Source organism: Nonomuraea sp. NPDC052116 (assembly GCF_040680035.1).
In the GTDB taxonomy this organism is placed as follows: Bacteria; Actinomycetota; Actinomycetes; order Streptosporangiales; family Streptosporangiaceae; genus Nonomuraea; species Nonomuraea angiospora_A.
In genome coordinates, this window is record NZ_JBFAWA010000056.1 from 1 (window position 1) to 56,252 (window position 56,252).

Below are 56,252 nucleotides of genomic sequence, written 5' to 3' on the forward strand. Positions count from 1 at the left end.
CAGCCTGGAGGCGCTGGTCTCCGCCCGCCTGCACGGGTTGCGCCCCGTGTTGTGGACCGTCTGGGGCCGGGACTGGGAGGCGGCGACGTTCAGCAGGCCAGCTGCGCGCCGGGGATCGCCGCCCTCGGCCGCGTTTTCCTGCACGGCCTGGGCGGCGGCCCGAACGCGAACGCCGAGGCGGCGCTCGCGTTTGGGCTCGGCCTCGCGCTGCTCGCCGCGACAGCCGTCGCCGCGGCGTTCAGGCGGACCCCTCCGGAGCCCTCGCCGGAACAGGGGCGCGCGGCCGAGCTGTCGCGGCTTTGACCCTGGTCAGGCGGTGCCGTGGGGGTTGTCGATGACGTAGCGCCACTGTCCGTCCGGGCCGCGGCGGACGACGTCGGTGGCGGTGCCGCTCATGTCGATCTTGGTGCCGTCCCGCGCGGTGCCGCGCATCGACCAGTCGACGATGAGCAGGGCGATGTCGCCGGACACGTACACATGCTTCGGGCGGGCCTCGATCGGGAGCCCGAAGCTCTGCAGGTGCCGGTTGGCGGCGAGCCGGGCGGGGCCGGTGACGGGGTGGCCGGGGACCGGGACGAGGACGGCGTCGTCCTCGTAGACGTGGTCGAGGGCCTGGGGATCGGCGGAGTTCATCGCCGCGACGAAGCGGGCGGCGGGGCTGTCGGCGTCGCCGGAGAGCACCACACAAGGCTGAGATGTGTCATGACTATTCATGACAAAATGATCATATCACAGCCTGCCTCTCCCTGGTCGCCGGAAAAGGCAACGGGCCCACGAAGGCCTGGTACGGGCGTTCGCGGGGCAGGCCTGGACGTCGCGAGGCAGGCGCGGACAGGACGGCAGTCGGCACGGCTTCGGGAGCGGGCCGACGTCGGCGGGCACCACCGCGGTGATGCGGGTGCGGTGCTTGGTCAGGAAGGTGATCTCATCCAGGTAGTGGGCGCGGTCGGCGAGTTGGCCGCGCGCCTCGCGGATGCCCAGTTCCCGCTCCGCCGGCGGCTGTCCGACTCATGCGTCCGGGGCGGTCAGGTTCCTGTCGCTGTGCGCCATGGGCCATAGGTGTACACAATGCCGGGGGGTTCGCTCACTGCTCCACGTCGTCGTAGGCGAGGGCGACCCGCATGTACCGGAGCCACGCGTCGGAGGTGCTCGAGCCGATGATCGCCCTCCTGGCCTTGTCGGTCGGGGCGTGCCCGGCGACGGAGGCGATGTCGCCCGCGTCGATGAAGGCCAGATGAAGGCCACCCGACTCTGCCCCGTCCGTGGTGGTGGGCCGACCGCCGGGAACACGCCTCCGATGCTCAGGCGCGGCGTTTCGCCGGCCCGGACGACTCGCGAAGCACCAGCTCGGTAGGCAGACGGATCGCCTCGCCCTCGCGTTGTGACCGCGCGGCGAACTGCTCGATCAAAGGCTCCACCGCGAGCCGGCCGGCGTGCGAGCCGGGCCCGGCCAGGGTGGTCAACGAGGGATGGACGAAGTCGGCGGCGAAGATGTCGTCGAACCCGATCACGCTGATGTCGGCAGGGACTCGAACACCGCGCTGGGCGAGGCGTCGGATGATGCCGATCGCCAGGAGGTCGTTGTGGGCCACCACCGCCGTCGCGTCGGTGCGCAGTGCTCCGTCGGCGGCGGCCCCGCCGCCTGCGACGTTGGGGGCGTACGGACCGATCCGGTGCGCCGTCAGACCGTGCGTTTCGGCCCCGGCGCTCAGTGCCGCCCAGCGCGCCGCGCCTATCCAGGAGCTGGGTGGCCCGGCGCAGTAGGTGAGGCTCTGGTGCCCGAGCGAGGCCAGGTGTTCCAGGATCTGCCGGCAGCCGGCGCCGGTGTCGAACGTCACGCTGGTCAACCCGGGCAGCTCTCGGTTGAACAGGACGATCCGGTGCAGCTTGGCGAGGTCGCGCAGGACCTCGTCGTCGAGCCGGCTGGAGGCCAGCACGAACCCGTCCACGCCGGCGGCCAGGTCGCGAATCTGGCTCTCCTCGATGCGCCGGGACTCCTCGGCGTTGACGATCACCAGAGTGACGTCGGACGCCTTCGCGCGCTGCTCCGCGCCGCGGATCAGCTCGAAGAAGTGGGGATTGGTGATGTCGGAGAGCACCATGGCGATGGTGCGGTGGCGTAGACCCGGAAGAGTGCGGTTCTGCGGTCTGTGCCGGTAGCCGAGCTGCGCGGCGGCGGTGACTATCCGCTGTCGCGTCGCTTCGTTGACCCGGCCGGGCTTGTTGAACGCCCGGGAGACCGTCGACGCGGCCACGCCCGCAGCTTGCGCGACGTCGAAGATGGTGGGCTCCACGAACGCATCTAGCCACGAGAGTGGAAATTTTGGCAACACCTTGCAGAAGTTGTCACAAGGTACCTACGTTGCGATCATGCCGGCCACTCGATGACGTCTCGGACGAGAGGAGCGCGGAGTGTCGCAGCCCGGGCAAAGAGGTCGAGGTGTGCAGCACGACGAGCGCGATATCTCGGGTCGGGCCAGGCGGTGGTACGCGGCTGTGACGGCCGGCGCCCTGCTGGCCGCGTCGCTGACGTCGGTCGGGGTGACGCCGGCGCAGGCGGCATCGACCGACTTCACCGTCTTCAACGGCCGTACGACCGCTCCGATCCTGATCGACCCGTCCTATGGCGGCGATCACGCCGATCGGGACTACAAGCAGGTACGCCGCGCGGTTCAGGACCTGCGTCAGGACGTCGCCATGGTGACCGGGGCGATCGATCCCGGTGAGGTGCAGAGCCTGTTCGCCGACGATGAGCCGGCCAAGGAGGCGCGGCTGGCGAAGGCCGACCGGAGCAAGCTGCCGGCCCTGCTGACCGGGGCCGCGGGTCAGAAGACCGCGATCATCGTCGGCCAGATCGGTCAGAGCCGGCTGATCGACGGGATCGTCGGAGCCGGCAAGTTCGACGAGGCCGCCGGGATCAAGGGCAGGTGGGAGGCGTACGCGACCAAGACCATCAAGAACCCGGTCCCCGGGGTCGACAACGCATTGGTGATCGCGGGCAGCGACGCCCGCGGGACGATCTACGGGATCTACTCGATCTCCGAGGAGATCGGCGTCTCGCCGTGGTACTGGTACAGCGACGTACCGGTCAAAAAGCTCGACGACATCAAGGTCTCGGGCAAGGCCCGGGTCGACGACGGGCCGGACGTCAAGTACCGCGGGATCTTCGTCAACGACGAAGAACGCACCGTCGCGTGGGCGAAGAAGAAGTTCCCCACCGCCAACGGCACGCCTGACGTCAACTACTACCGGCACGTCTATGAGCTGATGCTGCGGCTCGGGCTGAACACGCTCTGGCCGGCGATGCATCTGGCTTCGAGAGCGTTCAACGCGGTCACCGACACCGGGACGTACGACCAGGGGACCCCGATCAACGCCCGCGAGGCGGCGGCGTTCGGCGTGGTCGCATCCTCCTCCCACGCGGAGCTGATGCTGCGCAACAACGAGGGCGAGTGGCGGCAGTGGTACGCCCGCAACAAGGACGCGCTCGACATCAAGGGCCCGGACGCCGTGGCGGCCTTCGACTATTCGATCAACAAGCCCGCGATCCTCGAGTACTGGCGCCAGCGGGTGGTCGCCAACGCCGGCTTCGAGAACATCCTCGCCCTGGGTATCCGCGGTGTGCACGACAGCGATCCGGTGTTCACGCCCGGCAACCCGTACGGGTTCAAGGACAAGATCGAGATGCTGGCCGACGTCATCCGCGAGCAGCGCAAGCTGATCGCCGCGGTCTACGGCAGCGTCGACGCCGTGCCGCAGGTGTTCATCCCCTACAAGGAGATGAACGATCTCTACAACGCCGGGCTGAAGGACCACATCCCCGGCGACGTGACCCTGATGTGGGCCGAGGACAACCAGGGCTATCTGCGCCAGGTGCCCACGCGGACCGAAGCCGCCCGGTCCGGAGGAAACGGCGTCTACTACCACATCTCCTACTGGGGCGAGCCGAAGAGCTACCTGTGGCTGAACTCGACGCCGATGTCCTTGATGGTGCAGCAGCTGCGTCGGGCATGGAGTTCCGGTGCGGGGCGCTACTGGATCCTCAACGTCGGGGACATCAAGCCCGGCGAGATCAAGCTCGACCTGTTCGCCAAGCTCGCGTGGGACGTCGAGGGCTATGACGACACGAACATCGGGAGCAGGTTCCTCACCCAGCACGTGCAGCGGGACTTCCGGCTGAGGGGCGCCAACGCCGCCGTGGTCGCCGACGCGCTGGAAAGGTTCGACGCGCTCGAGAACGCCAAGCGCGCCGAGTTCTGGGGGGAGATCAACTCGTCCAACGCGAACTCGGGAAGGATCCACAACGGTCAGGTCTTCCCGTTCAGCGCCACCTCGGACGGGGACGAGCTCCAGCGCTACATCAACGAGTCCGGCAAGCTGGTGGCGATTCTCGAGGATGCTTCCGCGAAGCTCGACCCGCGCTATCGCTCCGCGTTCTATCAACAGGTGCTCCATCGAGTCCGGTCCTACCGCAACATGGCAGAGCAGATCGGCTACTACTGGAAGAACCAGCTCGCTGCCGCCCAAGGCCGCTACGCCAGCGCGGGAAGCTACGAACTGCTCTCGAAGCAGGCCCGTGAGCGCATCCTCACCGACGAGGACTACTGGAACACGATCAGCGGTGGCAAGTGGGACCACGCCATCGGCCACAGCCATCCCGAAGGCTTCCCGAACGAGGGCGCCGTCATGCTCACCAACGACCGGTATGCCCGGGTCGCCACACCGGCCGATGCGGTGGGCGCCGCCGCCGAGGGGAGCAAGGAGCCTGGCCGCGGCACGCTGAGGTTCAACTCGGCCGCGCCCGACGACAAGCGGTTCTTCGACGTGTTCTCCCGGGACGACGTAGCCGACCCGCAGGAGTGGGTCGCCGAGGCGGACGCTCCGTGGATCGCCCTTTCCCGGCGCTCGGGCACGACCGCGACAGAGCAACGCGTCACGGTGACGGTCGCCAGGAACCACCCGGCCACGACGGGGACGATCAAAGTCTTCAACGCCGTCGACGGCGCCAAGACCGGCGACCCGGTCGCGACGTTCACGGTCGAGGCGGAGCGGGCAGCCGTGGATCTGCGCCGGGTCGCCGAGCCGGCGCACCTGGAGGCCAACGGATACGTGGCCATCGAGGCCGAGCACTTCTCCGAGAACGTGCGCGGCGCCGACGGGAGCCGGTGGGCCCCCCTTGAGGGCGTGGGGCAGCGCGGGGCGTCCATGGGCAGCTTCCCGGAGATCGCGCCCCGGGTCGACTCCGGCTTCGAGACGACCGCCCGCCTGAGATACCGGGTGTACTTCACCTCCACCGGGAGGTTCACCGGGACCTTCTACCGGATTCCGACGCTGAACGAAGGCACAGAGGACGGCGGCACGCCGCGAACCGCGCGCACGGCGATCGGACTCGACGACCAGGCCCCCGGCCTGCTGCGCGGCAACTCCGTCGCCGGTACGAGCACCAGCACCTGGGGATTCAACGTCATGCATGGGATCGAACCCCTGAACTTCACCGTCGAGGTGACCACGCCGGGGTGGCACGACCTCGTGGTCTACCGCTCGGACGCGGCGATCCTCTTCGACCGGATCATCATCGAGACCCGCGCCGGCTCGGTCGGTGACGGCCTCGTCGGCCCGCCCGAGAGCCCGAACAACATCGCCGCACCTCAGAGGGCCACCGTGGCGCCTCGTCCTGACACGATGCCGGAGCTGCGCCGGCTGCCCGCGATCCGGACGTCGGCAGGCGAGACGAGCACGGTCGAGGGCGTGCGGGACGTGGTGTCCGCGGCCTCCGACAACGAGACCGCCGTGTCGGTCGCGGTGCAGAACGGTCAGGTGCGGGTCACCGGACACCGGGTCGGGACGGCCGAGGTCTCCGTCACCGCCGGACGTGGCGAGGCGTGGGTGGTGCCTGTCACGGTGGGCAGGGCTGCGGGGGCGCCGGTCGGCGCCTATCTGGAGCGGGACGGTTCGGTCGTCTTCGACGCGGCCGACGCGTTGGAGAAGAGTGCCTCCGCCAACGCGGTCGACAGCAACAACGGGACGCACGGCTGGGCGCTGGCCCGCAACGGTGTCCAGGCCGTCCCGCCGGCCGACGCCGGTGCGAAGGCGCAGTGGCTGGCGACCTCGGCGGCCCAGGCCGAGGCGTTGTTCGGGGCCGGCCCGACGCAGAAGGTCAACGGGAGCTCCGCGGCAGGAGCACCGCCGCGGCTCGACTTCACCGTCGACATCCGGACCGGTGGCACGTACTACCTGTTCGTCAACACGAGCAACCCGAACGCCGACGCCGACTCCTACCACGTGCTCGTCGATGGGCGGTGGAGATACCAGTCGAACAAGTCCGGGCCGGAGACCGGATTCGAGACCTGGTACGGCAGCACGAGCGTCGCCGCGGCCGCGCTGGCGCTCGGGCCCGGTGAGCACACGATCTCGCTGGCGCCTCGTGAGGCCGGGCTGGTGCTCAACCAGATCGTCTTGACCACGGACGACACACCCGGCCTCACCGGCTTCCAGACCCCCAGCGACCGCAGAGCGAGCGCTTCATGACGCTCTGACACCGAGCCGCGCCTCATCTCATCGCTAAGCTGGAGCAGGCATTGTGTCCCCCGACTCGCAGGTGTGCCCATGCTCAACCCGGATCCACCGTACGCCGCTCTGATCTTCGACTGTGACGGCACCCTCCTCGACACGGCCGCCGCCAACGAGAGCGCTTGGAGAACGGCGCTGGGGAAGTGGGGCGTCGAGCTCGACTCCGGGTGGTATCGCGCCCGCACCGGACTACCCGCTGATGCCCTGATGACGGAGCTGACGGCGGAGACCGGACGGGAGTTCGACCACGCCGCCGTGCGCGCTGCCGCGCTCGACGCCTACAGCCGGCTCGTCGGCGTGGTGGAGCCGCACGAGCCGGTGGCGGCTGTGGCCCGGGCGCACCACGGGCGGGTGCCGTTGGCGGTGGCGTCGGGCGGCTCGCGGCGCGGAGTGGAGGAAGGGCTGCGGGCCACGGGCCTGCGTCCGCTGTTCGACGCGGTCGTCACCCGCGACGATGTCCGGTACGGCAAGCCCGCTCCGGATGTCTACGTGCTCGCCGCCGAGCGGCTGGAGGTCGACCCGGCGCGCTGCGTGGCCTATGAGGACACCGATGAGGGAGCCGCCGCGGCGCTGGCTGCGGGCATGCGGGTCATCGACGTACGGCTGGCCCTCGGCCGAGCTGCGACTTCGTAACAGACCGCAGCGGTCTGGAGGGCCCGGAGGCCCGCCGGGCGGGCGTGCGAGGACCCGCGCCGCGCCCGGTGGGACACCGCGGGCGCGATGAGCACTTGGCCGGGCTTCCCGGCAGAGGTCAGGCGCGCTTGGCCTTGCGCCATGAGTGGTCGTAGAGCGTGGCGCTGTCGAGGGTCGAGGGGCCGCCTTCGTCGCCCAGCGTAGGACCGTCGACGGTTTTGCGGCTGGAGATGAACCGGTGTTTGCCGGTGGAGTCGATTCCCAGATAAATGCCGACATGGTCGAGGGCTGTGCCGTCGTCCGTGCTGGCGTCCCAGAACAGCAGGTCGCCCGTCTGCAGGTCCGCGTAGGACGTGGGTTTGGCCGTTCCACCGTCGATCACGGTGACCCCCGGGGCGTTCTCGTCGGCCATTTGTACGGCTCGGCGGGGGAGCGCGGACTTGCTCAGCGTGTCGCCGATGCCCAGGGGGTATCCGCCGCGGTAGCCAAGGACCATTCTCACGAAACCGGAACAGTCCAGCGACTCCAACTGGCGGGCTTCCGGGGGGTCGGTCTTGTCGTCGTAGGTCCAGGTGAGGCCGAGGTAGTCGTTGAAGTCCGAGCCCTCCTCCCGGGTGCCGTCCGGGAGTAAGGGGCCGTAGTGGGCATCGCCCGCGTAACGCAGGCCGTCACGGACCTTGGAGGGGGCATCCGCGAGGTACTGCGTGGCGATCTCCAGCAGATCCTCGTCGGTCCTGGCGATGTTGGCCGTCGGCCATGAGGCCGCCCATGGCGCCGAGGGGGACCACGGGCCGGGTAGCAGGCGGACCCAGGCTCGGGTCGAGACGGTCGCTTCGGTCGTTGTCTCGGCGAACTTGCGTTGCTGGCCGTAGGTGACGGCGGTTCGGGCGCCTTCGGTCAGGACAGCGCCGACCCGGCCTTGGCTGTAGTAGAGGCTCTGGCCGGATCCGCCGGGGGAGTAACCAGTGAAGGACTGCCCAGGCGAGCAGGCGGCGGCGTCGGCGAACAGGGTGGTGAAGGAGGCGAACCCTTCTTTCAAGGGGCGGCGGTCCTGCCAGACCGGTGCCCCGGCGAGGGGGTCGGCATGATGCTGCCACCACATCCGGCCGGACGCGTCGAGCGCGTAGACGACTCCCGCTCCGGCGCCGGACGGACTGCGGTAGTCCTGCCAGCCCTCGCCGGTTACCATTCCCGTGCCCGGGCCGAAGGCGGTGCCGCCTGCGACCGGATCGGTGTGGTCGTACCAGCGGACGTGTCCCTTGGTGTTCACGCCGTACAGGGTGCCGTCGCGCCCGGTCATCAGGGTGGTGATCGCCGTCCAGCCCGAGCGGATGACCTTGCCGCTCCCCGGCGCCCACTGGGCCTCGCCGGTTGTCGGCGAAAGATGGCGGTACCAGTGCAGGTCGCCTGCTTTGTCGAGGGCATAGATGACTCCGGAACCGGCCGACACGATGTCGACGAAGTCGCCCCAGCCGTGGCCGATGACCGTGCGCTCGCCGGGAGCCCAGCCGCGCTCACCGGTCGCCGGATCCAGGTGACGGTACCATTTCAGGTCCCCGTCGCCGTCGACCGCATAGATCACGCCGTTGCCGCCGGAGAACACCTTGGCCAGCGTGTTCCAGCCGTAGCCGATCTCCTTGCCGCTGTCGGCGACCCAGGAATCCTCGCCGGAGGCGCCGGCGCGGTGGCCGTACCAGCGCAGTTTTCCCCCGCCATCGATGCCGTACACCGGCACGACCGCCGAGCAGGTCAGGGCGGAGGCGGCTGCGGCGGGTGGCGGGTCGAGCGTGGGCAGCAGGGAGGTTCCGACGATTGCCGCGGTCAGAACGGCCAGATGTGTACGCAGCATGTCCGCAACCTTTCGATCTCACGCCTCGACGCCACCGGGCTGATCGTAGGAAATGATCTCACGGATGTCCCCGGGGCCAGGCTGCCGCCGACCGCGCCCGCGGGCCTCATGCGCGAGGCGCCGCTGCTGCTCGTCCTCGACGAACCCACGGCGGCGCTCGACCCGCAGGCCGGCGTGCTTCCTGCGGGCGCGTACAGGAAGCACGCCGGATCGGTGGTTCAGTGGCAAGCCACCCCGAGGAGCCAGAGACGGCCGTTGTACGTGGGCTCGCCGCCGTTGTCCTCGGCGTCACTGTGCTGGGCCTTGATGGTCACGCAGAGATTCTTGCCGTAGACCTTCACCGGACCCGCGTAGTACTTGAAGCTCCCGCCATCGGAGTCCCTCTTGCCCTTCACGTTCTCCACGTAGTCGTCGGCCATGAGGTCGTTCTCCATGTAGATGCCCATGGGGGTGCGCACGCCGTACCGCGCGAGACCGGGACGCTTGGCGAGGACGGCGCAGTTCCAGCCGGTTCTCGCGTTGTAGTAGAGCTTGATGTCACTCCGGAGGCCGTCGCAAGCACGACCGACAGAGATTTGCGGAACATGTCGAACTTCTGATTCGACGTCGACCAGTTCAGTGCAGGGGCCGGCCGGTCACCGAGAGCGGTCGCTTCTCTTGGAGGCCGCGCACGGAGGTGGGCGGTTGCGAGGGGTACTCGGGAGCGCAGTGCGTGCCGTTCGGCGGCAGCTTCAGGCTCGTCAGGTACGTCTCGATGTGGTCGCGGGCGCAGGTGCTGTTGCGGTACTGGCCGTGGCCCACGCCGTCGTACTCCAGGATCCTCACGTTGGGGATCTGCGCGGCCGCGGCGTAGTTCCAGGCCGCCGGGGTGCCGACGTCGCGGCGGGCCGTGGGCAGCAGGACCGGCGGGGCCCCCGAAATGTCCAGCCGGTGCTGCGGGTTGGTGACCTTGCCCTGCCAGCCCAGGCAGTAGACGACGTCCGACCAGAACGGTGAGAGCTTGGTGTGCGGATAGAGCGCCTCGAGCGCCTTGCGGTACTGGTCGAGCTCCTTGAAGCTGCTGATCTGCCACTTCCAGTCGGCGCACCAGATGGCCGGGTAGGCGTAGCTGACGGTCTCCGCCTTCGGCGTGGCGAAGGTGCGGAGCGTGGCGGCCTTGCCGGCATCGAGGGCCTTCAGGGTCGTCGCGACCTCGAACCAGCTGCCCGCCGGGTCGTACATGCCGTCGAACAGGAACATGCGCAGCTGCTCGGCCGTGATCGGCTCACCGGTGGAGGGGTCCTTCAGCGTCCCCTCGGCCGCCTTGCGGTGCAGCCCGTCCCAGATCGCCGTGACGTTCTCGCCGTTGAGCGGGCAGGCCTGCGTCTCGCCGCACCACGTGACGAACGCCTTGAACGAGCCCTCGAAGTCCTCGGTGGTCGTCTGCAGGTAGCGGAAGGCGGAGGTGATGCTGTGGTCCATGTTCGAGTCGATCGCCATGGCCCGCAGGTTGCGCGGGAACAGCTCCGCGTACTGCTGGCCGACCTGGGTGCCGTACGAGATGGCGAAGAAGCTGATCTGCCGCTCGCCCAGCGCGGCGCGGATGGCGTCCACGTCACGGGCGGCGCTCGTGGTGTCCACGTGGTCGAACACCGGGCCGGTGCGCTCGCGGCAGTTCTGCGACAGCTTCGCGTTGTAGGCCAGCCAGGCCTCGTACTCGCTCTCGTCGGCCGGGTAGGTGGCCGGCATCTGCTCCACCAGGTCCCGGTCGCACTGGATCGGGTTGCTCCGGGCGACGCCCCGCGGGTCCACGCTGACCAGGTCGAAGTACTGGCGCAACGCGCTCTCGGCGGGGATGGCGTTGCGGAGGATGAACGGGTTGATCCCGGAGGCGTCGGGCCCGCCGGGGTGCACGACCAGCACGCCGATCCGCTTGGCCGGATTGAGCGCCTTGAGCCGGCCGATCGCCAGGTCAAGGGTCGGGCCCGAAGGGTTCGCGTAGTCGACCGGCACCTTGATCGTGGCGCACTCGCCGCCATGGTCGCCGCACGCCGCCCAGCTGACCGGGGCGGGGGCGGCCGGCTGGGGGTCCGGTTCGGCCGAGGCGGCCGTGGTGGTCACGGTGGCGAGCATCACACCCGCCAGGAGAGCGCTGACTAACCCTTTTCGCATGGAATTCCTGTCCCAGATCGCTGTTGTCCTGCCGCGGCCTCATTGCTTCCGGTAATGGCTCCGGTCAGAATGGGCAACCCACAAGATACATCATTTCGGAGCGCGTGCTCTGTTATTAGAGTGGCCGGGAGAGGTTCAGATCATGGTGACATCATCATCGTGACCGCTTGGCCTTCGACGTGCACCAGAAACGATCATCAATATAGGATCACCTGCGCGACCGCCCGCTGGCGTCCGCCACGGACCATCCCACGGTGAACATGCCATGACCTCGAACGACGCCGCCGGCGAACACCACCCCGCCCACCGCCGCCCCGACCCCGCCGAACCGCTGCAGCCCTCGGCGATCCTCCGGCCCGGCGACGCCGCGCACGGCCCCACCGGCCACGCCACGGCGGGACCCGGCCTGCCCGCGCCCGCCATGCGCGTACACGACCAGGACGTCGCGCCGCCGCCGAGAGCGCTGGTGCGCAGCGTCGGCGAGATCGCCGGGCTGTCGCCGCGCCGCCACCGCGGCGATCGCGGCGAGGTGGCCGGGCACGACGTCGACCGCGTCGACGCTCTCGACCCGGTCGCGTGGCACGCCGCGGCGACCTGGCTGCAGAGCCTGAAGACCGCCGAGACCCGCCGCACCTACCTGGCCGCCCTGTCCGGGTTCCTGGCCTGGCTGAACACACTGGACGCCCAGCGACGCCCGCCCGGACTGCTGGCCGTCACCGAGGACCATCTGCAGGCGTACAAGGACGACGCGCTGAACGGACGGCTGCGCCACGGCGTGCGCGAGCCCGGCACCCCGCTGGCGGCCAACACCGTCGCCAAGCGCATCACCACGCTGCGCTCCTTCTTCAAGTACGCCCACCGCCGCCGCGCGAACGACCACAACCCGGCCATGTACGTGGAGCCGCCGCCCACACCCCGCGGGGGCCGCACGTTCCCGCTGTCCAAGACGGAGGCCGGGCAGGTGCGTGAAGGGGCGCGCATGCTCGCCGAGACCCGCCCGGACGCGGCCGCCGCGGTGGCCATGCTGGCCGGGCTCGGAACCCGCAGCGGCTCGCTGCTCGCGCTGACCGTCGGCGACATCCGCACGCTCGTCGACTTCCACGGCGTCCGGCACCTGACCGTCTCCTTCCGCAACAAGGGCGGCATGGAGGAACTGCTCCCGCTGCCGACGCTGGCCACGGAGCTGCTCAAACCGCTGCTGGCCGGCCGCGCCGCCACCGAGCTGCTGTTCAGCAAGCGCGACGGGTGGCCCATCGACCGCTGGTGGGCCCGTGACGCGCTGCGCGAGGCCGCCCGGCTGGGCGGCATCCCTGCCGAGCGCGCCGCGGAGCTGCACCCGCACATGCTGCGCTCCACGTACATCACCCACGCCTTCGCCCTGGGCATCGCGCCCGACAAGGTGCAGGCCGCCGCCCGGCACGCCAGCATCGCCACCACGCTGCGGTACAACCATCCCGACCAAGACCTCGGCGGGCACGTCGCCTACCAGCTCGAAGCCGACTTCGACGACGCGTGAAGGCCGCCACCGTCCCGCCGCAGCACCAGTGAGACCACCGCGGCGAGAGACCGGGTGGCGATCCCGCCGTCACCAGGCGGTGCTACGGCATGCCGGTGATCGCGCCGTCCAGGCTGGAGCGCTTGAGATCCAGCGTGCTCAGGTCGCATCCCCGCAGGTCGACGCCGTCCAGATCACACTCACGGAACGACGTGTGGTCGAGAATCGCGCCGGTGAAGACCGCATCGGTCAAGGTCGCCGGCTGGATCATCGCACTGCCCAGCCGGGTGAAGGCGATGGTCGCGTTGACCATCTCGCTGAAGCCGAACCCCGCCCTGGTGAGGTCGGCGCCGGCCAGATTGGCGCCGGTCAGGTCGGCGCCGGAAAAGATGGCGCCGCGTGCGGAGGCTCGCGACAGATCCGCGCCGGTGAGGTTGGCACCGGCGAAGACCATCTTGTCGAGGTCCAGTCCGCGCAGATCGGCGCCGGAAAGATCGACTTCCTCCTCGGCGTTGTCGGCGCGCCACTGATTGAAGGCGAACGGCCCCTGCCTCAGGATCCCGATAACCGTCGCCACCCCGGCCTCCCCGTCGAGACGCTCCACTCGCTCAGGACCGTCGGTGGTGTAGGCGTCGAGCGCGGCGACGTCCTCCCTCGCGCTGTCGAGTTCCGCGGCGAGTTCGTCATCGTACGGATACATGTCCGCCATCGCCTCCGTCATCGCGAGGCGAGTGCTCAGCAGTTTCAGCGCGTTGTCCCGATCGCCGTTGCTCCTGGCCAGCTCGGCGAGGCGTCGGAAGGCCAGGCCGGCTTCCACGGCCGTTTCCGGGCTCGTATTCGCCTGGAAGAGCCGGGTACGGATCGCAGAGCACTCGGCCCAGATCTCGTATTCCTTGTCCTTGTGCTCCGGCAGGTCGAGCGCGCGGTACACCTCGCCGAGGTGCTGCAACGAGTTGGCGAGCCGCTGGTCTGCTTCCATGAAGGTCGGGTGCTCGGCCGCGAGCTCGTGGTAGATGTCCACGGCGACCGTGAGCACGGCCTCGGCCGCCGCCAACTGGCCGTCGGCGAACCGGGCCTGGCCGCAGGTGTCGTGCGCGGCGCCGAGGCAGAACCTGGCCTCGTCGCGCTGCGGGTGGGTGACGGCCCACTCCTTGACGGCGGACAGCGACCGTTCGGCCACCTCTCGCGCGGCGCGCGGGAAGTTGTGCCGGATCAACATGGCGACCAGATTGTCACGGATGGCACGGTGGTGGCCGTTGGCCGCCGACACGTGCGGCGCGATCTCTCCCAGGAGCGCCATCCCCGCGTACTCGAAGTCCGGCTCCAGGCTCTCGATGACGGCGAGGACGAAGTGTGTCAGGTCACCCATCCCGTCGACCGCCACCAGGTGCCGGCAGACCCCGACGTAGTCGTCGAACGTGCCGTCGCCGTGTGTCCGGCTGTAGTGCATGTTCATGGCGCGTTCGTGACGGTCGGCGATCGCCGGGCCCTGGTGCGGCGCCAGCATCTCCGCGATGCAGCGGTCGGCGAAGTAGACGGTGTCCCCGTCCCACCCCTCCCACGCGTTGAGCAGCCCGAGCTCGGCGAGCCGGGCCGCGGTGGCCTGCACGCTGCTGAGCGCCGCCCGCTTGGGCTTCGGGCGTTCCCTCCGGTCGGGCTTGCTGGTGTCGCAGGCGACGGCCAGGTCGTACGCGGTGACGGGGAAGGTGGAGATCGCGGCCTGGAGCAGGGTCTCTCGCTGTTGCCCTGTCAGCTCGGCCACGATGAGGTCGAGCGGTACGGCCCCCTGAGTCACGGCCGCGAGTCGCGCCCCCGCACCCTCGGGGTTCGCCGACAGCCAGGCGTCGACCAGTTGCAGGGACCGTGGATGCGCCGCGGTCGCGCGGACCACTCGCTCGCGGGTGGCCGGATCCACCGTGGACAGGAAGGGCAGTCCGGCTGCCAGCTGGGTTCCCGCGGTGAGGTCCAAAGGGTCGAGCCGCAGGACACCGAGCCGGTTGCCCGCGGCCGACGGCGGTGGCGGCGTCCGGCTGGTCACCAGCACCCGGCCCCGATCGGCGGCCTGGCACAGTCGGTCGAACACCTCGCCGAAGCCGGGATCCAGGTAGCCCGTGCCGCCGAGGTTCTGGCTCAGGTCGTCGAAGAGCAGGACGAGGGGGAAGTTCTTCAGGAGTTGGCAGGTCGTGTCCAACATGGCGTCGTCCGACGGAGCCAGGCCGAGGGCCCCTATGATGCGCGTTTGTTCCGGGGAGAGCTCCTCGCCCCAACCTAAGAAGGCTTCTGTGACGCCTCGGAACAGCGTTTGCGGAGCCCATCGGCCCACCACGGCGGCTGCCCCCCAGCCATCGGCCCGAAGCCGCCCGAGCACCTGGCGAGCCAGGGCGCTCTTGCCCGCCCCCGCGCCCCCGGTGATCACTAGCCCGGCCGGCCCTGCGGCCAGCATGGTCAGCGCGGCCCGCAGGTCCGGCTCTCTGACCAGGCCGGGCGATCCGAGCCGCCGCACCTCCGGGCTCATGTTCGTTTCCCCGTTCACGATCGCGTCCTCCCACAGGCACGACGAATTTGACTGATCAAGCCCCCGAATTCGGGTGAGCTTACTTGATCGTCGGCGATCTCTGAGGCGATCTCTGAAATGAGCCGGTCGAGGGACTGAGGCCGCCGAGGGGAGCGTGCGGGCCGCGCCGCCGGACAAGCGTGAAGTCGATCTCGAAGGATCGGTTCCAGGGGAACGTGACGTCTTCGATCGTCCAGTCCGGGTCGAACCCGTTCAGGATCGGCTGGAGCTGCTCGCGGGCCGCGGCGGCGTCGGGGCCGGTGGCGCGGACGACGGCCTGGTAGCCGTAGTCCTCGGTGAGGCGGTGCAGCAGGAGGCGGCGGGCGGCCGTACGGTCGAGGGTGTGGTCCCTGGCCCCGACGACGGTCGCCACGGCCGCGGCGACCACCGAGCCGATCGTGTTGCCCGCGGTGTTCCAGCCGCCGTAGGCCACCAGGCCGTCCACGAGGCCTTCCGCCTGCAGCGCCGTGATCAGGTCCGGGTCGCCGCCGTTGGTGTGACGGACGTCCGCCAGCGCGACCGGGACGCCGGACTCGCGGACCGCGCGAACCGTCGCGGCGACCGCGGCGGGGTCGGGACCGGGCGGGTTGCCGAACCAGTCGGTACGGGCCGGGTCGGGCGTGTGCAGGACCAGGGCGACATCGGCGTCCTGGCCCGGGGAAGCCACCTGGGCGCCGGCGGCGAGGATCTGCCGTCGCGCGCCCGCGCCGGCCGGCAGGTTCTCGTAGGCGGCGACGACGTCGAGCCCGGCCGGGTCGCCGCTGACCACGCTGATGCGGATCGGGCGGCCGTGCCGGGTCGCGAGCGCGCGGGCGACCAACACCGCGCCGACCTCGTCCGCACCCGGGTACATCAGCAGGGTGCCGACCGGATCGAGGGCCCGGGCCCAGTGCCGCAGCCAGCCCTGCTCGACCGAGCCCGCCGAGTGCACGGCCGTGTCGTCGGCGGTGATGAGCAGCGGGTCGACGACGCCTTCCGCGAGCAGCCGCAGGGCCTCCAGGTTGACGACGTGGTTGCGCAGGCGGCGCAGCTCGAAGTCGGCCCGGATCTCGGCGGGGATCCGGCCGGTGAGCTCGTCGGCGGGCGGCTCGTCGCCGGTGATGTCGGCCAGGTGCGCGCGGTGGAGCAGCCCGCCGTACGCGTGCAGCTCGCGGCCGAACCGCGGCCAGTAGGGCGGCTCCTCGTCGCCGTGGTAGCTGTCGCTGGCTCTGGTGACCAGGGAGACCGCCGAGACGGGCAGGCCGGGCCTGGCCCGGCGGAGCTCGCGCAGCACGCCGAGCCGGTCGAGGACGGTCAGTGTGTCGTCGGCGCTGGTCCTGGACGGGATGAGGCCGCCGTGCACCAGCGTCTCCAGGCAGACCACGGCGGCGTCGACGTCCTGGTCGAGCAGCCAGTCGCCGAGCGGCCCGGCCTTGCCGGGGATCCGCATGGACGGCAGCAGCCCGGCGTCGGGCAGGCTGAGCCGCGCGCCGGCGATGGCCGCGACGTCGGCGGGCAGGCGGGTGTTGACCGGGCGCTCGTCGAGGGGCAGCAGGGCGATGTGCATGGCGGTGGGACTTCCTACTGGGGGTCGCGGTAGATGGTGAGCTGGTAGGAGTAGCGATCTCCCCGGTAGAGCGAGTCGGCGCGCTCGATGGCCCGGCCGCGGGCGTCGAAGCCGGTGCGTTGCACCAGGAAGGCAGGGGAGAAGGGCGGCGCGCCGAGGGCCTGCGCGTCGTCCGGATCCAGCACGGTTGCCTTGATCGTCTGCTCGGCCCGGTGCAGGGTCAGCCCGTAGCGGGCCGACAGCGCCTCGTACAGCGAGCCGTGCAGCTCCTCCGGCCCCAGGTCGTCGGGCACGAGCTCGCCGGGCAGGTAGCAGTGCTCCAGGCACATGGGCTCGTCGTCGGCGGTGCGGACCCGGCGGATGTGCAGGACCTGCGACGACGGGCTGATCTGCAGCGCGTAGCCGATGTCGGCGCCCGCCGGGATCCGCTCGCAGCCGACCTCGAGCGACCCGGGACGCAGGCCGCGCGAGCGCATGTCCTCGCTGAAGGAGGTCAGCTCGACGGACTTGCGGATGCGCGGCTCGCTCGCGAACGTGCCGGACCCCTGGACCCGGTAGACCCGCCCCTCCCGCTCGAGCTGGTCCAGCACCCGGCGCACGGTGAGCCGGCTGACCGAGAACTCCTCGGCCAGGCTCCGCTCGGTGGGCAACTGCGCGTGCGGGGCCAGCTCGCCGAGCAGGAGGTCCACCAGGTGCTGACGGAGTTGCTCAGACTTGGCCGGGGGGCGTTCCGTCTTCATGGCCCAGGAGTCTAACCCAGAATTGGTGTACTCCAATATCTTGACCACCTCCCCTCGGCTGGCCTATACCAATCACAGCAATTACGGCATTTTCCGAGGAGCGAGAGATGAAGATCGTCAAAGTGGGCATGCCCTTAGTGCTCGTTGCCGCGCTGGCGGCCTGCTCCGGCAACGCCGCCGAATCCGGTGGCAAGACGACGATCACGTTCTCCTACCTCTGGTCCGGGCCGGAGGGCGAGGCGATCGAGAAGCTCATCGCCGCCTTCAACGCCGGCCAGAACAAGATCACCGTGAAGGGCGTGTCGAGCCCGGACGCCCAGAAGCAGCTCGCCTCGATGTCCAGCGCCAACGGCACCTTCGACATCTCCGACAACTTCGGCAACACGGTCGGTTCGTGGGCGGCCAAGGGCGTCCTGGCCCCGCTGGACGACCTGCTCAAGGGCCAGGGAGTCGACACGGGCGCGTTCGCGCCCGCCGCCATGGACCAGATGCGCTACAAGGGCCAGACGTACGCGCTGCCGATCGCCGTGCACACGTTCCAGCTCGTCTACAACAAGAAACTGCTCGCTGCGGCCGGGGTCGAGCCGCCCACGACCATGGACGAGCTCGCCGCGGCCATCCCCAAGCTCACCAAGACCGACGGCAAGGGCGCCATCACCCAGCTCGGCCTGGGCAACCCCAGCCTCTCGACCTCCATCACCACGCTCGGCTACGCCTACGGCGGCGCCTGGGACGGCACCGAACCGGCCAACCCGGCCCCGACTCCCGGTGACCCCGGCAACCTGGCGGCGCTGAAGTTCTGGCAGGACAACATCACCAAGAAGTACGGCGCCGACAAGATCAGCGCGTTCAAGGCCGGGTGGGGCCAGTACATGTCGGCCCAGGACCCCTTCTACACCGGCAAGGTCGCCATGGTCATCGACGGCGAGTGGCAGGCCGTGTCGATCCCGAAGAACGCGCCCGGGCTCGAGTGGGGCGTCAGCCCCATCCCCGTCGCCCGCCCCGACCTCGACGGCACCACCCAGCTGACCGCGAGCACGCTGTTCATCCCGGCCAACTCCAAGCACCGGCAGGCGGCGGCCGCTTTCCTGACGTACATGGTCTCGGAGAGCGCGGCGCGCGAGCTGAGCCTCGCCCTGGGGAACCTGCCCGCCCGTACGGGCCTGGCCGGCGACCCCGCGTACGCGAAGATCGCGAACTTCGACGCCTGGCTGGCGGCGATGAAGTCGCCCAAGGTCCGCTCGCTGTCCAGCGCGCCGTACGCCGCCGAGTACGCCACCGACCTCGAGAGCGCCTTCGACTCCGTCGCCAGGGACACGGCGACGCCCGAGGAGGCGATGGCCAAGGTGGCCGGCCGGGCGTCGGGTTATGCGAAGGGCTGAGGGGAGGGGGCTGGTCAAGGGGCTGGCGTTCGCCTCCCCCTTCCTGATCGGGTTCGCGGTGTTCATCGCGTACCCGATCCTGGCCTCCTTCCGCTACAGCTTCACCGACTTCAACCTGTTCCAGGCCCCGCAGGGTGTCGGCCTGGCCAACTACACGAGGATGCTGGGCGACGAGCGGCTGTGGCAGAGTCTGGGCAACACGCTCTACCTCACCGCGCTCGGCGTCCCGCTGACCATCGGGATCGCGCTGGCCGGGGCGCACGTGCTCAACCTGCCGGTGCGCGGGCAGCCGCTGTTCCGGGCGCTGGTCTACCTGCCGACGATCGTGCCGGTCGTGGTCGGCGGCTACCTGTGGCGGTGGCTGCTCAACGCCCAGTACGGATTCGTCAACTGGGGGTTCGGCCTGCTCGGGCTGCCCGCCCCGCTGTGGCTGGAGAGCCCCGACTGGTCGCGGCCCGCGATCGTGCTGATGTCGCTGTGGACGGTCGGCGGCACCATGGTCATCTATTTGGCGGCGCTCAAGGACGTGCCCGCCGAGTTGTACGAGGCCGCGGCCATCGACGGGGCCGGGACGTGGCGCCGGTTCCGGCACGTCACCTGGCCGATGTTGTCGCCGATCACGCTCTTCCAGGTCATCGTCACCTTCATCGGATTCCTGCAGATCTTCGCGCAGCCGTACCTGCTCACGCAGGAGCGCCTCAACACCAGCAGCGGCGGCCCGGGGGACACCATGCTCAGCTACTCCATGTACCTGTTCCAGAACGCGTTCGTGTTCCTGAAGATGGGCTACGCCTCGGCCATGGCGTGGGTGCTGTTCCTCGTCACGCTGATCATCACGGCCTTGCTGCTGCTGAGCTCGCGCGGGTGGGTGCACTATGGTTCGCGCTAACGGCCGGCGGCTGGCGGTCGCCGGGCTCGTGCTGCTGTTCGTCTTCCCGTTCCTGGCGATGCTGAGCACGGCGTTCAAGCTGCCCGGCGACATCTTCCACGCGCCGCCCCGGCTGCTGCCGGCCGAGTGGACGTGGGACAACTTCGCCGCCGCCTTCGAGCAGATCCCGATCTGGCGTTACCTCGGCAACACGCTGTTCATCTCGGCCGCCAACGTGATCGGCACGTTGCTGGCCTGCCCGCTGGTCGCCTACTCGCTGTCGAAGGTGACGTGGCGTGGGCGCAGCGCGCTGCTGGCCGTGGTGCTCGCCACGATGATGCTGCCGCCGCAGGTCACCATGATCCCCGTCTACCTGCTGTGGAACGGGCTGAACGCGGGCGACACGTACTGGCCGCTGATCGCCCCCGCCTTCTTCGGCACGCCGTTCCTCATCTTCATGATCCGTCAGTTCCTGATGAGCGTGCCGAACGACCTGATCGCCGCCGCCCGCCTCGACGGCGCGAACGAACTGCGCATCTACTGGTCGATCGTGCTGCCGCTGGCCCGTCCCGCGCTGGTGACCTCCGCGGTCTTCCAGTTCGTGTGGACGTGGACGGACTTCCTCAACCCGCTCATCTACCTCAACGACAGCGAGAAGTACACCTTGTCCATCGGTCTGTACGCCTTCTTCGCCGAGCACGACGTCGCCTGGGGGCCGCTGATGGCCGCCTGCGTCATGTTCACGATCCCCGCCCTGCTGATCTTCATCGCCGGTCAGCGCTACTTCGTGGGCGGCGTCTCCACGGGGGCACTCAAGTGAACGAGCTGCGCGGCGGGCTGGTCGTCTCCTGCCAGGCTCCGGCCGGGCATCCGTTACGCGATCCCGAGGTGATCGCCCGGCTGGCCGAGTGCGCCGTGCTCGGCGGGGCGGCCGGGCTGCGGGTCAACTCGGCCGAGGACGTCGCCGCGGTGCGCCGCCGTACGACATCGCCGGTCATCGGCCTGCACAAGGTCAGGCACGGCCACCGGGACGTGATCACGCCGACGCTGGAGCTGGCGGCCGGGCTCGCCGAGGCCGGCGCGGACATGATCGCCGTGGACCTCACGCCGGAGACCCCCGGGCCGGGGCTGAAGCTGATCGAGGAGATCCACGCGCTGGGCCTGCCCGTCATGGGGGACGTCTCGACCCTCGACGAGGGCCTGGACGCCTGGGCGGCGGGCGCGGACGTCGTCGGCACCACGCTGTCCGGCTACACCGCCCGCCAACTGCCCACGCCGCACGACCCCGACCTGCACCTGGTCGGCGCGCTCGCCTCGCGCGGGGTGCGGGTGATCGCCGAGGGCCGCTACCGCACCGAGCACCAGGTACGGCAGGCGTTCGCGGCAGGCGCGTGGGCCGTCGTGGTCGGCGGCGCGATCACCGACCCCATCTCCATCACCCGGCGCCTGGCCGCCGCGGCATCGCGATGACGCCGCTCGCGCTGGCCGTCGACATCGGCGGCACCAAGATCGCGGCTGGGCTCGTGGCGGCGGACGGCACGCTCGTCGAGCACCGCAGGACGGCCACCCCCGCCGGTCCGGAGATCCTCGAGACCGTCTTCGAGCTCGCCCGGCCGCTGGTGAAGCGGGCCGCGGTCTGCGGGATCGGCACCGCCGGCACCGTCGATCCGCAGGGCCGCATCGCCTCGGCGACCGACCTGCTCACCGGCTGGGCGGGCACCGACGTCAAGGGCGCCGCCGAGCGCACGCTCGCGCTCCCCACGGTCGTCCTGAACGACTGCCATGCCGCCGGCGCCGCCGAGGCACGGGCCGGGGCCGCCCGCGACGCCCGTACGGCGCTGGTCGTCGCCATCGGAACGGGCATCGGCGGCGCGGTGTGCGTCGAGGGCCGGGTCCGGACGGGGGTCTCGGGGACCGCGGGCAGCATCGGCCACCTCCCCGCACCGACGACCGCGGGCGTGCGATGCTCGTGCGGAGCGCTCGACCACATCGAGGCACACGCGTCCGGGCCCTCGATCGAACGCGCCTACCGGGAGGAGACCGGTCAGGCGCTCTCGCTCGACGCGATCGGCCGGCTCAGCTCCCACGTGATCACCGACGCGGCGACGCTCCTGGGCCGCGTGCTGGCCGGCGCCGCCAACCTGATCGACCCCGACGCGATCGTCATCGCGGGCGGGGTCTCGATGCTCGGCCCGGCGCTGCTCCGGCCGATGGAGGCCGCCTACCGCGCCGAGACCCTGCCGGGCCCGTCCGCCGCACCGATACTCCCGGCCTCACTCGGTGCGGACGCGGGGCTGGTCGGCGCGGGCCTGGAAGCCCTGTCCCATCTCGAGAACGGATCGTCATGCGCCGCGTTCTAGCCGTCTTATCCCTCGTCATGAGCCTGCTGGCCGTCGCGGGCCCCGCCGGTGCGGCCACGTGCGCCGCCACGCCGCGTTTCGCCGGGTCGTTCCTGCAGCCCGGCCTCGGCGACACCTGGACCTCCGCCACCTGGGACCAGGAGCTCGGATACCTGACCCGCGCCTGCATGAGCCAGCTCGTCCTGCAGTGGACGGCCGACAGCAAGGCCGGGACGGCCGTCTATCCATCCGCGCTCTACGGCCAGTCCACGACGACCGACGTGGTCGGGGCCGCCCTCTCCGCCGCCGACCGCGCGGGCATGACCGTCTACCTGGGCCTCCAGGTCAACGACGACTGGTGGAACACCTACGCCAACGACCCCGCCTGGCTCGACAACGAGGCCACGATCGCCAACAATCTGGCCGACGACCTGTGGGCGAAATACCGGACCCACGCCTCGCTCGCCGGCTGGTACCTGTCGTTCGAGGTCGACAACTGGAACTTCACCACGACCGCGAGCCAGAACGCGATGGCCGCCTTCTACAAGAAGGTCGCCGACCACCTGCACGCCCTCAGCCCCGGCAAGCCCGTCGTGATCTCCCCGTTCTTCAACACCGCCGGCGGGCTCACCACCGCGCAGTGGCAGAGCATGTGGACCACGATCCTGGCCACGAGCCCGATCGACGTGATCGCCCTGCAGGACGGCGTCGGCGCGGGACACGCCACCGCGGGCCAGCTCGCCGCCTGGTTCGCGGCCACCAAGAACGCGATCACCGCCGCCCGGCCCGCCACACAGCTCTGGGCCGACAGCGAGACCTTCAACCTCGACTTCCAGCCGATGTCGATCAAGGGCGTGGTCGACGACCTCCAGGCCGTGCAGCCGTACGTGAGCTCCTACTGGAGCTTCTCCTACGACCACTACCAGAGCCCCCTGCAGGTCGCGCCCATCTACGACCGGACCTACCGCGACTACCTGGCCACCGGGTCCGTCGAGTCGACCGCGCCCACCGCGCCCTCCGGGCTGACCGCCACCGCCACCGACCCGCTGACCGTCACGCTCTCGTGGAGCGCCGCGACCGACGCCGTGGGCATCGCCGGATACCGGATCACCAGGAACGGCACGCTGGTCAAGACGTTGTACGGCACGGCCACCACCTTCACCGACGCGGGGCTCGACCCGTCCACGGCCTACACCTACACGCTGCGGGCCTTCGACGCGGCCGGCAACCAGTCGGCCGCCAGCGGCTCGGCCTCCGCCACGACCCCGGCCGCGCCGAGCAACCCGGTCAACCTGGCGGCGGGCCGGCCGTACACGGTGTCGCTCGCCGCCTCCCCCTCCTATCCCGACGCCGGCGGGGAGTTGACCGACGGCGCGTACGGCACGGCGTCGTACGGCGACGCCGCCTGGCAGGGCCGCAACACCGGCGCCGCCTACTCGATCACCGTGGACCTCGGCGCACAGAAGACGATCAAGGAGCTGCGCAGCGACTGGCTGCAGACCAAGAGCGTCTACATCTTCTTGCCGAAGAAGGTGACCTACGAGGTGTCGGCCGACGGATCGTCGTACACGGCGGCCGGTTCCGTGGCCGCCCCCGCGGCCGGGGACGCCGACCAGGCCCGCACGTACCGTCTCCTCGGGCTGAACACCACCGCCCGCTACGTCCGGATCACCGTCGAGCCGGCCAGTAGCGCCTGGTCGTTCACCGACGAGGTGGAGGTGCGCACCACCTAGCCGGACCAGCCGCATGGATTCCCCGGCTACGACCGCGCTCGGCCGGTTGCTCCTTGACGGCGGACGCCATGGCCGCCGTCAAGGAGCAACGACTGAGGGAACTCGTGGACACCTACGCCGCCGTCGCCGACCCGCCGCAACAACGCCCTCACCTGCTCAGCGGCCCTGGAAGAGCCCCTCACCCAGGCACCGGATCAGGCTGTCGGCGAAGGCGGCTCGTCATGAACGGTGACCCAGTCTGTTGAGAGCGGCCACTCGCGTTCGGGGCGGCGGGGGTGGATGCCGACGACGGCCAGCGGTGGCAGGTCGTCGAGTTCCGACAGCTCCCGCCATTGGTCCTGGGTCACCTCCAGGTACCGCAGTCCCTTCAGCTCGGTCACCGTGGCGATGTCGGCGACGGATGCCGCCGCGATGTCCAATGCCCACAGGTTCGGCACCGTACGGAGCGGAGCCAGTTCGACGGGTCGCGCGCAGGTGACCGACAGCGAACGCAGCTCCCGGTTCCGGGCCGGCGCCGTCAGGTCGGGCGACTCCACATCGAGCTCCAGATACTCCACCGGACGGTCGCCAAGTGGGGTCAGATCGGGCGAACCCTTGCTCGACAGCGCCAGCGAACACACGTCGGGCACCGCGGCGAGGAACGCGCAATCCCCTGCGTCCACCACCCGGACCTCCTGCACATGTGGACCGGCCTGCATGGCCTGCGCGAGGGAGGGCCGCCTGTCGCTGTACGTGGAGTGCTCGCCGGGCAGATCCGGCAGGTCCGCGTCGATCCACAGGCTCCTGTCGTGATGGCGGTAGTCACCGCGTTCCAGCGCTTCCACCAGACGGCGCAGGAACGTGGTCACCGAGTCGGTGACGTACGTCGGCCCGTTCGTGTAGTCGACACCGACCTTGATGACCTGTCCGGGACGACCGTTCGGCCCGGGATCCAGGTCCACGGCGAGCCAGTTGCCGCCGGTGTCGAACGCGAACCGGATCCAGCCCGGACGCAGCGGCGACCTGCGGACGGTATCCGGGGGCTGGGTATCGAACACCGTCTGGCGCCAGGGTTCGTACTGCCATTCCCGCGCGATGTCGAGCCACTCGTCATCCTGGTCGCCGAGCTCGGAAAGAGGGAGCCACTCGTGCCGGTCGAACAGCGGGTTGATGAGGTCACCGTCACCGTCGGCGAGGCCGTACAGCGCGCGGAGGTCTGGAGGCAGGACAACGCCGAGCTTCTCCTCCACCGCGGAGAGGTCCTCCTCGCTCGCGGGCTCGGGGAGTTCCTCCTCGTATCCGAGGATCTGCGCCATCAGCCGCCGGTAGTGGTGGAAGAGCCGTACGGCCTCGTCCGGATCACCAGCGGGAACCGCATACTCAGGCCCCTCCTGCTCGTCACCCCGATCGGGCGGAACGAAGTCCTCATCGATCACATAAAGGGACGGCGGCTTCTGCCGGGAGGATGTCGCCATGCCACCGCAACCTAGCACCGCCCATGCCCAGGTGCGTCCCCGTGCATGGGGAGCCGTACGGCGACACCGACTCGCGCCACGGAGGCAATTCAGGAAGGCGCGGTCGCGTGCTGCGGCGGAGGCGTCGGTGATGCGCCCGCGATCGCTTTGCGAAAGCTAGCGTGGCAGGTCGTCTCGGCGTCGTGCGAGATGCGCGCCACGCAGTGCCGCCCGGTCTGCGACGGGGCGGCACCGGCCGAGGCCGCGCCCAGCGTCAGAGGAAGACGCGAGCGATGTCAAGCCACTTCTGCGCATCATCGCCGACTGCCGTGAGGTCGGTCTGGGCTCGGGACCTGCGGTGGGTGACGCGAAGGCAGAAGTCGAGGGCACTGCCCTGAACCCGTTGCACGGCATCTTCTGGGCCCCATGCCCAGTTTTGGCCGTCGGGGCCGGTCAACTCGACACGGAACGGCTCTGCCGGAACAGGCAATTGGGCAGCATAGAACGACAGCTCTCGCCCCACCACTCCCAACGCGGCCACATGCCGGAGCCGACTCGTCGGACGGCGTGAGACACCCAGCGCATCGAAAACGTCCTGCCCGTGAGCCCACGTTTCCATCAGGCGAAGCGGCACCATAAGCGCTGTGGTCAACTGCGAGCCGTACCACGGAAACCCATGGTCCCGGGGAACGTCACGTAGCGCCGCCGCCACCTCGGTTCGACCGGCGCGCCATTGTTCCAGCAGCGCCGATCGCGGTTTGGCTGCTCCCGCGGCGGCGTCGAGATCAGCGTATTGGCTGCCTGCGGCTTCCGCCTGCTTCAGCACAGCGTCGAACGCCTCCGGGGTTCGAATAGCGATGAGGACGTTGGCATCAGCTGAAGCAAGATGAGCGATCTGGTGGGCGATCGTCCACCCCGCCGCCGGAGTAGGTTTCGACCAGTCGGCCTGCGCTGAGACCAGGGCGTCAAGCTCATCCCCTTCAGCCACCAGGTCGGGCAGAGCAACGTCGAGCTCAATGCCGGACATATCAAGGCCGTAGTTCAACATCGGTGCCACCTTCACACATTGACGGCAACGGGTTCGTCCCGTTCGGACGGGTAAAGTGTTGATCTAGCGTTGTCAGGCTATCTGAGGTTGATCAAGGCAAGCCGAACTATCGCGTAGGCCAGATGGAAGCGACGTCCTGATCCGGGCGAGCGTCCATCGTCGGTCCTCCCAGCCGGCCCCCTGGCCAGGTCGGCCTCCACCTGCGTGAACTGCTTCTGGCTGAGCCTCGGCAGCGACGCCGGCCCCTGCGACCGCGGAGCGCCCTCGTTCCACGTCCGCCGCTCGCCGTCCGAATCGACCGAGACGCCGCAGCCCAACCCGCCCGGGGCCATGGCACATGACGTGTCGGGGTGTCGTTGAGGCTCCCCGCCAGAACGGGGCGGCGCTGCGTGATGCGCACGCTCCCTAGGGCATTCCGGGAGGGACGGGCTCCGCCGTATCGCGCCGCGCCACGAACACGAACTCCCTGCCCGGCCGGTCGGGTGCGTCGCGTACGTCCTCGACGACGAAGCCGTGCTCGTGCAAGTCCCGCTCGATCTCCGTACGTTCGCGGAAGCGAAGTGTCGATTCCGAGGTCAGTACGTCCCCGTCCGCGGCGAACACGTGCGTACCCCGGAAGCTCACCAGCGGCAGGCTCACGTCCGTCAGCTCGGCCCAGGTCTCGACGTGGCCGACGCCCGGGATGTCCGTCATGCGGTACGTGGTCTCGCGCGTCCACTCCGCCCACTCCTCCCACACGCGCTGCGCCGGATCGCGCGTCTCGAAGACAAGCCGCCCGCCGGGCCGCAGCGCCTCGTACGCGCCGCGCAGCGTCGTACGCCATGCCTGCGGATCGGCGATCGCCTGGGCGACGTTCCCGGTCATCGTCACCAGGTCGATCTGCATGGCCGGCAGGTCCCCCGCGTCGCCGTCGAGCCAGCGCACCCGCTCCGCGCCCGGCTTGCCACGCGCGACGTCGACGGACGCCCGCGCGGGATCGATCCCGGTGACCGTAATCCCGCGCTCGGCGAGCAGCAGCGCGAACACGCCCGTACCGCACCCGATGTCCAGCACGGACCGCGCGCCGAACTCCTCCGCCATCGCGAGATACGCGTCGAGATCGCTGCGGTCCGGATCGAGTGGGTCGTAGATGGCGGCGAGGCGTGGATGCCCGAAATTTGCGTCAATCATGGCGGCGAACGTATGTGGCCCCGAGCCCGCGCGGCCACTGCTTTTTTCGGGTTACGGCGCGAAGCGGGCACGGCGAAGTGCGCCAGCAGGGGAGCCAGGTCGCCGCCCAGGACGAGCCGCCCCGCGAAGCACGCCGCCGCGAGATCCGCCGCGAACTCCGGCGGCAGCCCGGCCTTGTCGAACTCGAAGACCGACCGGCTCGCGTCGAACTCCGGCACCGGCTCCTCCAGGTCGAAGATCGGGCAGTCCCAGACGACCGGCTCGGCGCCCCTGAGGGCGGCCGGGTTCATCCAGGCGGTGTCCTGCGCGAAGCCGAGCTCGTTGATGAGGTTGCCGCCGAAGAACGTCGCATAGACGGCGTCGGCGTCGAAACTCGCCGGCGGACGGGCGAGCAGGATCTCAAAGGCACCGGTCAGCTGTGCTTTCCACGGGCAGAAGCGGAGTTCATGCCGGGACCATATAGGCCATTGATCAGCGTGGGCGGCTGAGGGCGGCCTCGGCCAGATCCGTCCACGTCTCGGCCGAGGAGTGGGGCACGACCACCCAGTCCTTCATGGCCCTGCCCTGCCCCGAGGGGTCGAACAGGGACGCGCCGGCCAGCTGGAGCGCGGCGGTGTGTTCGGGGGTGTCCCTGACCAGCCGGAACACCATCGCGCCGTCGCGCTGCAGGCTCGCGAACACCTTCCCCGCCTGATCCTTGAGCGCGGGACTCCCCATCATCCTGGAGATCCGTACACCCAGGTCGGCCAGCTCGGCGCCGACCTGCTTGAAATCCTCTTCCGCGCTCATCGTCAGTCAGTCAGTCCCAAACTCCATGGCGGTGTGGTCGAGCAACTCGGCCCCCGCCTTCCGGCAGAACGGCGATCAGGGTAGTCGTCCTGGCGGTACCGATCAAGGCCGGATGCGGAGTGCCGACCGGGTGTGACGCGGAGGAACGCCGAGGAACGCGGAGGAACGCGATGGAACGCCGGACCTGTAGGGGAGTCAGGTCGGTGGACCGGGGGTGGCTCCCGGCGATCCCCGGTGTGACCGCTGTCCGCGGTGTCCGCCCCCGCCTGACGCGCTCATCGGAACCAGTCATCGGAGGGTGTCCATGCTGTTGTATCGTCCGTTCGACCAGCCTGGTGGTCACCAGGCCGTCCCTTCGACGATCAAGATGCTCGGCCCGCTCGACGTCCGGCATGGAGGTCGCCCCCTCGTGCTGCCCCCGCGGCGCCGGAGCCTGCTGGCGCTGCTGGCGTTCAGCCCGGGCAGGGTCGTGACCGCCGAGCAACTGGTGGACGGGTTATGGGGTGAGGAGGCCCCGCCCACGGCCTTACGCACGCTGCACGCTCACATCGCCAAGCTGGGCGCGGACCTGTCCCGGCATCGCGGCGAGCGGCCCATCCGGCGGCAGGCCCCCGGCTACCTGCTGCGTGCGGACGCGGTGGACGTCGATGGGGAACGGTTCGAGGAGTCGGTGACGACGGGGTTGCGGTTCTCGGCGCAGGGGCGGTTCGCCGAAGCGTCGCGGAGTCTGCGCGCGGGGCTGGCGCTGTGGCGCGGGAACGTCGTGTCGGACTGCCAGGTGCACGGTTGGGCTCTGGCCGAGATCGGCTATCTGGAAGGGCTTCGGCTCCAGGCGTACGAGGGGGAGTTCGCCGCGAGCCTGGCCGCGGGCGTCACGGACACGGCGGTCGGCCGTCTGGAGCGGCTGGTGGGCGAGCATCCGCTGCGTGAGCGGCTGTGGGAGCTGCTCATCGTGGCCTTGCGCACGGCCGGCCGGCCCGGGGACGCGCTCGGCGCCTACCACCGGGCTCGCCGCACCTTGATCGACGAGCTCGGCATCGAGCCGGGGGAGGGGTTGCGACACGTCGAGGCGGGCGTGCTGCGAGGCGTCACCGACCCCCGGACGCTGCTCCGCCTGTCGTCAGGCCCGCCCGTGGCGATCACCGACTGCGCATGAGGCCGGTCTCCACAGCGAGGAAGGCGAGCGCGTCGGCGCCCACGGCCACCCCCTTGCCGCGGGACCGGGGTTGGTGGCCGAGGCCGCCGGCGACGTGGAAGAGGACCGTGCCCGGTCCCGTGGCGGCGTGCTGCAGGGCGGCGGCCATCTTGCGCGCGTGCAAGTGATCGACCCGCGTATCGTGCTCGAACACCACGAACATGCACGACGGGTACGTCTCGCCCGGGACGACGTGATGGTAGGGCGAGTACGCCATCAGCCAGTCGAGCTCGGCGGGCACGTCCACGCTGCCGTACTCGAAGCGCCAGGCCGGGCCCATCCCGAAGCGCTCGTAACGCGCCATGTCGGCCAGCGGCGCGATGCAGACGGCGGCGCGGTACAGCTCACGGCGCTGGGTCACGGCGACCGCCGCCAGCAGGCCGGCGTTGCTGGCCCCGATCACGCCGAGCCGGTCACCGCTCGTCCAGCCCCGGCCGATCAGCCACTCGGCCGCCGCGTGGAAGTCGTCGAACGCGTTCTGCCTGTGTCCCCGCATGCCGGCACGGTGCCAGGCCGCTCCCTGCTCGCCCCCGCCCCGCACGCACGCGACGGCGAACACACCGCCTGCCTCCACCCAGGCCAGGGCGCTCGGCTCGAAGGACGGCGTCACGGCCGCGCCGAAGCCGCCGTAGGCGGTGAGCAGCGCTGGCCGGACACGATCCGGGCCGGACGCGCAGCTCGCCGGCGCCATCACGAAGATCCGGACCTCGGTCCCGTCCGCCGAGACATAGCTCTCCCGCCGCGTGGTGATCGTCGCCTGGGACGTCGTACGCCGGTCGGCGCCGGTTCGCGCCGCAGGTCCGGCGTACCGCAGGACCGTGGGCGCCGTCGTGTAGTCGGTGTAGGTGAACCAGGCGGTGGCGGGTGCGCCGGGCCGTACGGAGACCTCGCGCACCGTCCCGGCTCCCGGCAGCGCGACGCGGTCCAGGCACCGGCTGGACCGGCCATCCCAGATCGTGACCTCCGACGCCGCGTCGCGCGTGCGCACCACGAACAGCCGGGGCGCGTCCGTCCTGTCGTCCTCCAGCAGGGAGAATCCGGAGATCGCCGCGTCAGGGTCCTCCGGCACCACGTCCCGCCAGGACCGGCCGTCCCACTGCGCGGCCGTCGTTCCCAGGTTGCGGGCGGCCATGGCGCGGATGCGGCCCCGCGGTGCCGCGCCGGTGGTGTGCAGGTAGATCTCGCCGGTTCGGCTCACCCGCGCGAAGCCGAGCGCCCCCGGGGCGAGCGGGATCGGCAGGAATCGCGGTTCGTCCGGCGGTGAGACGGCCAGGTCGGCGAGGTGCAGCGTGTTCCACGGGGCTGTGCCGACCCTGGCGGACACCACGAGCCAGCGCCCGTGGTACAGCGCGACCCGATGGCTCGTCCTGGCGTCGCCGCCCAGGCCGAAGACCGGCGTGTCCTTCCGGGCGTCGTGGCCCACCCGATGCAGCCACACGCTCCGTACGGCCCCCGGAGACTCGTCGAGACCGCGCCTGACGTAGAAGAACGCGGACTCGTTGGGCAGCCAGGCGACGGTGGGGTACCGGACGCCGCCGATCGGCCCGTCGACGATCTCGCCCGAGACGAGGTCGGCGACGAGCAGCACGCCCTGCTCGGTGCCGTCTCGCGACACCTGGCAGGCAAGCAGGCGGCCGGTCGGGGAGAGGGACCAGGAGTCGAGCGTGGCGCCGGCGTTCCCCGGCCCGCCGAGGCGTGCCGGATCGAGCACGACACGCTCGCCGTCGGCGTCCCTGCAGTACAGCGCGGCGTGTTCCTGTCCGGGGCGGCGGCTGAGGAAGTACGCCCGAGTCCCGCGCCAGACCGGTGCGGAGTCCGTCCCCGGTGCCATCAGCCGGTCGAGCCGCTCGGCGAAGAACGGCCGGGGCCTGGACGACCTGAGATACTCCTCCGTCAGCTCGTGCTGCGCCCGCAGCCAGCGCCGGCTCTCCGCGCCGTCACCCTCCAGCCAGCGGTACGGGTCCGGGATCACCCGTCCGTGCACGACGTCGGAGTCTTCGCCCCGGCGGGCCGGCGGGTATGCCCGCGCGCTCATGCGGGCCTTTCGGCGTCGCCGCCCTCGGCGACCGGTACGGCGGCCGGCGCCGCCGCGGGAGCGTGGTCCGGCGTGCGCTCGTCGCCCGCCCGCATGACCCGCAACACCGGAAGCAGGAGCAGCATGCTGACGGCCGACACCCCGCAGGCGACCCACAAGGTGGGGACGATCCCGGCCTGCTGCCCCAGAGCCCCGCCGACGAGCGCCCCCGCGAAGGCGCCGGCCGCGGTGAGCAGTTGCACGCTGACCGACAGCCGCCCCAGGACCTCTTCGGGAATCCGGATCGTGACGAAGCCGAGCAGCCCGACGTTCGCGATCGCGCCGAACAGGTACGGGAGCCCGATGCCCAGACCCGCCGTGATCGCCGCCACGAGCACGGGCCCGCCCGCCAGCGGAAGCGCCACGGTGCCGATCGCGCCGCCGATCAAGCCCACCATCGTGAGCCGTTCGGTGTTCAGCCGCCGCGAGAGCAGTTCGCTGAGGAACGTCCCCGTCACGCCGGCGACGCCGAGGAGCACGAACAGCAGGCCGTACCACTGCGCCGGGACGTGCAGGACCTTCAACACGTACGGCGCGACCAGCGCGAGGGTCATCCCCATGACGAGCTGCTGGCCCACGAGGAAGGGGACGAGCGCGCGCAGGAAGGGCTGCCCCCACAGTGACCTGAACCCGGCGCCGAGCTCGTGGGCGAAGGAGCGTTCCTGCCGCGCCTGCTGGGCCGGCCGCTCCGGTGTCCTGATCAGTGCGGTGGTGCCCGCGCTGATCAGGCGCGAGACCGTGTCCACCACGAAGGGGACGACGGGGCCGAGTGCGGCGGCCGGGCCGGCCAGCGCCCTGCCGAGCGTCCCGCCGACGTACTCTCCGCGATTGAGCCGGGCCCTGGCCTTGACGATGTCGCCGGTGCCCACGATGGTCTTGAGGTAGACCAGGTACAGGGTCTCCACCATCACGCCGACCGTGCCGATCACGAACACCAGCGCGCCCAGGGCCCAGATGCTGAGCCTGCCGGTGAGCATCGACACGATGGTCAGGCCGAGGGCCGCGGCGACGGTGAGGTCGCACGCGATGAGCACCCGCCGCCGGGAGCGCAGCCGGTCGACCAGGCTGCTGATGAACAACCCGAGGAGCGGTAGGGGAAGGCTGCCCGCCGCGACCAGGAAACCCGTCTCCGCGGGTGAGGCGCCAAGATATTGCACCGCCACCAGGGGGACCGCGATCACCGTGAACACCGAGCCGAAAGCCGAGGCGACCTGGCCGCCCTGGAAGAGCCGGAAATCTCGTGTCATGTCATTCTCCGAAGTTTCAGGCCGGCCGGCGAGTGTGGGCGGCAGACCGGTGTGAACGCTGGGAACGCGGGACCGGGAAGCAAGACGGCCGGCATCCGCTGGTCTCGGTGCCGGCCGCTCGCGTTCGGCGCGGGCGTCAGATCGGACGCCCCGCGTTCATCCGCCTCGACGGCGGCATCAGTTGGTGTTGTTGCAGTTGAACAGGCTCAGCGTGCTCCAGGGAGCATCCTCCGCAAGCTCGACGTCAAGCTCCTGAAGGGCCAGAACTTCCGACATGGGTCACACACCTCCTTCCTTCTCTCGACACCTTCTCCGGCCGGCGGTCGCCGGTCGGAAGCTCAGGGTGGGGCAGGTCAGTCCAGCAGCAGGAAATGGCCGGCTGGGCGGTTCAGCACCCGGTGCAGGGCCAGCAGGACGCCCGCCCCGCCGCTCCAGAGCTCCCCGCTGAAGCGCAGCGAGCCCTCGCCGAGGAAACGCACGCCTCGCCGGCCGCCGACGGCGTACTTGACGAGGCCGGTGGCGACGTCGAGCGCGTCGTCCGCCGAGCGTGGATCGTCCATGAGCTCCGCGTGGTCCGCCAGCGCGAACGCCAGGCCCGCCAGGCCGCAGTACAGCCCGGGGAAGGCGCAGCAGTTCTTGCGGACGTCGCTGAGGACGCGTGGCAGCGCCGTCGTGATCCGGGCGTCGCCGACGTCCTCCGGGCTCGCCGCGTACCGGCTCAACGCGAGCGCGACCCCCGCCGAGCCGCTGAACAGGTAGGGCAGGCCGCGATGGGTCTGGTCGCTGTCGCTGAAGGAGAGCGCGCCGTCCGGGAGTTCGATCGCCAGGTCGAGCTCCTCGTGCAGCAGGCGCCTGCCGGCGTGCGCATAACGGTCGTTCCCGGTCGCCGCGCTCAGCCGGTGCAGGAAGAGGGCGATGCCCGCCCGGCCGTGCAGCAGCCCGCGAGCGTTGCCCGGCCCCAGGGTGGGACGCAGGTCGCCGGCGCGGACGATGGCCTCGCCCGCCGCCACCGCCAGGTCCAGGAAGCGCGCCTGGTCGGTGCCGCGGTGCATGCGCAGGGCGGCCATGCCGACGCCGGCCCGCCCTTCGCCGAGGGTCGTCGTCCTGTCCAGGATCGGGTGGCGGGCAGCGTGCGCGAGCACGTCACCGGCCTCGTCGAGCAGGCCGAGGTCGGCGAGGACCCAGGCGACGCCGGCCGTCCCCGTGTGCAGGCCCGGCGGAAGGTCGCCCGCGTGGTCCACCGCCCGGGTTCGAAGGCGCTCGGCCAGCCCGGCCGGGATCGCGGAGCCCGTGACGTGCAGGGCGTGCAGGATGCCGGCCAGGCCGTAGGCGACGCAGAGCAGATTCGTCTCGAATCCCCGTGGCACGGTGGGGAAGTTCCGGTCGAGCTGTTCGGCGTCGATCATGTCCGTGAGCCCCAGCCGGACCTCGTCGGCGAACCGGGCGAGACTCTCCCGTGGCCGTTCGTCGAGCTCTCCGGGAGCGGGCAGCGGGCCGGTCCGCGCCGTGTCCCGCTCGTCGTGGAAGCGTGTCGCGCGTCGCCACAACGCGGCGGGGACGGGGGCGTGCTTGCCGACGTCCCTGCGCAGCCAGCGCAGGTTGCCGGGGCTGCGCTGGACCACCGCGTGCATCGGCATGACCAGCAGCAGCGCGATGGCGGAGAGCCCGTACTCGTCCCAGGCGAACGGGCCGGACAGGGGGAAGCCGACCGGCGGTGCGTAGCCGTCCGCCCCCATGGGGATGAGGGGGGCGTCGCGGTGGGTGCACGACTCGAAGTCGACCAGCCTGACGCCGTCGGGGGTCACCATCACGTTGCGCGGGTTGAGGTCACCGAAGCGGAACCCGGCTCCGTGGAGCCGGGCGAGCGCCTGGTCCAGCTCGGCGAGCACCCTCTCGCATTCGCCGTAGTAGGCGGCGAAGTCGGCCGATGTCCTGCCGGCCTGGATCAGCGGCGAGTGCAGCGCCGCCCACGTGTGCAGCGGTGTTCCGGCGACGAACTCCGTCACCAGGAACTCGTGCTCCCACTCCTGGAAGTAGTCGAGCGGCTGCGGGCAGGCGTCCGGCGCGGCCTGGTGCACCTCGGTGAGCACGCGGTGCTCCCGGCGCAGCCGTTCGACGGCCGTGCTGCGATCCCAGTACAGGCCGTTGTGCGCGCGTGCCTCCTTGATGAACACGGTGCGGCCCGTCCGGGTGTCCTTGGCCTCGTAGGCGCCACCGGCGTTGCTGGGCTGGAGGACCTGCACGATCTCGTAGCCGTGGATCACCGGCGGGCCGTTGCGCGCCGGCCCGGCCGGCCTCGCGAAGGGGTCGCCGATGCCTGGCGGCAGCGTGAAGGAGACGCCTCGGGAATCGGTGACGTCGCGGCCGTAGCCGTCGCGTACCAGGCTCTCCCTGCCGCCGTCCGCCCGCAGCCCGCCGCGCGCCTCGAACGCGCCGTAGCGGTAGTACACCGTGCGCGAGTCGCGGAAACGGCGGTCGGACAGGACGTAGGGCCCCTCCTCCCCGGCGAGTTCGCCGGCCAGCCGTTCCATCAGGCGCAGGGCGCTCCGCTCGTCGGGGTACAGGGCGCAGAACTTGCCCGCCTGCGGCCTCGGCCCGTGCTTGTGGTGCATGAACAGGAAGAACACCTCGGCCGACAGGTGCTTGAAGGCCACCCGCTCCGCGTGGCAGGCGCGGGCGACCGCGTCCAGTACGAGGTCGGCGCGTTCGAGGCGGGCGGAGACGTGCACCTTCCACCCCTGGTCCGGCGTGACCACGTCGGGATGGGTCCACCTGGTCCACACGTCATGCGTGGCGGAGGTCCAGCCGTCGGAGACGGACCTGGGGGCGAAACGCCTCCCCGGGTCCGGCAGCCAGGACAGCGGCGCGTAGAACTCAGGATCCGCCTGCGCGTAACTGTGGAAGCCGAGCATTGGTATGTCCCCGTTTCACTGAACCCGACCGGTACGTCGCTGGTTCTTTGGTATCCGGGGGGTGTTGCCGGGCCGTTGCCACGCAGGTGGAGGTGGCTGGGGACACGGGCAGGGACGCAAGGGCCGCTGCCGGCCGCGCGGGAAACCGCCATGAGCCGCAGAGGCCGGAACGGCCTCAGCCGTGATGGTCGACGAGGCGGGTGAGCAGGTCGATCAGGTTCTGCCGGTCGGCCGGGGGCAGCGGGGAGAGGAACTCGTCCTGGGCGGCGGCGAGCAGCCGGTCGAGGTGGGTGAGTTGGTTCCGGCCTGCCTCCGTGATGGTGATGATGTTGCGCCGGCGGTCGTCCGGGTCGGGTGCGCGCTCGAGGAGTTGCCGTTCGGCGAGGTCGTTGACGGTCGCCACCATGTCGCTGCGGTCGATGCCGGTACGGCGGCCGAGGGCGGCCTGGCTGGCCGGGCCGTACTCCTCCAGCGCGGCGAGCAGGGCGTAGTGGTAGCGCCGAAGGCCGGCTTGGCCGAGCGCCTGGTCCACGATCCGGTTGGCGATCTGCGCCGCATGGTTGGTCAACCTGCTCGGCAGCGTGCGCAGCCGCTGTGGCGGCGGCCCCTCTGGCGTGTCCACGGGGACAATCTAGCAAATTGTTGGCCGCACCCACGATTAGGTGTACTGTTGGCCGCACCAACGTTGGTTCAACCAACATTCTCGTTGCGCTGCCGGCCTTCGAGAAAGCGCATGACTGACATGCTGGAAAGGCGGACAACTGACATGACGACGACGAATTCCGCAGTGGTGAGCCTGGGCGCGTCGATCCGAGGGCGCACGCTTTACCCCGGCGACGAGGGCTTTGCGGAGGCCTGCTCCGGCTGGTTGCTGACGGTCGAGCACCGGCCCGCGGCGGTCGTGGTCGCCGCCGACGCCGATGACGTGGCCGCCGCCGTCCGGTTCGCGGCGGAGGCGGGACGCCCGGTCGCGGTGCAGTCGACCGGGCACGGTAAGTCGGTGCCCGCGGATGGGGCCGTGTTCATCGCCACGGGGGAGCTGCGCGAGCTGTCGGTGGACCCGCGTGCCGGAACCGCGAGGATCGGAGCCGGGCTGCGGTGGGGTGAGGTGCTCACCGCGGCGGCCGAGCACGGTCTCGCGCCGCTGTGCGGCTCCTCCGGCCAGGTCGGGGTGATGGGCTACCTGACCGGCGGCGGGCTGCCGCTGGCCGGCCGTACGTACGGCTTCGCCGCCGACTACGTCCGCTCGCTCGACATCGTCACCGCCGACGGGCTGCTCCGCACCGTCTCGCCGGCCCAGGAGCCCGACCTGTTCTGGGCGGTACGGGGTGGCAAGAGCAACTTCGGCGTCGTGGTCGCGGCCGAGATCGAGCTGCTGCCGCTGCGTACCTTCTACGGTGGTGAGCTCTACTACCCGGTCGGGGACCGCAGGCACGCCGCCCACGTGCTCGGCTCCTACCTGGCCTGGGTCAAGGAGCAGCCGGAGGAGATGTCGTCCTCTGTGACCTTGCTGCGCTTCCCCGACGTGCCGCAGTTGCCCGAGGAGTTCCGTGGCCGTTCGTTCGTGCAGGTCCGGGTGGTCTACATGGGGGACGAGGAGCAGGGTGCGCGGCTGGTGGAGCCGTTGCGCGCGCTCGGCCCGGAGAAGGACACCTGTGACGCCAGGCCGTACACGCAGATCACCGAGATCTACCAGGACCCCAAGAACCCGGTCATGGCGCACCTGCGCAGCGCCTTGTTGCACGAACTGGACGACGAGGCCGTGGCGGAGCTGGTCTCGTTCATCGATCCGTCGAAGCCCGGGGGCCCGTTCCCCGGCATCGAGCTACGTCACCTGGGCGGGGCGCTGAACCGGCCGCCCGGCCGCCCGCACGCGGTCAGCACCCAGGGCGCGGCCTTCCACCTGTGGATGCGGATGCCGGCTCCGGCCGAGCAGGCCGACGCGGTGCGCAAGACCGCCGACGAGGCGCTGGCGCGGCTGCGGCGGTGGGACACCGGCGCCGTGCTTCCGGGGTTCCTGTTCGACCACGACTCGGCTCCCGAGCGGGTCAGGCGGGCCTACACCGAGGCGGACTACCGGCGGCTGGCCGCGCTGAAGGCGACGTACGACCCGGACCAGCTTTTCCGGATCAACCACAACATCCCGCCGTCGAGCGCCTCGACGGACTGATCGGCCGTACACCGATCACGAGGTCGGCGCCGCGGTGAGCGGCGTCGCGATGGCCTCCAGGCCCTTGCGCTCGGCCTTGACCCCGAACAGCAGCTCGACCAGCCCCGCCACGATCATCACGATGCCGCCGATGGAGAACGCGAGCGCCGTGTCCCCGGGCACCCCGGTCTCGACGAGGGAGGCGAAGACCAGCGGGCCGGCGATGCCACCGGCGGCGGTGCCGATCGCGAAGAAGAACGCGATGGCCAGGGCCCTGGTCTCCATGGGGAAGATCTCGCTGACGGTCAGGTACGCCGAACTGGCCCCGGCCGAGGCCACGAAGAGCACCACGGACCAGCACGCGGTCAGCGTGACGGCGTTCAGCAGGCCCTGGTCGAACAGCCAGGCCGTGCCCAGCAGGAGCAGCCCGGACCCGATGTACGTGGCCGAGATCATCGGGATCCGGCCCACGGTGTCGAAGAGGCGGCCGAGCAGGAGCGGGCCGAGGAAGTTCCCGACCGCGATGACGGCGAAGTAGTAGCCGGCATTCGTGTCGATCTTGAAGAAGGTGGCCAGGATCTGCGCGTACCCGAAGGTGATCGCGTTGTAGAGGAACGCCTGGCCGATGAAGAGGGACAGGCCGAGGATCGTACGTTGGGGATAGAGCGCCACCATCGTGTGGGCGATCCGGACGAAACCGATGGACTTGCGCTGGTGCACGGTCACCGACTCCTTCGGCTCCGGCAGGTCGGCGCCGATCTGCCGCTCGATGCCGCCGACGATCTCCTCGGCCTCCTTCTCCTTGCCGTGGATGAACAGCCAGCGCGGGCTCTCCGGTACGTGCCGCCGTACCAGCAGGATCGCCAGGCCCAGCACCACGCCCAGGCCGAACGCGACGCGCCAGCCGATGTTCACCGGCAGGCCGCTCAGCAGCGGCACGGTCAGCAACGCGCCGCCGGCGGCGCCGAGCCAGTAGCTGCCGTTGATGATGATGTCGATGCGCCCCCTGTGGTGGCTCGGGATGAGCTCGTCGATGGCGGAGTTGATGGCGGCGTACTCGCCGCCGATCCCGAACCCCGTCATGAACCTGAACAGGAAGAACCACCACGCGTGGAAGGAGAACGCGGTCATCAGGGTCGCCGCCAGGTAGACGACCAGCGTGATGAGGAAGAGCTTCTTCCTGCCGAACCTGTCGGTCAGCCAGCCGAAGAACAGCGCACCCGAGCAGGCGCCCGCGACGTAAAGGGCCGCGGCCAGGCCCGCGACCTGCGCCTGAGTGATCTCCAGGCCGCTGCCCGGCTTGGCGAGCTGCCCTGAGAGGTTGCCCACGATGGTGACCTCGAGCCCGTCGAGTATCCAGACGGTGCCGAGCCCTACGACGATCATCCAGTGCCAGCGGGACCAGGGGAGCCGATCAAGGCGCGCGGGCACTTTGGTGGTTATGGTGCCGGTCTCCACGTCGCTCATAAGCTTTTGTGGCTACCCGCGTTCTTGCCAGGTAGGCTTCCTGGCCGATCATGTGGCTAGGCGTCCCGGTATTTGTCCCGGATCTCGGGGAGCTGCCGGAATCCGGCTGACCGGTAGGTGGCGACGGCGCCGACATTGGAGCTCGGGGTGCAGACGATCGCGCTCGACGAGCCCAGCTCCTGGAGCGCGGCCGCCGCGGCGACGGTGATCGCCCTGCCGTAGCCGTGACCGCGATGCTCCCGGTGCACGCCCATCGGCTCGAGCAACCCGGGCTTGCCCGGACCGGCCGACCACACCGTGACCGCCGCCACCGCGTCGCCCCGGTCGTCGTACGCGACCAGACACCGGGCGTCGGCGTACGGCGATCCGGCCGCCATCGCGTGCCAGCGCTCGTCCGTGAACGTCGAACCGTCGAACGATGCCCGCTGCACGGCGGCCCGCACATGCGCCTGCTCCGGCCCGATCACGTCCTCGACCAGCCGCTGCGCCAGTTCCTCGTCCCGATGGGCGTCCGGCGCGATCGTCAGCCGCAACAGGTCGGGCTGGTCCAGCAGCCCGATGGCGAGAATCCGTCCTTCACGGCTCCACGTACGGACCGCCGCGGCCGTCGCCACCGCACCGAACCGCCAGAACCAGCCCAGGTCCCCCGGATGCAGCTGCATCGGCGCCCCTTCGTGCTGCCACTCCCGCAGCACGCCCACGACCTCGCTCAGCCCGCCGACTCCCGGCTCACCCAACGCCATCGCCATAACCCCGATCACACTCCACCGCACCGGCACTCCGCACCCGGTTTTCGGCCGGCCGGCGTGAGACCTCAGCTTCGTGGCCGCGGGTCAGATGGTGGTGGAAACTGCTGGGAAAATTGTCGTGTCCCAGGGCGACGGGCCGTTTGACGGAGAGCGAGATCTACCATGAAGTACCTGCTGCTGAAGCACTACCGAGGTGGCCCGGCCCCCGCTGTCGACCGGGCGCCGATGGACCAGTGGACGCCGGAGGAGGTCGACGCGCACGTGCAGTACATGCGCGACTTCGCCGCCCGCCTGGAGGAGACGGGGGAGTACGTCGACAGCCAGGCGCTGGCGCCCGGGGGCGCGTTCGTGCGGTACGACGGCGAGGGGCGCCCGCCGGTGACCGATGGGCCGTTCGCCGAGACCAAGGACCTCATCGCCGGCTGGATGATCATCGATGTGGAGTCTTGGGACCGCGCGGTCCAGCTGGCCGGGGAGCTGTCCGCCGCTCCCGGGGCCGGCGGCGAGCCGATCCACGAGTGGCTCGAGGTTCGACCGTTCCTCACCGAGTCGCCCACGGTGACCGAGTGAACGAGTCGCTGCTGCGGGAGCTCGTGCCCGCGGTGATCGGTGTCCTCGTCCGACGCGGAGCCGACTTCGCGTCGGCCGAGGATGCCGTGCAGGAGGCCCTGATCCGGGCGCTGGAAACGTGGCCCGACGATCCACCGCGTGAGCCGAAGGCATGGCTCGTCGCGGTCGCGTGGCGCAAGTTCCTCGACGCCGCCCGGGCCGAGGCGTCGCGGCGGGGGCGGGAACTCGCCGTGGAGGTCGAGCCGCCCGCCGGTCCGGCGCCCGCCACGGACGACACGCTGCGGCTCTACTTCCTGTGCGCGCACCCCACCCTGCCGCCGAGCTCGGCCGTCGCCTTGACGCTGCGTGCGGTAGGCGGCCTGACCACGCGGCAGATCGCGACGGCGTACCTCGTCCCCGAGGCGACCATGGCGCAGCGGATCAGCCGGGCCAAGCGGCGGATCGCGGGGCTGCCGCTCGACCAGCCCGGCGATCTCGGGACGCTGCTGCGCGTGCTCTACCTCGTCTTCAACGAGGGCTACGGCGGAGACGTCGACCTGGCGGCCGAGGCGATCCGCCTCACCCGCCAGCTCGTCGCCTTGACCGACGAGCCCGAGGTGGCGGGGCTGCTCGCGCTCATGCTGCTGCACCATGCGCGCCGCGCGTCCCGTACCGGCCCGGGAGGCCGTCTCGTGCCGCTCGGCGAGCAGGACCGATCGCGCTGGGACACCGGCCTGATCGCCGAGGGGGTGACGATCCTGCAGACCGCGCTGGCCCGCGACCGGTTGGGCGAATACCAGGCACAGGCCGCGATCGCCGCTCTGCACGCGGACGCCCGGAGCGCCGCCGAGACGGACTGGGTGCAGATCGTGGAGTGGTACGACGAGCTGCTGCTCCTCACCGGCAGCCCGGTGGTGCGGCTCAACCGCGCAGTGGCGGTCGGGGAGGCCGACGGGCCGCAGGCCGGCCTGGCGGCGCTGGCTGGCGTACACCCCGACCTGCCCCGTTACGCCGCGGTGACGGCATACCTGCACGAACGCGCCGGCGACCTCGAGCACGCCGCCGACCTGTATGCGGAGGCCTCCCGCGCCGCCACCAGCGTGCCGGAGCGCGACCACCTCACGCGAGAGGCCGCCCGGGTGTGGCAACTGCTGCGTCCGTGAGTACGCCATCACGTTGGAGTTCGCCTTTGCTCGCGGAGGGCAGGGCCGATTACCCGCGCCTGCGCGGTTCACGGGCCCGAGCCGGGTGAGCCAGGATGGCTCGCATGCCTACCGTGCCCGAAGATCGCGCCGCGCACGTGCCCGTCGCGGTCCTGGATGTGGATCTGGCCGGCGTCGCTGCCGGCCGCGAACCAGGAGCTGTCCGGGGAGATCGCCAGACAGCGGCATCCCGACGGGAGGGTGAAAGCGCTGGGCAAGGCGGTGAAGTGCGAGTCCAGGACGTGTACGGCGCCGCGCTCGTCACCCATGGCGAGCCAGGAACCGTCCGGTGAGATCACCAACGTCGTCACCTCGCCGTCGCCGGGATGGAGGAGGGCGATCGGGATGCCGCCGGGATCCAGGATCATCACGCGGGATCCGTAGCCTGCGGCCGGCCAGGTACCGTCCGGTGAGATGGCCGGCGCCGAGATCCAGCCGATGCCGATGCCGATGTCGTACGTGGCCAGTAGGCGGCCTCGCCCGTTCCAGATGCGGACGGTGGCGCTGTGGTCGCCGGTGGCCAGCCAGCTGCTGTCGGGGGCGATGGCCAGCGCGCTGATCCCACCCGCATGTCCGTCGAGAGTGGTCTGGAGGTCACCGTCGCTGTTCCACAGGCGCACGACGCCGACGGCGTCACTGTAGCTGGCGTTGGATTTCGGGCCGCTGCTCTCGCCGGTGGCCAGCTGTTACCGGCCATGACGTTGTCGTCGGTGGTGGTCACGGCTGAACTTCGTCAATCCGGCATGAGCGGTCGGATCTTGTCGCCAGTCGCTGACCGGAAGACGATATTGCTGTGACCAGCGGGAGAACCTCGGATTGTGCAGCGGGTATCGGCTAGAGGCGTGTCGCGGTGCGGACGAGGTCGGCGACGGCTTTGGATCTGCTGTGTGGTGGCCAGGCGATGACGGTCGTGACGGCCGGTGCGTCCGGCACCGGCACGATGGCGTGGTCGTCGCGTAGCTGGTCTCGGAGCGACTCGGGTACGACGGCGCAGGCCAGTCCGAGCGCGATCAGTTGGAACAGTTGGGTATGGTCGCGCACCTGCGGGCCGGGGCCGTCCGGATGGCCGCCATCCCGTCCAGGCCAGCGCGGCAGGGGCAGGTCCGTCTGGGCGTTGACCTCGGCTAACGACAGATGCGCCCGGTTGGCGAGGGGATGACCCTTGGGCAGGACCACGACCTGCTGTTCGGTGTGCAGATCCTCGGTGTCGAATCCGGCTGTCGTGTCGTAAGGCCGGTGGAGCAGAGCAACGTCGGCACGCCCGGTGCGCAGCAGACTTTCCGGCTCGCCCGGCCCGCACAACATCACCTCGACTGCCACTGAGCCCGGTTCAGCGGCGTAGGCGTCCAGAAGCTTCGACAACAGTTCCCTGGACGCTCCGGCCTTGGCGGCCAGCACCACACCCGGCTGGTCGCCCGCGGCACGGCGGGTTCGCCGCTCGGCGGCTTCGACCGCGTCGAGCGCGGTCCGGGCCTCCCGCAGCAGCACCGACCCGGCCTCGGTTAAGGCGATGGCGCGAGCAGTGCGGTGCAGCAGAACGACTCCGAGCCGCCGTTCCAGCTGCTGGATCGCCCGCGACAGTGGTGGTTGCGCCATCGCGAGCCGTTGTGCCGCCCGCCCGAAGTGCAACTCCTCGGCTACGGCGACGAAGTATCGCAACTCCCGCGTCTCCACCCGCTCATCGTATCCGGCGCTGACCACGACCAATACCCGTGCGGTATCGCCGCCCACCTGACCGGTCTTGGACGCCCCACCCGAGTCCGCAACATGATCGACGGCATGAGTGAACGGACGATCGCGCTGGTGACCGGCGCGAACAAGGGAATCGGATACGAGATCGCCGCAGGCCTGGGCGCCCTTGGCTGGCGAATCGGTGTGGGCGCGAGGGATCAACAACGCCGCGACACCGCGGTGGAGAAGCTGCGCGCGGCCGGGACCGACGCGTTCGGTGTGCCGCTCGACGTGACCGACGACGAAAGTGTCGCCGCCGCGGCCGAGCTGATCGCCGGCCATGCCGGAGGGCTCGACGTCCTGGTCAACAATGCCGCGATCACCGGCGGTATGCCACAGACACCGACCACGGTCGAGCCCGCGACCGTGCGAGCTGTCGTGGAAACCAACGTGATCGGGGTCATCCGGGTCACCAACGCGATGCTGCCGATGCTGCGCGACTCGGCATCACCGCGGATCGTCAACATGTCCAGCAGCGTCGGCTCGCTCGCCCTGCAAACCACACCGGGCATCTACATGGGCCAGGTTCCCGCCGCCTACTTGGCCTCGAAGACCTTCCTCAACGCCCTCACCATCCAATACGTCAAGGAACTGAGCGACACCAACATCCTGATCAACTCCGGCTGCCCCGGCTTCACCGCCACCGACCTCAACGGCTTCCAAGGCGTCCGCACACCACAACAGGGCGCGGCCATCGCGATTCACCTCGCGACCCTGCCCGACGACGGCCCGACCGGCGGATTCTTCGACGACGCCGGAACTGTGCCCTGGTGATTAGCACACCGGTGCCTACCAGTCCCGTTCTCGAGGTCAGCCGCGCGTCGTGCATCGAAGGAGAACCAGACATTGACAAAGGCAGTCAGATACGACGAGTTCGGTGGAATCGAGGTGTTGCGGGTCGCCGAGGTCGACCGGCCAGTGCCCGAGAGCGGACAGGTCCTCGTGCGGGTCAAGGCCGCAGGCGTCAACCCCGGTGAGGCGGCCATACGCACCGGCGCGATGGCCGACATCTTTCCCTCGACCTTTCCGTCCGGGCAGGGCAGCGACCTCGCCGGAATTGTCGCCGAGGTCGGCGCAGGAGTCGACCGATTCGTGGTCGGTGACGAGGTGATTGGGTTCTCCAAGCGGCGGGCAGCACAGGCCGAGCTGGTCCTGGTCGACGTCGACAACCTCACACCCAAGCCGGACGGCATCTCATGGGAGGTAGCGGGCGGCCTGTACGTCGCCGGAGTGACTGCGTGGGGGGCAGTGCATTCCATACAACTCGACATCGGGGAGACCGTCGTCATCTCCGCAGCAGCCGGAGGAGTCGGCTCGTTCGCCGTTCAGCTCGCGCGCCGTACCGGAGCCACGGTCATCGGCCTGGCGAGCGAGCACAACCATGAGTGGCTGCAAACACATGGTGTGATCACGGTCGCATACGGTGACGGCGTCACCGACCGGATCAAGGCCGCCGCACCGAGCGGCATCGATGCCTTCATCGACACCTACGGCGGCGGATACGTCGAAATGGCCCTTGCCCTCGGCGTCGCAGTCGAGCGGATCGACACCATCGCCGATTTCGCGGCAGCCGCGAGGTACGGAGTCAAGACCGAACCCGGAACCAACGCCAGGCCGGGCGCTGAGGTACTTGCCGAATTGGCCGCCCTGATCGCCGACGGACACCTCGAAGTCCCGATCGCCAGCGTCTACCCGCTGACGCAGGTCCGCCAGGCCTACACCGAACTCGAACGCCGACACACCCACGGCAAGATCGTGCTCAGACCCTGACCGGCACCATGCAACGCAGCGCGCTCAAGGCTCTGCTCAACCGCAGGATGATCCCCGTCGGGACTGTCCGGTCGGCCACCTGATTGGCCGCGACAACCCGGACGACACATCCGATATTCGGCAGATCCGCAAGCAAACCTCGCAAGAAGTTCAGACAGAAGGACGCAGGATGACGCACCGCAACTCGCCGCTGTCGGTCGAAGGCAGCCGGCGACTGGTGGAGCGGTGCCGGAGCCGACCGATTTCCCACGTGGCCGCCGAAATGGGCATTTCGCGAGCTATCGGTACCGGCAGTTCGGCGATCTCGGGTTAGTCGACCGGCCCTCGACGCCGCACCGGCAACCCACCGCGACCCCAGGCGGCGTTGTCGTACAGATCGAAACTATGCGCCGCGGCCACAAGTGGTCGGCGGCACGGATCGCCTTCGAACTCAGCCAGCAGGACGTCCCAGTGAGCCGGCGCACGGTCAGCCGGGTGCTCGCACAGCTCCGCAGGCATGCTCGCCGCATTCGGACACCTGCTGACCTCCTTCGCCGACCTGCTGACCCGGCTCAGCGCCGTCCCCGGCCGGCAAGCGCCGGTCACCTCGTACGCCGAACAGGCCGGGATCGCCTTTCTGCCCACCCGCCGCCCGCTCCCCGAGGGCGACTCGGCGAACCTGCGCCGCCTGCTGCCCGGTCACCCAAGGGGCGTGGCCGCACTGGCGATCGCTCCCGACGGCAGTTGGCTGGCTGTATGAGGCCGGCACGTTGTCGACGCGGACTGGCACCAGCGACGCTGGCGGCTGCCCATCGGCAGCTCCGTGGGGCCGGTGATAGTTGTCGTGCAGGTTCCACACGTCGATCGCCGCGCGTCGCTCGTCTTCCGAGGTCCAGGTTCTGGCGTAGAGAAACTCTTCGGCAAGGATCCGGTTGTAGCGCTCGATTTTGCCGTTGTGTTTCTCGGTGTACGGCGTGATCCGCTGATGCCGGGAGCCTTCGAGGGCTGTTGCAAACGCGGCAGCGGTGGAGCAGGGGCCGTTGTCGGTAACTATTCGCTCGATGTGGGTGATGTCGTGCGCGGCGAACCACGCTCGCGCTCGATTGAGGAAAGCTACGGCGGTGACGGCCTGCTCGTTGGGCAGCGCTTCCGGGTAGGCCAAGCGTGAGTAGCCGTCGATCGCCGAGTGTAAGTAGACATAGCCCGTCCGTGTACCTCGGGTTTTGGCTCGAGCGACGGCTCGGGCTTGTGCGCTGTTCTTGCCGTGGACGCGCCAGCCGCCGCCGTCAGGGATCCGGCCGACCTTCTTCACGTCGATATGGACCATGTGGCCTGGCCGACGGGCCACGATCTGCTGAGGCTCGCGGTTGCTCTCACCGCTCGGGTCGATGAACCGTCGCCGATTCAGTTGGGGCCGGTGGCGCGCAGCAGATCCCGTACGAGATCGGCCCGCATGTCCGGCAGATCACGGGTGAGCAGGTGGGTGGCCGCCTGCGGGGACATCTCGTCGACCTAGATCGTGGTGCCCCGCACGATGGAGGGACGCCGGGTGGTGACCAGGAGCTGGGCATGGGCGGCCGCCGGCAGGAACGGACCGAGCTGGGCGGCGTTCCACACGTCGTCGATCACCAGCAGCACGGGCTTGCGACGTGCGATGGCGAGCAGGCCCGGCATGCCAAGGCGACGCGAGCACCCTTCAGCGTCGCTGTCGCTGCCTGCGACTCTGGCCTGCCGCCACAGGTCGGGACATCCGTGTGGACCCCCTGACCGCCACGGAGAGGGCACGGATCCGCCACGGAGCCCATCCGTACACCTTGACGTCGGCACCCACCGCCGACCACTACTCCGCCCTGCAGAACGCCGCGGCATTGACCTGGGCGTTCAACTTGATCGTTCGGTGTTCTGGTGGGGGATCCCCTTACGGAACACCGCCACGATCACGCGGCCATCAGCCTGTGGCCCCTCGTCCTTGCCGCCGTCTTGAGCCGGGCCGCCGTGGCCCGCGCCGCCAGGACGCGGACGCCCTCGTCCAGGAGCCCGACCGGCTGGCCGCCGCGGATGCCCCTGACACAACCATGACACAGTGCGTACGAGGCGGCCGCGAGCGTGGCACAACAGGTCATGTTTTCTGGATTTTATTTTCTGGAAAATCAAAAATGGTAGGCTGCCGCCGTGACTCCGGATGCCAGTGTGGTAACGCCTTGTAAGCACTGTGGGTCGCCGATCGAGCAGCGGCGGGGGAGGGGTCGGCCCAAGGCGTACTGCCCTGAGAAGGACTGCCAGGCGGCGGCCAAGCGGGAGCGGGAGTTGCGGCGGGCCACGCCGGGGCTGGAGGGGGCGCTGGCTAGGGCCGAGCAGTTGTACGACCGGATGGAGAGCGGGCTGACCGCCGCCATCGAGCCGCTGGCGCGGGCGCTGGCTGCGGAGCTGAGTCCGGCGGGGGTCGAGGCGAAGCTGAGCGCGATGCAGGCCGAGGCGCACACGCGCGTGGCGATCGCGCGTACCGAGCGGGAGCAGGCGTTCGAGCAGGTACGGCTGGCGCGCGAGGCCGCCGAACACGCCCGCAGGCAGACGGCCGAGATGCGGGTACGGCTCGAAGAGGCGCAGGCCGAGCGCGAGACGGCACTGGGGGATGCCGAGCGGGCGCGGGAGCAGGCGTTGGCCGCGTTGCGGGAGGCCGCGAGCACCGAACGACAGGCGTTGCAGACGGCCGAGGAGGCCAAGCTGCGCGCGAAGACGGCCGAGCGGCGGGCTGAGGAGGCGCTGCATCGGGGCGAGTTGACGGAGCAGGCCAGGGACCAGGTCGTTCATGAGCTGGCCGAGCGGGCTGAGCTGGCCGAGCGGCGTACGGCTGAAGTCATGGAGCAGGCTGAGCAGCGCACCGCCGAGGCGCGGGCGCAGGTCGTACAGGCTCAGGAGGAGGCCGAGCGGGCACGGGAGGAACGCGACCGGGCCCGGGACGAGACGGCGGCGGCGGTTCGGGAGCGTGAACAGGCCGAACGGAAGCTGATCGAGGCGCAGACCCGCGCGGAGGCGGCGGCACAGGAGCGGGACCGGACGGTGGAGCGGGCCGTCACGGCCGAACGGGCGGCGGCGGAGGCCGAGCGGGATCGGGCCGTGGCCCTCAAGGAAGCCGAACGCGATCGGGCCATGACGATCAAGGAAGCCGAACGCGATCGGGCCGTGGCACTCAAGGAGGCCGAGCGGGACCGGGCGGTGGCGCTCAAGGACGCCTCGCAGGCGGCGGCCGAGGTGGAGCGGCTGGAGGGGAAGGTGGCGGAGGCTTCCGCGTCGCTGACCCGGGAGCGCAAGCTGGCCTCCCGGGAGAAGTCCCGGGCTGATGCCGCGGCGAAGGAGCGCGACGGGCTGCTGGCGGAGCTGAGACTCGAGCGGATGCGGCTCGAGGATCTGCGGGCCGAGTTGGAGGCGGCACGGGCGGAGGCGGCGCAGCTGCGGGAACGGGCGGTGGCCGCGGAACTTCGCTCGTCCTAGACGGCCCAGGACTCCCAAAGCTGCCCCCAAGGGTGGGTGGCTACTTAGGGTGTGCAGCGGGTCGTTGGGACAGACTCGTTGAGGTCGGCAACGCCAGAAGCGGTGCTTCAACCGAATCGGATGACCTCGCCGAACTCGCCGCCGCGGCGGGCGAGAAGGCCCCTGACACAGTCGCGGCCACCGTGCTCACGCTCGCAGACGGAGCCGCCTGCGTCCGCGTCGGCCTCGGCGACCCGACCGCCGCCAGGCTTGCACGAGAGGCGGCATCACGCCTGCTGACACATCGCTGACCACGGCGACAGCCCCACAACCCCACGGCTACTGTGGCCGCCCAGCGGCGCTGCAGCGTCACTGCACCTGCCGACCGGCCAGAGGCTGACGGTTCGAGCCGCGGCCGACGTCTTCCTCGACGCGCTGGGCAACTCCAACACCGTGCGTGCCCACGCGTCGGCGTCGGCAGGACCGCGCTCCGGGTCGGCGAGCACCGCCCGCTCGCGGCGGTGGCCGACGACGAGATCGGCGTCCGGGAAAGGACCCTCTACCGGTTTCTGTATGAGACCGCCGCCCGGGCCGAGTTGGTCGAGATGCGGCGGCTGCCGAGGGGCGATCACCGCGTGATCGAGGATGATGACCGGATCCAGGCCGGGGTGCCTTCCCATCGTCCGCCACGTTGCCCAATGACCGGGGAACGAAGCGTCCGCGCCGACCAGCTCGGGCCGAGGTGTGATCGCTGCCTTGCCAGACGATCAGTTGTCGGCTACGTGATCAGATTCACCTTCGGCCGGGACCGCGGCGGGTGTCGGCAGGGGCGCCGCGATCCGACTGGCGACGGCGGCCAGGATGGCACCTGCCATGGCTGCGATCGCGGCGGCGCCGAAGGCGGCCGCGCCGGTGTCGTGGGGGCCGGTGAGCTGGCCGGCGACGGCGGTGCCCAGGCCGTAGCCGGCCCAGGTGAAGGTGTTGAGCCAGGCGAAGACCTCGGTGCGGTAGCGGGCGGGGGCGTGTTCGGCGAGCAGGGTCGGCACGACGGCGTCGCGTGGCCCGGTCACCAACCCGACGAGCGTGATCAGTACGGCGAGTGTCATGAAGCCGGGTGCCCAGCTTCCGGTGAGCAGGACGGCTGCCTCGGCGAGCGAGAGCAGGACCAGCAGGCGCCCGCTGGTGACGGGCCAGGCACGCGCGCCGTACCCGAGGGTGCCCAGGAGGGCGCCGGCCGACAGCAGGCCCATCAGCACGCCGGCGGAGGAGGCGGAGCCGAAGACGGTGGCCGAGGCGACCGTGGCGATGCGCAGGCAGCCGAAGGTGAACGTGCCCAAGGCGGCGATGGCCAGCAGCACGAGAACAGGCCGGTGGGTGAGCGGCCCGGCCAGATGGAGCCTGCCCGGCGGGGTGGAAGCGGTCTGTCGTATCGCAGGGGAGGCCAGCAGCAGCGCGGTGCCGAGCAGGACGGCGGCGCCGGCGGCAGTCACCACGCCCTGGGCGGGGACGGCCCAGGTCAGGACCGGCACGAGCAGGGGGCCGGCGATGAAGGTCAGCTCGTTGACGGCGTTGTCGACCGCGTAGGCGGCGGGCAGGGAGGTGGCGGGGACGAGGCGTGGCCAGGCGGTTCTGATGACGGATCCGGCGGGCGGGGTGGTGGCGCCGAGCAGTACGGCGGCGCCGATCATCAAGGCGGGCGGGGCGAGCAGGAGGAGAGCGTAGGCGAGGGCGTGGGCGACCAGGTAGCCCGTCAGCGCCCGGCGGGGGCCGTACCGGTCGGCGATGCGCCCGCCGACGGGCGCGCACAGGGCCAGGGCCAGCGCGTGGCCGGTGAGCACGAGGCCGGCGGTGGCGTAGGAGCCGAGCCGGTCGACGGCGGCCAGCAGCAGGGCGAGGCTGAGCACGGGCGTGCCCAGCTTGACGATGAGCCCGGCGACGAGCAGGTGCGGCACGCCCGGTAGGGCGAACAGGCGGCGATAAGGTGCGAACATGGCGGACTCCGTTACCATCTAACTGGATTACGCCTATGACACACGGAAGGGTGTTACTGGTCAAGTGGAGATAGCCTGTAACGTGACTCGGCAGGCACCGCTGATCGCCGAGTTGGTCAACCTGGCCACGGCATACCGGCGGGGCGGCGCCTCGGTGCAGCCACTGACGGGCGAGGACCTGGCTACTGCGTTCGCCGCCCACCTCGGCGACCGCACGAGTGCGGCCCTGCGCGACGTCCCGGACGCGGGGCGGCGCCTGGCCGAGCTGGCCACCGAGCTGCGGCAAGCGCTCCTGGCCGAGCAGCCGGCCGAGCAGGCCGCCCGCATCAACGCCATGATCCGCAGGTACGGCGCCCAGCCGTACCTGGTCGAGGATGTCGGCCAGCCCTTCCACCTGCACTTCCACGGTTCGGGTGGCACCCAGGTGGAGGGACTGGGCGGTGAGTTCGCCACGGCGCTGGCCCTCATCGTGGACGGCTTCGGCCCGGATCGCTTCGGGGTGTGCCAGGCGCACCAGTGCGAGGCGGTCTACGTCGATCTGACCCGTAATGGGTCGCGTCGTTACTGCAGCGCCGCGTGTACGGCTCGCGCCAAGACCGCCGCCTATCGCAGCCGCCGCCCAGCCTGATCAAGGCTTGAATTCAACGACATTCAACGACTGAGCAGGTAGCGCCGGGGCGTGGTGCCGACCGTGCGGCGGAAGGCCGCCAGGAACGCGCTCGCCGTGGCGTACCCCACGCTGTGCGCCACCCGCGACACCGGCTGGCCCTCGGCCAGCAGCGGCAGGGCGGCGCGCAACCGTACCTGCGTACGCCAATGGTCGAAGCTCATGCCCACGTCGCGCACGAACAACCGTGTCAACGTCCGCCTGCTCACGCCCGCCGCGCGGGCGTGCGCCTCCAGACTGCGCGGGTCGGCGGGGTCGGCCAGCAGAGCGGCCGCCACCACCTGAACCCGCTCATCGGTGGGCTGCGGCACGTCGATGGGGCGGGTGGGCAGCGGGCGCAGCAGGTCGGGCAGCACGGCCTCGGCGCGCAACCGCGCGTCGTCGGCGAGGTCGGTGCGGGCCAGGTACCCGATCAGCTCGGCCAGCAGGCCGTCCACGCCGACCGCGGTGGGCTCGGGCCAGTCCAGCGGGCAGCGCTCCGGCGCCAGATACAGGCTGCACAGTACGGCGTCGCGGGTCGCGCCGGTCGCGTGCGTGACCCCTGCGGGCAGCCACAGTGCCCGGGTGGGCGGCAGGACCCAGTACACCTCGCCCACTTCGACGCTCAGGACGCCGCGCCGGGTCCAGGCGAGCTGGTGGTGGGTGTGATTGTGCGGGGGGATCCACTCTCCCGAGGTCAGCGGGAAGTGCCCGACGATGATCGCGCCCATGTCCTCCATACGACATAGTTTGGCCTCATCGCGAATTGTGGCCAAACGCGGCGGATCATAGCGTCGTCGGGTGCCGATGATTGTGTTGTGTCTTGTCCAGTTCATGCTTGTTCTCGATGACACCGTCGTGAGCGTGGCCCTGCCCAGCATCCGCGATGAGCTGGGCTTCAGCGCGTCCGGATTGCCCTGGGTCGTCAACGCCTACTTCCTGGCCTTCGGCGGTTTGCTGCTGCTGTGCGGCCGCATGGCGGATCTGCTGGGCCGCCGCCGCGTCTTCCTCATCGGGGTGGCGCTGTTCGGGGTGGCCAGTCTGGCGTGCGGGCTGGCGCAGGAGCCGTGGCAGCTCGTGGTCGGGCGGTTCGTGCAGGGAGCGGGTTCTGCGATGGCCAGTCCTGCGGCGATGTCGATGATCACGTTGCTGTATCCGGGGCCGGAGGAGCGAGCCAGGGCGCTGGGTGTCTGGGGCGGCATCGCGGCCCTCGGCGGGACCTCGGGCCTGGTGCTGTCCGGGGCGCTGACCGACCTGGTGTCCTGGCGCTGGATCTTCCTGATCAACCTTCCCGTCGTCGCCGTGGCCCTGGCGTCGCTGCCCCGCCTGGTCCCCGAGTCCCGCGCCCCCGGGCGGCGCAGCCTCGACGTTCCCGGCGCGGTCCTGGTCACGGGTGCCGCGGTGTCGCTGGTGTACGGGTTGCTGCGGACCGGAGAGACCGGTTGGAGCGATCCGCTCGTCATCGGCGCGGTCGGGCTCTCCGCCGCCTTGGCGGTGGTGTTCCTGGTGGCCGAATCGCGGGCGGCGGCGCCGTTGGTGCCCAGATCGTTCCTGGCCTCACGTACGCGGGCGGTCGCCAACGGCGCGACCCTGCTGTTCTCGATGGCGATGTACGCGATGTCGTTCCTGCTGATGATCCAGATTCAGACCGCTCTGGGATACAGCCCGCTCGTGGCCGGCATCGCCTATCTGCCCTACGGCGGCGGCATCCTGGCGGGCATGTGGCTGTCCTCCCGCATCTCCCTCAGGATCGGGACGCGCTGGGCGCTCCTGCTCGCCTTCCTCATCAACATCGCCGGTTTGCTGCTGCTGTCCGGCGTGGCGGCGGGTGACTCCTACGCCGCCCATGTCCTGCCCGGCATGCTCATCCTGAGTGTGGGCAACGGGCTGAGCCTGCCCGTCATGGCCGCGACCGCGGTCGACGGCACCACCGAGGAGGACGCCGGTCTCGGCTCGGCCCTGTTCACCTCGGTCCAGCAGATCGGCGGCGCCGTCGGGGTGGCCGCGCTGGCCGTCATGGGCTATTCGGGCGGGCTCACGGCGGGCGCGATCTGCGTGGCGCTCGGGGCCGTACTCATCGTCGTGCTGCTGCCCTCGCGTACCGGCGGGACGCGACAGCCCTATCAGCCGTCCGCGCCCGGGCGGGCCGACCGAGGGTGACGCGCTCCTTGAAGCCCCCGGTCGTGCACCGCGACCCCGGCCGGGCGTGGTTCGCGGGCCGCGGATCTGGAGCTCGATGAGCAGGCCCACACCGTACGCCGGGCCGGGCAGGCCCCGGCAGCGATGGCCATGGCGCAACCGGGCGCCGGCAGTTTGCGCTAGCCCGCCAGTTTGGCCAGCCAGCTCTCGATGTCCGCCGCGATGGTCAGAGGCTGGTCCTCCGGCGTGTGATGCCCGGCGACCTCCTCGTGCTCCACGATCTCCAGCGCGGCCACGTTCTTCGCGCACCAGGCGACGGTCTCCGACGTCCACATCGTGCCGATGCCGGGACGGAACCCGATCATGAGCTTCGGCACCTCGACGCTGGTCGCCAGCCACCGGTCGAACGCCTCGATCCTGGCCACGACGTCGGCCGGCTCTCCGCCCAGCGGCAACGAGCGCGCCCAGCGCAGCTGCGGCAGGCGGCTCTCCCTGGTCGGGTACGGCTGCGTGTACGCGGCCATGTCCTCCTCGGTGAGCGGGGTGGTGACAGTGGTGGGCAGGCCCTGCCTGAGGAAGGCGTCATCGTCGAGGATCATGGACTCGCCCATGCCCTCGGTCTTGATCGCCCGGAACAGGTCGCGGCCGTCCTCGGGGAGCTCGTCCCAGCTCATCGGCTTGACGATGGCCTCGGTGAAGGCGATCCCGCGCACCCGGTCCGCGTGGCGGGAGGCCCAGTCGAAGGCCAGCGCGCCGCCCCAGTCGTGGCCGACCAGCACCACGTCGTCGAGGTCGAGGGCGTCGAACCAGGCCTCCAGATAGCGGGCGTGGTCGGCGAAGGTGTAGTCGATGGCGGGCTTGCCCGACTCGCCCATGCCGATCAGGTCGGGAGCCAGGAGACGGCCGTGCCCGATGGCGGGCATGACGTTGCGCCACAGATAGGAGGAGGTGGGGTTGCCGTGCAGGAAGACGATCGGCGCGCCGGCGCCGAACTCGCGGTAGTGCATGGTGGAGTCGAGCACGTTCTGAAAAGGCATGTCGGATCCGTTCAGGTGTTGAGTGTCATGATGCGGCCCACCGCGATCTCGATCACGACCCGGCCAGGCGGCGCGGGCGGCGGCGAACCATAACGTCGGAGGTAGCGGCGGGCAGCCTCGGCCACCCGGCGCGGATCGTCGGACACCGTCGCGGTGCCCTCAAGGGTGACCCAGCGGAACCCGTCGACCTGGCAGAGCGCGGCGCGGCCGCCCCGTACCAGGTTGCGGGCCTTGCGCGAGGCGGCGACGGTCAGTACGCGGGCCATCTCCCGTTCGCCGTCCCAGGTGAAGCGCACCGCCACCACGTGCGGGGACCCGTCGGGCCGCAGAGTCGTCAGCGTGGCCACGCGGGGCTCGGCCAGGAAGGACTCCACCGAGCCGGTCGGGCTCGTGGTGGGGGCTCCACGCGGTCCCATCAGCGGGAGGCCGCGGCGCGCTCGCGCGGGGTGAGCGTGTATGTACGCCCCGTGTGCCCACCTTCCCGCAGCCCCAGGGCCGCGAGGTCGTCCGGGTCGATGGTCGGCGGTGCGACGTCGCCGAACGGCGCGGCGGCCGTGCGATGCGCGGGGATCGGCTCACCCCGAGCGTTGGGGTGAACGCCGTTCGGCCGGCTCCCGACGCCCTGAGAGGACAGCAGAACCACCCGACGGATTCCACCCGCCTCGGCGTCCGTGACAACGATCATAATCCTGCCTCGCAGAGTTAGTGAGTTGACTGACTCAATTACGAACCATAGTGGGTGAAGAGAGCGGATGGAACCTCCAAGCCCCAAGCAGATCGAGCGGTTGGTGGGCGCGTTGCAGGAGCTGATCGCTGTATCCGACCCGGACTTGTGCGTCAGGTGCGCTCGATGTGCGGGTGGTCGGTGTGCTCGTGTGTGGCGGCCCAGGAGGCGAGCAGGCGGAGCGCGTCCTCGGACGGGGAACCGGGTTCGGCTGCGTAGATCGTCATGGACAGGTCGGGCTCGGCGCGCAGGTCCATGCTTTCGTAGGTGAGGGTGAGGTCGCCGACGATGTGGTGGCGGAAGTGTTTGACGCCGGTGCCGTGGGTGCGGACATTGTGGGCTCCCCAGCGATGACGGAAGTCGTCGCTGCGGGTGGAAAGTTCGCCGACCAGGTCGTGCAGGATCTTGTCGTGCGGGTCTTTGCCGGCGGCGGTGCGCAGGTTGGCCACGGTCATGTCGGCGGCCAGGTCCCAGTCGGGGTAGAAGCGGCGGGCTGCGCTGTCGAGGAAGGTGAAGCGGGCGAAGTTCGGCGGCCGGGTGGGATCGGCGTAGAGGTCGCTGTACATGGCCCGCCCCAGGTGGTTGGCGGCCAGCAGATCCGATCGGTTGTTGCCGATGATCGCCGGGGCGGTGGTGATGGCGTCGAGCATCCATTGCAGGCCGGGACGTGCCGTCGGCTGCTTGGGACGGCGCCGGCGCAGGATGGCGTTGCTGCCGTCGGCCTCGTGTGCGAGGCGGAGCAGGTGAGCGCGTTCGGCGTCGTCCAGCTGCAGGGCTCGGGCGATCGCGTCGAGGACGCCGGCCGAGACTCCGGCCAGGGAGCCGCGTTCGAGCTTGGCGTAGTACTCCACGCTCATCCCGGCCAGGGCGGCGACCTCGCTGCGCCGTAGTCCGGGGACGCGGCGCTGGCCGGCGACGGG

General features: G+C 70.3%; 51 protein-coding genes and 2 pseudogenes (1 of these 53 running past the window's edge). 20 read left to right on the top strand and 33 right to left on the bottom strand.

What is annotated here, in order from left to right:
* Positions 1–303: hypothetical protein (locus tag AB0L65_RS58035; protein ID WP_364265397.1), on the top strand; the 303-nt coding region annotated here is incomplete at its 5' end.
* Between the two features lie 6 nt (positions 304–309).
* Here the strand turns inward: AB0L65_RS58035 and AB0L65_RS58040 are convergent.
* Together AB0L65_RS58040 and AB0L65_RS58045 are read right to left on the bottom strand one after the other, a co-directional pair.
* Positions 310–714, bottom strand: coding sequence for a nuclear transport factor 2 family protein (locus tag AB0L65_RS58040; RefSeq protein ID WP_364265399.1), 405 nt, complete (start codon positions 712–714; stop codon positions 310–312).
* Between the two features lie 587 nt (positions 715–1,301).
* The gene (locus AB0L65_RS58045) at positions 1,302–2,294 is read right to left on the bottom strand and encodes a LacI family DNA-binding transcriptional regulator (RefSeq protein WP_364265401.1); all 993 of its coding nucleotides are present in this window, start codon (positions 2,292–2,294) and stop codon (positions 1,302–1,304) included.
* A gap of 148 nt (positions 2,295–2,442) precedes the next feature.
* On the opposite strand from AB0L65_RS58045, the gene AB0L65_RS58050 reads away from it, so the two are divergent.
* Complete coding sequence (locus AB0L65_RS58050; RefSeq protein WP_364265403.1) at positions 2,443–6,528, top strand: glycosyl hydrolase 115 family protein; 4,086 nt, start codon at positions 2,443–2,445, stop codon at positions 6,526–6,528.
* Between the two features lie 78 nt (positions 6,529–6,606).
* A complete protein-coding gene (locus AB0L65_RS58055; RefSeq protein WP_364265405.1) occupies positions 6,607–7,203 on the top strand; it encodes an HAD-IA family hydrolase in 597 nt (198 codons plus the stop codon).
* A 118-nt stretch (positions 7,204–7,321) separates the two neighbouring features.
* Here AB0L65_RS58055 and AB0L65_RS58060 read toward each other — a convergent pair whose 3' ends face one another.
* From AB0L65_RS58060 to AB0L65_RS58075, 4 genes are all read right to left on the bottom strand, one after another.
* A complete protein-coding gene (locus AB0L65_RS58060) occupies positions 7,322–9,052 on the bottom strand; it encodes a tachylectin-related carbohydrate-binding protein (protein WP_364265407.1) in 1,731 nt (576 codons plus the stop codon).
* An 18-nt stretch (positions 9,053–9,070) separates the two neighbouring features.
* Positions 9,071–9,256: a hypothetical protein gene (locus AB0L65_RS58065; RefSeq protein ID WP_364265409.1), complete on the bottom strand. Its 186-nt coding sequence runs from the start codon at positions 9,254–9,256 to the stop codon at positions 9,071–9,073.
* 14 nt (positions 9,257–9,270) lie between these two features.
* Positions 9,271–9,510, bottom strand: coding sequence for a hypothetical protein (locus AB0L65_RS58070; RefSeq protein ID WP_364265411.1), 240 nt, complete (start codon positions 9,508–9,510; stop codon positions 9,271–9,273).
* Between the two features lie 157 nt (positions 9,511–9,667).
* On the bottom strand, positions 9,668–11,203 hold the full coding sequence (locus AB0L65_RS58075; protein WP_364265413.1) for an alpha/beta fold hydrolase: 1,536 nt from the start codon (positions 11,201–11,203) through the stop codon (positions 9,668–9,670).
* Between the two features lie 265 nt (positions 11,204–11,468).
* Between AB0L65_RS58075 and AB0L65_RS58080 the strand changes: the two genes are divergently transcribed.
* Positions 11,469–12,719 carry a site-specific integrase gene (locus AB0L65_RS58080; protein ID WP_364265415.1) on the top strand — a complete coding sequence of 417 codons (1,251 nt, stop codon included), beginning with the start codon at positions 11,469–11,471 and terminating at the stop codon, positions 12,717–12,719.
* Between the two features lie 82 nt (positions 12,720–12,801).
* Here AB0L65_RS58080 and AB0L65_RS58085 read toward each other — a convergent pair whose 3' ends face one another.
* The 3 genes from AB0L65_RS58085 to AB0L65_RS58095 form a co-directional block, all read right to left on the bottom strand.
* Positions 12,802–15,231 carry a pentapeptide repeat-containing protein gene (locus tag AB0L65_RS58085; protein WP_364265417.1) on the bottom strand — a complete coding sequence of 810 codons (2,430 nt, stop codon included), beginning with the start codon at positions 15,229–15,231 and terminating at the stop codon, positions 12,802–12,804.
* Positions 15,232–15,292: 61 nt separating this feature from the next.
* Positions 15,293–16,798, bottom strand: a complete 1,506-nt coding sequence (locus tag AB0L65_RS58090) for a DUF4127 family protein (protein ID WP_364265419.1) — start codon at positions 16,796–16,798, stop codon at positions 15,293–15,295.
* A gap of 14 nt (positions 16,799–16,812) precedes the next feature.
* Positions 16,813–17,538 (bottom strand): GntR family transcriptional regulator, encoded by a 726-nt coding sequence (locus tag AB0L65_RS58095; protein ID WP_364265421.1) that lies wholly within the window; start codon positions 17,536–17,538, stop codon positions 16,813–16,815.
* 107 nt (positions 17,539–17,645) lie between these two features.
* Between AB0L65_RS58095 and AB0L65_RS58100 the strand changes: the two genes are divergently transcribed.
* The 6 genes from AB0L65_RS58100 to AB0L65_RS58125 are packed head-to-tail and all read left to right on the top strand — an operon-like array spanning position 17,646 to position 23,860.
* Entirely contained in the window at positions 17,646–18,920 is a 1,275-nt protein-coding gene (locus tag AB0L65_RS58100) for an ABC transporter substrate-binding protein (protein ID WP_364265423.1), read from the top strand.
* Positions 18,907–19,809: a sugar ABC transporter permease gene (locus AB0L65_RS58105; RefSeq protein WP_364265424.1), complete on the top strand. Its 903-nt coding sequence runs from the start codon at positions 18,907–18,909 to the stop codon at positions 19,807–19,809. Before AB0L65_RS58100 ends, AB0L65_RS58105 begins: the two co-directional genes overlap by 14 nt.
* Positions 19,796–20,608: a carbohydrate ABC transporter permease gene (locus tag AB0L65_RS58110; protein ID WP_364265426.1), complete on the top strand. Its 813-nt coding sequence runs from the start codon at positions 19,796–19,798 to the stop codon at positions 20,606–20,608. The genes AB0L65_RS58105 and AB0L65_RS58110 overlap by 14 nt, the downstream gene beginning before the upstream one ends.
* Positions 20,605–21,258, top strand: a complete 654-nt coding sequence (locus AB0L65_RS58115) for a putative N-acetylmannosamine-6-phosphate 2-epimerase (RefSeq protein ID WP_364265428.1) — start codon at positions 20,605–20,607, stop codon at positions 21,256–21,258. Before AB0L65_RS58110 ends, AB0L65_RS58115 begins: the two co-directional genes overlap by 4 nt.
* The gene (locus AB0L65_RS58120; protein WP_364265430.1) at positions 21,255–22,148 is read left to right on the top strand and encodes an ROK family protein; all 894 of its coding nucleotides are present in this window, start codon (positions 21,255–21,257) and stop codon (positions 22,146–22,148) included. Before AB0L65_RS58115 ends, AB0L65_RS58120 begins: the two co-directional genes overlap by 4 nt.
* Before the next feature lie 17 nt (positions 22,149–22,165).
* Entirely contained in the window at positions 22,166–23,860 is a 1,695-nt protein-coding gene (locus tag AB0L65_RS58125) for a DUF4434 domain-containing protein (protein WP_364265432.1), read from the top strand.
* Positions 23,861–24,054: 194 nt separating this feature from the next.
* On the opposite strand, the gene AB0L65_RS58130 is transcribed toward AB0L65_RS58125, so the two are convergent.
* The 5 genes from AB0L65_RS58130 to AB0L65_RS58150 all read right to left on the bottom strand — a co-directional run bounded on the left by AB0L65_RS58130 (position 24,055) and on the right by AB0L65_RS58150 (position 28,300).
* Positions 24,055–25,314: an SMI1/KNR4 family protein gene (locus AB0L65_RS58130; RefSeq protein WP_364265434.1), complete on the bottom strand. Its 1,260-nt coding sequence runs from the start codon at positions 25,312–25,314 to the stop codon at positions 24,055–24,057.
* A 253-nt stretch (positions 25,315–25,567) separates the two neighbouring features.
* Entirely contained in the window at positions 25,568–26,341 is a 774-nt protein-coding gene (locus tag AB0L65_RS58135; protein WP_364265435.1) for a TIGR03084 family metal-binding protein, read from the bottom strand.
* Between the two features lie 405 nt (positions 26,342–26,746).
* Positions 26,747–27,511 carry a class I SAM-dependent methyltransferase gene (locus AB0L65_RS58140; protein ID WP_364265437.1) on the bottom strand — a complete coding sequence of 255 codons (765 nt, stop codon included), beginning with the start codon at positions 27,509–27,511 and terminating at the stop codon, positions 26,747–26,749.
* The gene (locus AB0L65_RS58145) at positions 27,508–27,801 is read right to left on the bottom strand and encodes a hypothetical protein (protein WP_364265439.1); all 294 of its coding nucleotides are present in this window, start codon (positions 27,799–27,801) and stop codon (positions 27,508–27,510) included. The genes AB0L65_RS58140 and AB0L65_RS58145 overlap by 4 nt, the downstream gene beginning before the upstream one ends.
* A 181-nt stretch (positions 27,802–27,982) precedes the next feature.
* The gene (locus AB0L65_RS58150; protein WP_364265441.1) at positions 27,983–28,300 is read right to left on the bottom strand and encodes a hypothetical protein; all 318 of its coding nucleotides are present in this window, start codon (positions 28,298–28,300) and stop codon (positions 27,983–27,985) included.
* Between the two features lie 304 nt (positions 28,301–28,604).
* On the opposite strand from AB0L65_RS58150, the gene AB0L65_RS58155 reads away from it, so the two are divergent.
* Positions 28,605–29,456 (top strand): AfsR/SARP family transcriptional regulator, encoded by an 852-nt coding sequence (locus tag AB0L65_RS58155; RefSeq protein WP_364265443.1) that lies wholly within the window; start codon positions 28,605–28,607, stop codon positions 29,454–29,456.
* On the opposite strand, the gene AB0L65_RS58160 is transcribed toward AB0L65_RS58155, so the two are convergent.
* From AB0L65_RS58160 to AB0L65_RS58180, 5 genes are all read right to left on the bottom strand, one after another.
* Positions 29,440–31,530: a prolyl oligopeptidase family serine peptidase gene (locus AB0L65_RS58160; RefSeq protein WP_364265445.1), complete on the bottom strand. Its 2,091-nt coding sequence runs from the start codon at positions 31,528–31,530 to the stop codon at positions 29,440–29,442. The genes AB0L65_RS58155 and AB0L65_RS58160 overlap by 17 nt on opposite strands.
* On the bottom strand, positions 31,527–32,816 hold the full coding sequence (locus AB0L65_RS58165) for an MFS transporter (RefSeq protein WP_364265447.1): 1,290 nt from the start codon (positions 32,814–32,816) through the stop codon (positions 31,527–31,529). The genes AB0L65_RS58160 and AB0L65_RS58165 overlap by 4 nt, the downstream gene beginning before the upstream one ends.
* A 177-nt stretch (positions 32,817–32,993) precedes the next feature.
* Positions 32,994–33,092 (bottom strand): class III lanthipeptide, encoded by a 99-nt coding sequence (locus tag AB0L65_RS58170; RefSeq protein ID WP_350730711.1) that lies wholly within the window; start codon positions 33,090–33,092, stop codon positions 32,994–32,996.
* Positions 33,093–33,169: 77 nt separating this feature from the next.
* Positions 33,170–35,728, bottom strand: a complete 2,559-nt coding sequence (gene lanKC / locus AB0L65_RS58175; protein WP_364265449.1) for a class III lanthionine synthetase LanKC — start codon at positions 35,726–35,728, stop codon at positions 33,170–33,172.
* Between the two features lie 175 nt (positions 35,729–35,903).
* Positions 35,904–36,350 (bottom strand): MarR family winged helix-turn-helix transcriptional regulator, encoded by a 447-nt coding sequence (locus tag AB0L65_RS58180; protein WP_364265451.1) that lies wholly within the window; start codon positions 36,348–36,350, stop codon positions 35,904–35,906.
* A 144-nt stretch (positions 36,351–36,494) separates the two neighbouring features.
* Here AB0L65_RS58180 and AB0L65_RS58185 point away from each other — a divergent pair, with 144 nt between their 5' ends.
* Positions 36,495–37,898, top strand: a complete 1,404-nt coding sequence (locus AB0L65_RS58185; protein WP_364265453.1) for an FAD-binding protein — start codon at positions 36,495–36,497, stop codon at positions 37,896–37,898.
* A gap of 15 nt (positions 37,899–37,913) precedes the next feature.
* Here the strand turns inward: AB0L65_RS58185 and AB0L65_RS58190 are convergent, their stop codons facing one another.
* Both AB0L65_RS58190 and AB0L65_RS58195 read right to left on the bottom strand, forming a co-directional pair.
* Positions 37,914–39,344 carry an MFS transporter gene (locus AB0L65_RS58190; RefSeq protein ID WP_364265455.1) on the bottom strand — a complete coding sequence of 477 codons (1,431 nt, stop codon included), beginning with the start codon at positions 39,342–39,344 and terminating at the stop codon, positions 37,914–37,916.
* Between the two features lie 56 nt (positions 39,345–39,400).
* A complete protein-coding gene (locus tag AB0L65_RS58195; RefSeq protein WP_364265457.1) occupies positions 39,401–40,093 on the bottom strand; it encodes a GNAT family N-acetyltransferase in 693 nt (230 codons plus the stop codon).
* Positions 40,094–40,255: 162 nt separating this feature from the next.
* On the opposite strand from AB0L65_RS58195, the gene AB0L65_RS58200 reads away from it, so the two are divergent.
* Positions 40,256–40,663: a YciI family protein gene (locus tag AB0L65_RS58200; RefSeq protein ID WP_364265459.1), complete on the top strand. Its 408-nt coding sequence runs from the start codon at positions 40,256–40,258 to the stop codon at positions 40,661–40,663.
* Entirely contained in the window at positions 40,660–41,805 is a 1,146-nt protein-coding gene (locus AB0L65_RS58205) for a DUF6596 domain-containing protein (RefSeq protein ID WP_364265461.1), read from the top strand. Before AB0L65_RS58200 ends, AB0L65_RS58205 begins: the two co-directional genes overlap by 4 nt.
* Positions 41,806–41,873: 68 nt before the next feature.
* Here the strand turns inward: AB0L65_RS58205 and AB0L65_RS58210 are convergent, their stop codons facing one another.
* A complete protein-coding gene (locus AB0L65_RS58210) occupies positions 41,874–42,464 on the bottom strand; it encodes a hypothetical protein (RefSeq protein WP_364265463.1) in 591 nt (196 codons plus the stop codon).
* A 214-nt stretch (positions 42,465–42,678) separates the two neighbouring features.
* Positions 42,679–43,518 carry a LysR family transcriptional regulator gene (locus tag AB0L65_RS58215; RefSeq protein WP_364265465.1) on the bottom strand — a complete coding sequence of 280 codons (840 nt, stop codon included), beginning with the start codon at positions 43,516–43,518 and terminating at the stop codon, positions 42,679–42,681.
* 93 nt (positions 43,519–43,611) lie between these two features.
* Here AB0L65_RS58215 and AB0L65_RS58220 point away from each other — a divergent pair, with 93 nt between their 5' ends.
* From AB0L65_RS58220 to AB0L65_RS58230, 3 genes and pseudogenes are all read left to right on the top strand, one after another.
* A complete protein-coding gene (locus tag AB0L65_RS58220; protein WP_364265467.1) occupies positions 43,612–44,349 on the top strand; it encodes an SDR family oxidoreductase in 738 nt (245 codons plus the stop codon).
* 72 nt (positions 44,350–44,421) lie between these two features.
* On the top strand, positions 44,422–45,345 hold the full coding sequence (locus tag AB0L65_RS58225; protein WP_364265469.1) for an NADP-dependent oxidoreductase: 924 nt from the start codon (positions 44,422–44,424) through the stop codon (positions 45,343–45,345).
* A gap of 169 nt (positions 45,346–45,514) precedes the next feature.
* Positions 45,515–45,852, top strand: a pseudogene (locus AB0L65_RS58230) (helix-turn-helix domain-containing protein); the annotation flags it as partial.
* A gap of 223 nt (positions 45,853–46,075) precedes the next feature.
* On the opposite strand, the pseudogene AB0L65_RS58235 reads toward AB0L65_RS58230, so the two are convergent.
* The 3 genes and pseudogenes from AB0L65_RS58235 to AB0L65_RS58245 all read right to left on the bottom strand — a co-directional run.
* A pseudogene (locus AB0L65_RS58235) lies at positions 46,076–46,732 on the bottom strand (DDE-type integrase/transposase/recombinase); the annotation flags it as partial.
* A gap of 104 nt (positions 46,733–46,836) precedes the next feature.
* Entirely contained in the window at positions 46,837–46,998 is a 162-nt protein-coding gene (locus tag AB0L65_RS58240) for a hypothetical protein (protein WP_364265471.1), read from the bottom strand.
* A gap of 263 nt (positions 46,999–47,261) precedes the next feature.
* A complete protein-coding gene (locus AB0L65_RS58245) occupies positions 47,262–47,447 on the bottom strand; it encodes a hypothetical protein (RefSeq protein WP_364265473.1) in 186 nt (61 codons plus the stop codon).
* Between the two features lie 184 nt (positions 47,448–47,631).
* On the opposite strand from AB0L65_RS58245, the gene AB0L65_RS58250 reads away from it, so the two are divergent.
* Positions 47,632–48,816, top strand: coding sequence for a hypothetical protein (locus AB0L65_RS58250; RefSeq protein WP_364265475.1), 1,185 nt, complete (start codon positions 47,632–47,634; stop codon positions 48,814–48,816).
* A 266-nt stretch (positions 48,817–49,082) separates the two neighbouring features.
* On the opposite strand, the gene AB0L65_RS58255 is transcribed toward AB0L65_RS58250, so the two are convergent.
* On the bottom strand, positions 49,083–49,475 hold the full coding sequence (locus AB0L65_RS58255) for a hypothetical protein (RefSeq protein ID WP_364265477.1): 393 nt from the start codon (positions 49,473–49,475) through the stop codon (positions 49,083–49,085).
* Positions 49,476–49,562: 87 nt separating this feature from the next.
* Positions 49,563–50,786, bottom strand: a complete 1,224-nt coding sequence (locus tag AB0L65_RS58260; protein ID WP_364265479.1) for an MFS transporter — start codon at positions 50,784–50,786, stop codon at positions 49,563–49,565.
* 82 nt (positions 50,787–50,868) lie between these two features.
* On the opposite strand from AB0L65_RS58260, the gene AB0L65_RS58265 reads away from it, so the two are divergent.
* Entirely contained in the window at positions 50,869–51,414 is a 546-nt protein-coding gene (locus AB0L65_RS58265; protein ID WP_364265481.1) for a CGNR zinc finger domain-containing protein, read from the top strand.
* A 23-nt stretch (positions 51,415–51,437) separates the two neighbouring features.
* Here AB0L65_RS58265 and AB0L65_RS58270 read toward each other — a convergent pair whose 3' ends face one another.
* Complete coding sequence (locus AB0L65_RS58270) at positions 51,438–52,172, bottom strand: helix-turn-helix transcriptional regulator (RefSeq protein WP_364265483.1); 735 nt, start codon at positions 52,170–52,172, stop codon at positions 51,438–51,440.
* 67 nt (positions 52,173–52,239) lie between these two features.
* Between AB0L65_RS58270 and AB0L65_RS58275 the strand changes: the two genes are divergently transcribed.
* Entirely contained in the window at positions 52,240–53,592 is a 1,353-nt protein-coding gene (locus AB0L65_RS58275; protein ID WP_364265516.1) for an MFS transporter, read from the top strand.
* A 158-nt stretch (positions 53,593–53,750) separates the two neighbouring features.
* Here AB0L65_RS58275 and AB0L65_RS58280 read toward each other — a convergent pair whose 3' ends face one another.
* The 4 genes from AB0L65_RS58280 to AB0L65_RS58295 all read right to left on the bottom strand — a co-directional run.
* Positions 53,751–54,608 (bottom strand): haloalkane dehalogenase, encoded by an 858-nt coding sequence (locus AB0L65_RS58280; protein WP_364265485.1) that lies wholly within the window; start codon positions 54,606–54,608, stop codon positions 53,751–53,753.
* 11 nt (positions 54,609–54,619) lie between these two features.
* A complete protein-coding gene (locus AB0L65_RS58285) occupies positions 54,620–55,024 on the bottom strand; it encodes a TIGR03618 family F420-dependent PPOX class oxidoreductase (protein ID WP_364265486.1) in 405 nt (134 codons plus the stop codon).
* Positions 55,024–55,251, bottom strand: coding sequence for a hypothetical protein (locus AB0L65_RS58290; protein ID WP_364265488.1), 228 nt, complete (start codon positions 55,249–55,251; stop codon positions 55,024–55,026). The genes AB0L65_RS58285 and AB0L65_RS58290 overlap by 1 nt, the downstream gene beginning before the upstream one ends.
* Before the next feature lie 194 nt (positions 55,252–55,445).
* Positions 55,446–56,252 carry the 3' portion of a helix-turn-helix transcriptional regulator gene (locus AB0L65_RS58295; protein ID WP_364265490.1) on the bottom strand. It continues 75 nt past the right edge of the window, so 807 of the gene's 882 nt are visible here — the last part of the coding sequence; its start codon lies off the right edge, out of view; its stop codon occupies positions 55,446–55,448.

What these genes read in the sequence shown, in the direction of transcription:
- AB0L65_RS58185 (WP_364265453.1), top strand. Translation starts at nt 36,495, where the DNA reads ATGACGACGACGAATTCCGCAGTGGTGAGCCTGGGCGCGTCGATCCGA.
- AB0L65_RS58255 (WP_364265477.1), bottom strand. Translation starts at nt 49,475, where the DNA reads ATGGGAAGGCACCCCGGCCTGGATCCGGTCATCATCCTCGATCACGCG.
- AB0L65_RS58190 (WP_364265455.1), bottom strand. Translation starts at nt 39,344, where the DNA reads ATGAGCGACGTGGAGACCGGCACCATAACCACCAAAGTGCCCGCGCGC.
- AB0L65_RS58055 (WP_364265405.1), top strand. Translation starts at nt 6,607, where the DNA reads ATGCTCAACCCGGATCCACCGTACGCCGCTCTGATCTTCGACTGTGAC.
- AB0L65_RS58135 (WP_364265435.1), bottom strand. Translation starts at nt 26,341, where the DNA reads ATGTTGAACTACGGCCTTGATATGTCCGGCATTGAGCTCGACGTTGCT.
- AB0L65_RS58105 (WP_364265424.1), top strand. Translation starts at nt 18,907, where the DNA reads ATGCGAAGGGCTGAGGGGAGGGGGCTGGTCAAGGGGCTGGCGTTCGCC.
- AB0L65_RS58150 (WP_364265441.1), bottom strand. Translation starts at nt 28,300, where the DNA reads ATGAGCGCGGAAGAGGATTTCAAGCAGGTCGGCGCCGAGCTGGCCGAC.
- AB0L65_RS58040 (WP_364265399.1), bottom strand. Translation starts at nt 714, where the DNA reads ATGAATAGTCATGACACATCTCAGCCTTGTGTGGTGCTCTCCGGCGAC.
- AB0L65_RS58195 (WP_364265457.1), bottom strand. Translation starts at nt 40,093, where the DNA reads ATGGCGATGGCGTTGGGTGAGCCGGGAGTCGGCGGGCTGAGCGAGGTC.
- AB0L65_RS58280 (WP_364265485.1), bottom strand. Translation starts at nt 54,608, where the DNA reads ATGCCTTTTCAGAACGTGCTCGACTCCACCATGCACTACCGCGAGTTC.
- AB0L65_RS58140 (WP_364265437.1), bottom strand. Translation starts at nt 27,511, where the DNA reads ATGATTGACGCAAATTTCGGGCATCCACGCCTCGCCGCCATCTACGAC.
- AB0L65_RS58170 (WP_350730711.1), bottom strand. Translation starts at nt 33,092, where the DNA reads ATGTCGGAAGTTCTGGCCCTTCAGGAGCTTGACGTCGAGCTTGCGGAG.
- AB0L65_RS58145 (WP_364265439.1), bottom strand. Translation starts at nt 27,801, where the DNA reads ATGAACCCGGCCGCCCTCAGGGGCGCCGAGCCGGTCGTCTGGGACTGC.
- AB0L65_RS58110 (WP_364265426.1), top strand. Translation starts at nt 19,796, where the DNA reads ATGGTTCGCGCTAACGGCCGGCGGCTGGCGGTCGCCGGGCTCGTGCTG.
- AB0L65_RS58200 (WP_364265459.1), top strand. Translation starts at nt 40,256, where the DNA reads ATGAAGTACCTGCTGCTGAAGCACTACCGAGGTGGCCCGGCCCCCGCT.
- AB0L65_RS58075 (WP_364265413.1), bottom strand. Translation starts at nt 11,203, where the DNA reads ATGCGAAAAGGGTTAGTCAGCGCTCTCCTGGCGGGTGTGATGCTCGCC.
- AB0L65_RS58130 (WP_364265434.1), bottom strand. Translation starts at nt 25,314, where the DNA reads ATGGCGACATCCTCCCGGCAGAAGCCGCCGTCCCTTTATGTGATCGAT.
- AB0L65_RS58090 (WP_364265419.1), bottom strand. Translation starts at nt 16,798, where the DNA reads ATGCACATCGCCCTGCTGCCCCTCGACGAGCGCCCGGTCAACACCCGC.
- AB0L65_RS58240 (WP_364265471.1), bottom strand. Translation starts at nt 46,998, where the DNA reads ATGCCGGGCCTGCTCGCCATCGCACGTCGCAAGCCCGTGCTGCTGGTG.
- AB0L65_RS58100 (WP_364265423.1), top strand. Translation starts at nt 17,646, where the DNA reads ATGAAGATCGTCAAAGTGGGCATGCCCTTAGTGCTCGTTGCCGCGCTG.
- AB0L65_RS58155 (WP_364265443.1), top strand. Translation starts at nt 28,605, where the DNA reads ATGCTGTTGTATCGTCCGTTCGACCAGCCTGGTGGTCACCAGGCCGTC.
- AB0L65_RS58120 (WP_364265430.1), top strand. Translation starts at nt 21,255, where the DNA reads ATGACGCCGCTCGCGCTGGCCGTCGACATCGGCGGCACCAAGATCGCG.
- AB0L65_RS58060 (WP_364265407.1), bottom strand. Translation starts at nt 9,052, where the DNA reads ATGCTGCGTACACATCTGGCCGTTCTGACCGCGGCAATCGTCGGAACC.
- AB0L65_RS58260 (WP_364265479.1), bottom strand. Translation starts at nt 50,786, where the DNA reads ATGTTCGCACCTTATCGCCGCCTGTTCGCCCTACCGGGCGTGCCGCAC.
- AB0L65_RS58165 (WP_364265447.1), bottom strand. Translation starts at nt 32,816, where the DNA reads ATGACACGAGATTTCCGGCTCTTCCAGGGCGGCCAGGTCGCCTCGGCT.
- AB0L65_RS58080 (WP_364265415.1), top strand. Translation starts at nt 11,469, where the DNA reads ATGACCTCGAACGACGCCGCCGGCGAACACCACCCCGCCCACCGCCGC.
- AB0L65_RS58270 (WP_364265483.1), bottom strand. Translation starts at nt 52,172, where the DNA reads ATGGAGGACATGGGCGCGATCATCGTCGGGCACTTCCCGCTGACCTCG.
- AB0L65_RS58220 (WP_364265467.1), top strand. Translation starts at nt 43,612, where the DNA reads ATGATCGACGGCATGAGTGAACGGACGATCGCGCTGGTGACCGGCGCG.
- AB0L65_RS58285 (WP_364265486.1), bottom strand. Translation starts at nt 55,024, where the DNA reads ATGGGACCGCGTGGAGCCCCCACCACGAGCCCGACCGGCTCGGTGGAG.
- AB0L65_RS58095 (WP_364265421.1), bottom strand. Translation starts at nt 17,538, where the DNA reads ATGAAGACGGAACGCCCCCCGGCCAAGTCTGAGCAACTCCGTCAGCAC.
- AB0L65_RS58275 (WP_364265516.1), top strand. Translation starts at nt 52,240, where the DNA reads ATGATTGTGTTGTGTCTTGTCCAGTTCATGCTTGTTCTCGATGACACC.
- AB0L65_RS58245 (WP_364265473.1), bottom strand. Translation starts at nt 47,447, where the DNA reads ATGACCTGTTGTGCCACGCTCGCGGCCGCCTCGTACGCACTGTGTCAT.
- AB0L65_RS58125 (WP_364265432.1), top strand. Translation starts at nt 22,166, where the DNA reads ATGAGCCTGCTGGCCGTCGCGGGCCCCGCCGGTGCGGCCACGTGCGCC.
- lanKC (WP_364265449.1), bottom strand. Translation starts at nt 35,728, where the DNA reads ATGCTCGGCTTCCACAGTTACGCGCAGGCGGATCCTGAGTTCTACGCG.
- AB0L65_RS58160 (WP_364265445.1), bottom strand. Translation starts at nt 31,530, where the DNA reads ATGAGCGCGCGGGCATACCCGCCGGCCCGCCGGGGCGAAGACTCCGAC.